Origin of the sequence: Caballeronia sp. LZ032, assembly GCF_031451315.1 — a bacterium.
GTDB lineage: Bacteria > Pseudomonadota > Gammaproteobacteria > Burkholderiales > Burkholderiaceae > Caballeronia.
This window is the reverse complement of the sequence record NZ_JARUXP010000002.1, coordinates 671,260-727,379: the sequence shown is the minus strand read 5'-3', so window position 1 is coordinate 727,379 and position 56,120 is coordinate 671,260. Positions and strand designations below refer to the sequence as shown.

Annotated in this window: 56 protein-coding genes and 1 pseudogene (2 of these 57 only partly in view); 42 read left to right on the top strand and 15 right to left on the bottom strand. The window is 64.2% G+C overall.

All coding sequences use genetic code 11. The annotated features are described in order from the left end of the window. Positions 1 to 203: the 3' portion of a dienelactone hydrolase family protein gene (locus QCE69_RS18845; protein ID WP_309932235.1), read on the top strand. 538 nt of this gene lie to the left of the window's left edge; the window shows 203 of its 741 coding nt (coding positions 539-741); its start codon lies off the left edge, out of view; its stop codon occupies positions 201 to 203. Positions 204 to 210: 7 nt separating this feature from the next. On the opposite strand, the gene QCE69_RS18840 is transcribed toward QCE69_RS18845, so the two are convergent. Next, positions 211 to 1,692 (bottom strand): HD domain-containing phosphohydrolase, encoded by a 1,482-nt coding sequence (locus QCE69_RS18840; RefSeq protein WP_309932234.1) that lies wholly within the window; start codon positions 1,690 to 1,692, stop codon positions 211 to 213. A 139-nt stretch (positions 1,693 to 1,831) separates the two neighbouring features. Between QCE69_RS18840 and QCE69_RS18835 the strand changes: the two genes are divergently transcribed. From QCE69_RS18835 to QCE69_RS18820, 4 genes are all read left to right on the top strand, one after another. Next, positions 1,832 to 2,419, top strand: a complete 588-nt coding sequence (locus QCE69_RS18835) for a DUF308 domain-containing protein (RefSeq protein ID WP_309921501.1) — start codon at positions 1,832 to 1,834, stop codon at positions 2,417 to 2,419. 34 nt (positions 2,420 to 2,453) lie between these two features. Then, positions 2,454 to 3,236 (top strand): N-acyl homoserine lactonase family protein, encoded by a 783-nt coding sequence (locus tag QCE69_RS18830; protein WP_309932232.1) that lies wholly within the window; start codon positions 2,454 to 2,456, stop codon positions 3,234 to 3,236. Between the two features lie 152 nt (positions 3,237 to 3,388). Beyond that, entirely contained in the window at positions 3,389 to 3,706 is a 318-nt protein-coding gene (locus tag QCE69_RS18825) for a hypothetical protein (protein WP_309921494.1), read from the top strand. Between the two features lie 72 nt (positions 3,707 to 3,778). After that, the gene (locus QCE69_RS18820; RefSeq protein ID WP_309813942.1) at positions 3,779 to 4,159 is read left to right on the top strand and encodes a hypothetical protein; all 381 of its coding nucleotides are present in this window, start codon (positions 3,779 to 3,781) and stop codon (positions 4,157 to 4,159) included. A gap of 33 nt (positions 4,160 to 4,192) precedes the next feature. On the opposite strand, the gene QCE69_RS18815 is transcribed toward QCE69_RS18820, so the two are convergent. Then, positions 4,193 to 4,570 (bottom strand): hypothetical protein, encoded by a 378-nt coding sequence (locus tag QCE69_RS18815; RefSeq protein ID WP_309932231.1) that lies wholly within the window; start codon positions 4,568 to 4,570, stop codon positions 4,193 to 4,195. A gap of 101 nt (positions 4,571 to 4,671) precedes the next feature. After that, complete coding sequence (locus tag QCE69_RS18810) at positions 4,672 to 5,556, bottom strand: LysR family transcriptional regulator (RefSeq protein WP_309932230.1); 885 nt, start codon at positions 5,554 to 5,556, stop codon at positions 4,672 to 4,674. Positions 5,557 to 5,679: 123 nt separating this feature from the next. On the opposite strand from QCE69_RS18810, the gene argC reads away from it, so the two are divergent. The 5 genes from argC (at position 5,680) to QCE69_RS18785 (ending at position 9,293) form a co-directional block, all read left to right on the top strand. Beyond that, positions 5,680 to 6,609, top strand: a complete 930-nt coding sequence (gene argC / locus QCE69_RS18805; protein ID WP_309921485.1) for an N-acetyl-gamma-glutamyl-phosphate reductase — start codon at positions 5,680 to 5,682, stop codon at positions 6,607 to 6,609. 288 nt (positions 6,610 to 6,897) lie between these two features. Then, on the top strand, positions 6,898 to 7,458 hold the full coding sequence (locus QCE69_RS18800; RefSeq protein WP_309932228.1) for a hypothetical protein: 561 nt from the start codon (positions 6,898 to 6,900) through the stop codon (positions 7,456 to 7,458). Positions 7,459 to 7,492: 34 nt separating this feature from the next. Further along, a complete protein-coding gene (locus QCE69_RS18795; protein WP_309932227.1) occupies positions 7,493 to 8,035 on the top strand; it encodes a hypothetical protein in 543 nt (180 codons plus the stop codon). Positions 8,036 to 8,073: 38 nt separating this feature from the next. Then, positions 8,074 to 8,661 (top strand): hypothetical protein, encoded by a 588-nt coding sequence (locus QCE69_RS18790; protein ID WP_309932226.1) that lies wholly within the window; start codon positions 8,074 to 8,076, stop codon positions 8,659 to 8,661. A 68-nt stretch (positions 8,662 to 8,729) separates the two neighbouring features. Further along, the gene (locus QCE69_RS18785; RefSeq protein WP_309932225.1) at positions 8,730 to 9,293 is read left to right on the top strand and encodes a hypothetical protein; all 564 of its coding nucleotides are present in this window, start codon (positions 8,730 to 8,732) and stop codon (positions 9,291 to 9,293) included. Here the strand turns inward: QCE69_RS18785 and QCE69_RS18780 are convergent. Then, positions 9,280 to 9,564, bottom strand: a complete 285-nt coding sequence (locus QCE69_RS18780) for a hypothetical protein (protein WP_309932223.1) — start codon at positions 9,562 to 9,564, stop codon at positions 9,280 to 9,282. The genes QCE69_RS18785 and QCE69_RS18780 overlap by 14 nt on opposite strands. Before the next feature lie 21 nt (positions 9,565 to 9,585). Between QCE69_RS18780 and QCE69_RS18775 the strand changes: the two genes are divergently transcribed. From QCE69_RS18775 to QCE69_RS18765, 3 genes are read left to right on the top strand one after another with little or no spacing between them, the layout of a single operon-like run. Further along, a complete protein-coding gene (locus QCE69_RS18775; RefSeq protein WP_309932222.1) occupies positions 9,586 to 11,169 on the top strand; it encodes a CHASE2 domain-containing protein in 1,584 nt (527 codons plus the stop codon). Between the two features lie 5 nt (positions 11,170 to 11,174). Beyond that, positions 11,175 to 11,555, top strand: a complete 381-nt coding sequence (locus QCE69_RS18770) for a hypothetical protein (protein ID WP_309932221.1) — start codon at positions 11,175 to 11,177, stop codon at positions 11,553 to 11,555. After that, positions 11,555 to 13,276 (top strand): M48 family metalloprotease, encoded by a 1,722-nt coding sequence (locus tag QCE69_RS18765; RefSeq protein WP_309932220.1) that lies wholly within the window; start codon positions 11,555 to 11,557, stop codon positions 13,274 to 13,276. The genes QCE69_RS18770 and QCE69_RS18765 overlap by 1 nt, the downstream gene beginning before the upstream one ends. A 31-nt stretch (positions 13,277 to 13,307) precedes the next feature. Here QCE69_RS18765 and QCE69_RS18760 read toward each other — a convergent pair whose 3' ends face one another. From QCE69_RS18760 to QCE69_RS18745, 4 genes are all read right to left on the bottom strand, one after another. Continuing rightward, positions 13,308 to 14,237 (bottom strand): ornithine cyclodeaminase, encoded by a 930-nt coding sequence (locus QCE69_RS18760; protein ID WP_309932219.1) that lies wholly within the window; start codon positions 14,235 to 14,237, stop codon positions 13,308 to 13,310. 2 nt (positions 14,238 to 14,239) lie between these two features. Then, complete coding sequence (locus tag QCE69_RS18755; protein ID WP_309932218.1) at positions 14,240 to 15,307, bottom strand: proline racemase family protein; 1,068 nt, start codon at positions 15,305 to 15,307, stop codon at positions 14,240 to 14,242. A 99-nt stretch (positions 15,308 to 15,406) separates the two neighbouring features. Beyond that, positions 15,407 to 16,399: a LysR substrate-binding domain-containing protein gene (locus QCE69_RS18750; protein WP_309932216.1), complete on the bottom strand. Its 993-nt coding sequence runs from the start codon at positions 16,397 to 16,399 to the stop codon at positions 15,407 to 15,409. Positions 16,400 to 16,413: 14 nt separating this feature from the next. Beyond that, complete coding sequence (locus tag QCE69_RS18745) at positions 16,414 to 18,450, bottom strand: NADH:flavin oxidoreductase (RefSeq protein WP_309932215.1); 2,037 nt, start codon at positions 18,448 to 18,450, stop codon at positions 16,414 to 16,416. A gap of 140 nt (positions 18,451 to 18,590) precedes the next feature. On the opposite strand from QCE69_RS18745, the gene QCE69_RS18740 reads away from it, so the two are divergent. The 3 genes from QCE69_RS18740 (at position 18,591) to QCE69_RS18730 (ending at position 21,202) form a co-directional block, all read left to right on the top strand. Next, the gene (locus tag QCE69_RS18740; RefSeq protein WP_309814004.1) at positions 18,591 to 19,211 is read left to right on the top strand and encodes a TetR/AcrR family transcriptional regulator; all 621 of its coding nucleotides are present in this window, start codon (positions 18,591 to 18,593) and stop codon (positions 19,209 to 19,211) included. Between the two features lie 196 nt (positions 19,212 to 19,407). Next, the gene (locus tag QCE69_RS18735) at positions 19,408 to 20,283 is read left to right on the top strand and encodes a glycine betaine ABC transporter substrate-binding protein (protein ID WP_309932213.1); all 876 of its coding nucleotides are present in this window, start codon (positions 19,408 to 19,410) and stop codon (positions 20,281 to 20,283) included. A 22-nt stretch (positions 20,284 to 20,305) separates the two neighbouring features. Further along, positions 20,306 to 21,202: a DMT family transporter gene (locus tag QCE69_RS18730; protein WP_309932212.1), complete on the top strand. Its 897-nt coding sequence runs from the start codon at positions 20,306 to 20,308 to the stop codon at positions 21,200 to 21,202. Here QCE69_RS18730 and QCE69_RS18725 read toward each other — a convergent pair. From QCE69_RS18725 to QCE69_RS18715, 3 genes are all read right to left on the bottom strand, one after another. Then, on the bottom strand, positions 21,184 to 22,413 hold the full coding sequence (locus tag QCE69_RS18725) for an alpha-hydroxy acid oxidase (protein WP_309932211.1): 1,230 nt from the start codon (positions 22,411 to 22,413) through the stop codon (positions 21,184 to 21,186). The genes QCE69_RS18730 and QCE69_RS18725 overlap by 19 nt on opposite strands. Before the next feature lie 94 nt (positions 22,414 to 22,507). Beyond that, positions 22,508 to 23,872: an MFS transporter gene (locus QCE69_RS18720; protein WP_309932209.1), complete on the bottom strand. Its 1,365-nt coding sequence runs from the start codon at positions 23,870 to 23,872 to the stop codon at positions 22,508 to 22,510. A 66-nt stretch (positions 23,873 to 23,938) separates the two neighbouring features. Beyond that, positions 23,939 to 24,589: a 4-carboxy-4-hydroxy-2-oxoadipate aldolase/oxaloacetate decarboxylase gene (locus tag QCE69_RS18715; protein ID WP_309921438.1), complete on the bottom strand. Its 651-nt coding sequence runs from the start codon at positions 24,587 to 24,589 to the stop codon at positions 23,939 to 23,941. Positions 24,590 to 24,688: 99 nt separating this feature from the next. Between QCE69_RS18715 and QCE69_RS18710 the strand changes: the two genes are divergently transcribed. After that, complete coding sequence (locus QCE69_RS18710) at positions 24,689 to 25,585, top strand: LysR family transcriptional regulator (protein WP_309921436.1); 897 nt, start codon at positions 24,689 to 24,691, stop codon at positions 25,583 to 25,585. 106 nt (positions 25,586 to 25,691) lie between these two features. Further along, positions 25,692 to 26,819 carry an aminotransferase class V-fold PLP-dependent enzyme gene (locus QCE69_RS18705; RefSeq protein WP_309932208.1) on the top strand — a complete coding sequence of 376 codons (1,128 nt, stop codon included), beginning with the start codon at positions 25,692 to 25,694 and terminating at the stop codon, positions 26,817 to 26,819. Positions 26,820 to 26,851: 32 nt separating this feature from the next. On the opposite strand, the gene QCE69_RS18700 is transcribed toward QCE69_RS18705, so the two are convergent. Beyond that, positions 26,852 to 27,568: a GntR family transcriptional regulator gene (locus QCE69_RS18700; protein WP_309921431.1), complete on the bottom strand. Its 717-nt coding sequence runs from the start codon at positions 27,566 to 27,568 to the stop codon at positions 26,852 to 26,854. Positions 27,569 to 28,017: 449 nt separating this feature from the next. On the opposite strand from QCE69_RS18700, the gene QCE69_RS18695 reads away from it, so the two are divergent. The 5 genes from QCE69_RS18695 to QCE69_RS18675 are packed head-to-tail and all read left to right on the top strand — an operon-like array spanning position 28,018 to position 33,914. After that, on the top strand, positions 28,018 to 29,385 hold the full coding sequence (locus QCE69_RS18695; protein WP_309921428.1) for a homoserine dehydrogenase: 1,368 nt from the start codon (positions 28,018 to 28,020) through the stop codon (positions 29,383 to 29,385). 39 nt (positions 29,386 to 29,424) lie between these two features. Further along, positions 29,425 to 30,726, top strand: coding sequence for an MFS transporter (locus QCE69_RS18690; protein ID WP_309932207.1), 1,302 nt, complete (start codon positions 29,425 to 29,427; stop codon positions 30,724 to 30,726). After that, positions 30,723 to 31,628 (top strand): amidohydrolase family protein, encoded by a 906-nt coding sequence (locus QCE69_RS18685; RefSeq protein WP_309932206.1) that lies wholly within the window; start codon positions 30,723 to 30,725, stop codon positions 31,626 to 31,628. Before QCE69_RS18690 ends, QCE69_RS18685 begins: the two co-directional genes overlap by 4 nt. Before the next feature lie 19 nt (positions 31,629 to 31,647). Further along, positions 31,648 to 32,577 carry an amidohydrolase family protein gene (locus QCE69_RS18680; RefSeq protein WP_309932205.1) on the top strand — a complete coding sequence of 310 codons (930 nt, stop codon included), beginning with the start codon at positions 31,648 to 31,650 and terminating at the stop codon, positions 32,575 to 32,577. Positions 32,578 to 32,615: 38 nt separating this feature from the next. Further along, on the top strand, positions 32,616 to 33,914 hold the full coding sequence (locus tag QCE69_RS18675) for an MFS transporter (protein ID WP_309932204.1): 1,299 nt from the start codon (positions 32,616 to 32,618) through the stop codon (positions 33,912 to 33,914). Positions 33,915 to 33,953: 39 nt separating this feature from the next. Here QCE69_RS18675 and QCE69_RS18670 read toward each other — a convergent pair whose 3' ends face one another. Then, the gene (locus tag QCE69_RS18670; protein WP_309932202.1) at positions 33,954 to 34,628 is read right to left on the bottom strand and encodes a GntR family transcriptional regulator; all 675 of its coding nucleotides are present in this window, start codon (positions 34,626 to 34,628) and stop codon (positions 33,954 to 33,956) included. Between the two features lie 213 nt (positions 34,629 to 34,841). Here QCE69_RS18670 and QCE69_RS18665 point away from each other — a divergent pair, with 213 nt between their 5' ends. The 14 genes from QCE69_RS18665 (at position 34,842) to QCE69_RS18600 (ending at position 50,069) form a co-directional block, all read left to right on the top strand. Then, the gene (locus QCE69_RS18665) at positions 34,842 to 35,594 is read left to right on the top strand and encodes an ABC transporter substrate-binding protein (protein WP_309921410.1); all 753 of its coding nucleotides are present in this window, start codon (positions 34,842 to 34,844) and stop codon (positions 35,592 to 35,594) included. Positions 35,595 to 35,684: 90 nt separating this feature from the next. Then, positions 35,685 to 36,344, top strand: a complete 660-nt coding sequence (locus tag QCE69_RS18660; protein WP_309814048.1) for an amino acid ABC transporter permease — start codon at positions 35,685 to 35,687, stop codon at positions 36,342 to 36,344. Beyond that, the gene (locus QCE69_RS18655) at positions 36,341 to 37,072 is read left to right on the top strand and encodes an amino acid ABC transporter ATP-binding protein (protein WP_309814050.1); all 732 of its coding nucleotides are present in this window, start codon (positions 36,341 to 36,343) and stop codon (positions 37,070 to 37,072) included. The genes QCE69_RS18660 and QCE69_RS18655 overlap by 4 nt, the downstream gene beginning before the upstream one ends. After that, on the top strand, positions 37,065 to 38,405 hold the full coding sequence (locus QCE69_RS18650) for an FAD-binding oxidoreductase (RefSeq protein WP_309932200.1): 1,341 nt from the start codon (positions 37,065 to 37,067) through the stop codon (positions 38,403 to 38,405). Before QCE69_RS18655 ends, QCE69_RS18650 begins: the two co-directional genes overlap by 8 nt. A 58-nt stretch (positions 38,406 to 38,463) precedes the next feature. Further along, complete coding sequence (locus tag QCE69_RS18645) at positions 38,464 to 38,817, top strand: cupin domain-containing protein (protein ID WP_309921401.1); 354 nt, start codon at positions 38,464 to 38,466, stop codon at positions 38,815 to 38,817. Positions 38,818 to 38,982: 165 nt separating this feature from the next. Further along, positions 38,983 to 40,329, top strand: coding sequence for an LLM class flavin-dependent oxidoreductase (locus QCE69_RS18640; RefSeq protein WP_309921398.1), 1,347 nt, complete (start codon positions 38,983 to 38,985; stop codon positions 40,327 to 40,329). Beyond that, entirely contained in the window at positions 40,326 to 40,868 is a 543-nt protein-coding gene (locus tag QCE69_RS18635) for a flavin reductase family protein (RefSeq protein ID WP_309921395.1), read from the top strand. The genes QCE69_RS18640 and QCE69_RS18635 overlap by 4 nt, the downstream gene beginning before the upstream one ends. A 73-nt stretch (positions 40,869 to 40,941) precedes the next feature. Next, the gene (locus QCE69_RS18630; protein ID WP_309814068.1) at positions 40,942 to 42,237 is read left to right on the top strand and encodes an MFS transporter; all 1,296 of its coding nucleotides are present in this window, start codon (positions 40,942 to 40,944) and stop codon (positions 42,235 to 42,237) included. Between the two features lie 41 nt (positions 42,238 to 42,278). Next, on the top strand, positions 42,279 to 43,544 hold the full coding sequence (locus tag QCE69_RS18625; RefSeq protein ID WP_309932199.1) for an FAD-binding oxidoreductase: 1,266 nt from the start codon (positions 42,279 to 42,281) through the stop codon (positions 43,542 to 43,544). Between the two features lie 42 nt (positions 43,545 to 43,586). After that, a complete protein-coding gene (locus QCE69_RS18620) occupies positions 43,587 to 44,504 on the top strand; it encodes a LysR substrate-binding domain-containing protein (protein ID WP_309814076.1) in 918 nt (305 codons plus the stop codon). Positions 44,505 to 44,556: 52 nt separating this feature from the next. Beyond that, the gene (locus QCE69_RS18615) at positions 44,557 to 45,495 is read left to right on the top strand and encodes a glyoxylate/hydroxypyruvate reductase A (protein ID WP_309932198.1); all 939 of its coding nucleotides are present in this window, start codon (positions 44,557 to 44,559) and stop codon (positions 45,493 to 45,495) included. A gap of 295 nt (positions 45,496 to 45,790) precedes the next feature. Beyond that, on the top strand, positions 45,791 to 48,583 hold the full coding sequence (locus QCE69_RS18610; protein WP_309932196.1) for a molybdopterin cofactor-binding domain-containing protein: 2,793 nt from the start codon (positions 45,791 to 45,793) through the stop codon (positions 48,581 to 48,583). Continuing rightward, positions 48,580 to 49,107, top strand: coding sequence for a 2Fe-2S iron-sulfur cluster-binding protein (locus QCE69_RS18605; RefSeq protein WP_309921385.1), 528 nt, complete (start codon positions 48,580 to 48,582; stop codon positions 49,105 to 49,107). The genes QCE69_RS18610 and QCE69_RS18605 overlap by 4 nt, the downstream gene beginning before the upstream one ends. Continuing rightward, entirely contained in the window at positions 49,104 to 50,069 is a 966-nt protein-coding gene (locus QCE69_RS18600) for a hypothetical protein (protein ID WP_309921383.1), read from the top strand. The genes QCE69_RS18605 and QCE69_RS18600 overlap by 4 nt, the downstream gene beginning before the upstream one ends. Before the next feature lie 18 nt (positions 50,070 to 50,087). Here QCE69_RS18600 and QCE69_RS18595 read toward each other — a convergent pair whose 3' ends face one another. Next, positions 50,088 to 51,245, bottom strand: a complete 1,158-nt coding sequence (locus tag QCE69_RS18595; RefSeq protein ID WP_309921379.1) for an epoxide hydrolase — start codon at positions 51,243 to 51,245, stop codon at positions 50,088 to 50,090. A 194-nt stretch (positions 51,246 to 51,439) separates the two neighbouring features. Here QCE69_RS18595 and QCE69_RS18590 point away from each other — a divergent pair, with 194 nt between their 5' ends. Next, entirely contained in the window at positions 51,440 to 52,249 is an 810-nt protein-coding gene (locus tag QCE69_RS18590; protein ID WP_309921376.1) for a class II aldolase/adducin family protein, read from the top strand. Positions 52,250 to 52,347: 98 nt separating this feature from the next. Then, positions 52,348 to 53,652 carry an MFS transporter gene (locus QCE69_RS18585; RefSeq protein WP_309921372.1) on the top strand — a complete coding sequence of 435 codons (1,305 nt, stop codon included), beginning with the start codon at positions 52,348 to 52,350 and terminating at the stop codon, positions 53,650 to 53,652. A 20-nt stretch (positions 53,653 to 53,672) separates the two neighbouring features. On the opposite strand, the pseudogene QCE69_RS39545 reads toward QCE69_RS18585, so the two are convergent. Then, positions 53,673 to 54,334, bottom strand: a pseudogene (locus QCE69_RS39545) (LysR family transcriptional regulator). A 129-nt stretch (positions 54,335 to 54,463) separates the two neighbouring features. On the opposite strand from QCE69_RS39545, the gene QCE69_RS18570 reads away from it, so the two are divergent. From QCE69_RS18570 to QCE69_RS18560, 3 genes are all read left to right on the top strand, one after another. Beyond that, positions 54,464 to 54,685 carry a ParD-like family protein gene (locus tag QCE69_RS18570; protein ID WP_309921370.1) on the top strand — a complete coding sequence of 74 codons (222 nt, stop codon included), beginning with the start codon at positions 54,464 to 54,466 and terminating at the stop codon, positions 54,683 to 54,685. Then, on the top strand, positions 54,682 to 55,449 hold the full coding sequence (gene map / locus QCE69_RS18565; RefSeq protein ID WP_309932193.1) for a type I methionyl aminopeptidase: 768 nt from the start codon (positions 54,682 to 54,684) through the stop codon (positions 55,447 to 55,449). Before QCE69_RS18570 ends, map begins: the two co-directional genes overlap by 4 nt. 180 nt (positions 55,450 to 55,629) lie before the next feature. Then, positions 55,630 to 56,120, top strand: partial view of an arylsulfatase gene (locus QCE69_RS18560; protein WP_309932192.1) — the 5' portion only. The gene runs 178 nt beyond the window's last position; only the first 491 of its 669 coding nucleotides appear in the window; the start codon lies at positions 55,630 to 55,632; its stop codon lies off the right edge, out of view.

The following is a 56,120-nucleotide window of genomic DNA, read 5'->3' as shown; positions in this document are numbered from 1 at the left end:
ACAACGACGACAGCTACCCACCGGCGATGGCTGCCCGTCTCGAAGAGTCGTTGATCCATGCAGGCGTCCACTACCGCGCCGAAACCTACCCTGGCGCCTTGCACGGCTGGATGGTCCCAGACTTTCCCGTGTATGACCCGAACGCGGCTGAGCGAGGCTGGCACGCGCTGTTCGACTTGTTCAAGCAGACGCTCCGAGCTTGAACCGGCGTCAAAGCCAGCCCATCGCCGATGCCTTCAGCGTCGCGGCCGCACGGGTCGAACATTCGAGCTTGCGAAAGATATTCTCGATATGCGTTCGCACCGTGCTCGGACTCAACGCGAGCTCGCGCGCGGCTTCCTTGTTGCTCGCGCCGCGCGAGATGGATCGCAGGACTTCGATCTCCCGTACCGAGAGCAGCACGCGCGTGTGCGCTTCGTTGACGGGCCGTCTGATGGGGCTGTCGGCATCGGCGAGGAGCGCATCGACTGCTTCGCCATCCAGACGGCCGCCGGCCACGTCTTCGAGCAACTGCCGCGCGGCCTCGTCGGACGATAACGCGGGACGCCAGGGACGCGGCAAGCGCAGTGCAACCCAGGCCACCGACGCCGCCAGAACGCGTGCTTCCATGCTGATCGCCCGGTCGCGCACGCCGCGAAAATAGCCGGAGCCATCGAGCCTCTCATAGGCATACGATGCCAGCTCGGCCGCTTCGCCGATCGCGCCCGCCAGGCGTCCCGCACGCGACGTCCAGTACGGCACCAGACGCACCTTCTCCCAGGCGCTTTCAGTGAGGCGCTCGCGCTGATTCCATACGGCATTGGGCACCGATGCCCGGCCAATGCCATGGATCAATCCGGCGTGATACACGCGCGCATGCACCTCCGTGTCCGGCGTAAGGCGCACACACGCCGCTGCCGCAGTCGCCGCAACCGTGCGCGAGAAGCCGGTCATCCACGGCAGTTTCAGATCGATGACATCCGCGACCAAGGCCGGCGACGTGCTGTGCTGCATGTGCCGGGTCAGCAGCGCGGCATCGACCTCGGCGGATGACAATTCGTTCAGTTGCTTCAGCCATGGCCGAGCATGCGTGGTCGCGTGCTTCACGAGATCGGCGGGATAGCGCATGTCCGAACGCTGCGCCAGTCGGGCCAGCGCGCCTTCCACGCCGAACACGCGGCTATAGATCTCGAGATCGCCGGCCAGCGCGACGATGAAGACCGCTGCGGGCACGGCGTCGCCCGCGAGATGCGCAGGCAGGCCGCGGCCATCCCACGTCTCGAAGACATGGCGCAACGCGGTCTCCGTGGATGCACTCAATCCGAGCATGCGCGCCACTTCGCCCGCGACCTCGCAGTGAATCACGGCGAGCGGCGTCAGCGCCGCGCCCGCGTCACCGAGCGCTTCGAGCGGCTCCGCCCAGTCCGGATGCTCTTCGAGCATGGCCTGGCGAAACGCCACGTCGTCACCGAAAACCTGCGCGAAGCCTGCCGCGTTCGCCGTACAGCCCGACCAGCGCAGCAAGGCTGCTTCACGAACCGCGTCGCGATCCGCCGCAGACAGTCCGGCCGCATCGGCGAGACGCGCGGCGAGCCATGCCGTGCGGGGCGAATGGTCGGTGGGCTGTCCCATGCTCAGGTCGCCGATGAAGGCGAGCGCCTTCACGCAATCGAACACGAGCAAGGGGAGACGGCTGGCTTCCGGAGGGGTCATGGATGTCAGCGAAGAGAGGGGCATCGGAAAGGCCCCACTATACGCGACAACGGTTTCAGGCCGCCTCGGTCATTTGACCGATGTCCGCGCGACGCCATAACTGAGAATCTCTCGATCATCATCTTCAAGGGAGTTTCACATGGCAGAGCATCGAGTCACACAGGGACTGCAAGCCGCGGCTGAGCAATGGCTCAAACACTATTACTTCACTCGCGCGGCGGTTTCGATCATATGGGTGGCACTGGCCTTCGCGGTCGGCATGCATTCCACCGTCGGCGCGGCCATCCTGCTGGTCCTCTATCCCGCGTGGGATGCACTCGCCAACTATCTCGACCTTTCGCGCAGCGGCGGCAAGACGGATAACCGCACGCAGGCCATCAACGTAGCGATCAGCGCGGCCACCACCGCCGCCGTGATCATTGCATTGAAGACCGATCCGGCCTGGGTGCTCGGCGTCTTCGGCGTCTGGGCCATCCTGTCCGGTCTGCTGCAACTGGGTACAGCGCTGCGTCGCTGGAAGCAATCGGGTGCGCAATGGGCGATGATCCTGAGCGGCGCGCAATCCGCAGTCGCCGGGTGCTTGTTCCTCACGCTCGCGCCCACACCCCTTCTTGCGGCCATTGCGAGAATCGCCGGCTATGCGGGCGTGGGAGCGGCGTACTTCCTCATCTCGGCGGTATGGCTCTCGGTCGGGCAGTTTCGACGCAGCCGGGCAAGGGTCTCGTGAGCGAGCGGTCCAACTCCATACCGGAAGCATCGCCATGCATGAGCACGCCACCGTCGAGAAGATCTGCATTCTGGATGGCGGGATAGCGCGCGTCGAAGACGGCTCGATCTATTCGCCGGGCGTGAATGTCGACGTGCCCATGACGCTGAGTTGCAATGCCTACCTCATCCGCCACAGGAACAAGTGGCTGATGTGGGATACGGGCACGCCGGACCGCATCTACGCCGAGCCCGGCGGCGTGATCATGGCGCATGGCATCCGCGGCATCGTGACCCGGACAATCGCCTCGCAGTTCGACGCGATAGGCGTCTCTCCCGACGACGTCGACATCATTCTGTTCTCGCATGCGCACTATGATCACGTGGGCAATGCGAAGCTGTTCAGGAATGCCCGATGGATCGTCCAGCGCGCGGAACACGATGCCATGTTCGGACCGCATCCCGAAGCATGGGGTTATCTTCCGGAGCTATACGATACGATGCGCCAGAACGACATCGAGATCGTGGAAGGCGATTGCGATGTGTTCGACGACGGCGCCATCCGCCTGCTTCATACGCCCGGACACACGCCGGGCCATGGCTCCTTGCTGATACGTCTTCCGCAGACCGGTCCGGTCATCCTGAGCGGCGACGTCGCGCATAGCTGTTGCAACCTGAAGCATCGCAGGGTTCCGCAATTCAATGCCGCGCTACACGCCTCGCTCGAGTCGATGAGAAGAATCGAGGAAATCGCTGCGAAGGAAGGCGCCCGCATCTGGATCAATCACGATATCGCGCAGAGCGCCACGCTGCCCCGCGCACCCGCGTGGATCGTTTGATCGCGCGTCCATTCGCTTCAAGATATGACAGCATTTTTTCAACCCTCCTTGAGCAGGGTGCGATTTACCACGCTAAAAGCTTGCAGCGCATGAAAGACCTGTTTATATTACGTAACACTCTGTAAGCACTTACCAAGAAAAGGAAGTTAAACATGTTCAAGAGAGTTATGTTTTATGGCGCGACTGCTTCTGCAATGTGTCTTGTTCTTTCAGCCTGCGGGGGCACACAGCTGAACATGACGGAGATGCAGACCACTACAGCAAAGACGTTGGGTCTTGCGTCCTCTGACGAGATCACGGTCACCAATGTGCAATACGTGAAGAAAAATGCTATTGGCGGCAGCAAGATCAGCTACGACGCCACCACGGCGCGCGGCCGCAAGTTCACCTGCACGGCTTTCGTGATTCCGGGGCTGACTCCTCTGGACAAGGCAACGTACACGGACGGCGAATGCCATCCGAGAACGTAACGCGATGGTTGCGATCGTTGTGATCGTTGTGATCGTTGCGATTGTCCCGAGTCTATCTTCAGCGCCGCTAACATGAAAAAAATCTTTCTGATCGCCCTGCTTTTCTCTCTGGCTGCCTGCTCCACGGGTGGCGCAATGGGAGTGGGCAACGAGAAATTCGATCCGGTCTGGATCAAGCAGCATGTCGTGATCGGTAAATCGACCCAGCAGGATATCTATTCGCTGTATGGAGAACCCGAGAGCAAGCAGACCAGCGCGAATAACTCGGATACATGGATTTACTCCAAGAACCGCTCAGGGAATAACCTGCTTTCGATGGCCTCGGGAATGATCCCGGGCATGTCGACCGTGAATCAGGCCACCACAGTTGCCGACGTCCACACGAAAGAAGGCTATGGCAATACGCTCTGGTTCTGGTTCAAGAACGGAACCGTGACGAACTGGCATAACTGATCTTCGCTCGCCGCTTGCGCGCAAGTCTCGGGATCAACGATAAAGCGGGGACTTCGCGCCATTGCCGGCGCGGCTCCAGATCTCTGCATTGCTCAGGCTCGTCTGAATCAATTCAATCGGCATTCCGCCGTTGTCGATGACGGCGACGCGGAAATCGTCGATCGGTTCGTAGGGCCCAAGAATGACCACATGCCCTTCGATCGCCGCCTCGAGGTTGTCCACCTTGTACGCAATGTGCGGCTGACTGCGCATGGGCTCGGCCAGCGTGCAGTCTGGGCCGAAGCGGTGCCATTGAATCGGCAGCGGGCCGGTGAGATCGTCCGACGTGTACATGTCGATGCTGGCCGCGTAGCGCTCGCCGGGCCGGTGTTCGCCGGTGGGAATGCCGATGTGATGCAGTTCGTAGGTCACGCCTTCACGTCGCATGATTTTTTCCTTCTTTTCGCCGATGAGTGCAGTAAGCCAAGCTTACGCAGCGAGAATTAGCCAGAAATTACCGCCGTCGTGCGCCCTCATACCGACCGTAGATCCCACACGACATCCAGCACGTGCTGAGTGGCGCGCTCGACGTGCCCCGCACGGTGCGCCACGCCGAGCCGGCGCCACATTGCCGGCCGCAGCGGCCGCATGACGATGCGCTTCTCCGGCAACGGCGTCGCAGCCTCATGGGGCAGCAGCGCCGCGCCATAGCCCGCCGCCACCAGACTCTTGATTGCATCGTTGTAATTCAGTTGAATGCGCGGCGCAGGATGATGGCCCGCCGCCGCGAACCATTCCGCCGTCAGGCGCGAGAGGCGCGTGGTCGTGTCATTGAGGATCAAGGGCTGAGCGGCCAGCCAGGCCGGCGTGACACGCGCGGGGCACGGCCAGTGCGCCGGCACGAAGGCCATCACCGGATCGCGGCGCCAGGGCTTGATGACGAGTCCCGCCACCGGCGGCTGAGGCAAAGCGACGAGCCCCACATCCAGCGTTCCGTCCGCCAGCCGGGACAACGTCTCATGCGACGTCAGCACGGCAAGCTGGATATCGATGGCGGGATGATGCTGACGCAATGTCTCGAGTGCTTGCGGCAGCAAGTACGCAATCACGCCCGTGGATGCCCCGAGCCGCACGCGCCCTTCGAGCCCCTGCACCTGGCGCTGGATATCGTCCAGCGCCTGCTCGGCATCGGCCAGCAACCGGCGCGCACGCTCCGTCAGCACTTCTCCTATCGCCGACGGCCTGACCTGTCCACGCTTGCGTGACAGAAGCGGCGCGCCGACGCGGTCTTCGAGTTCGGCGATATGGAGGCTGACGGTGGGAGGCGCCAGGTTCAGGGCGCGCGCTGCATCGGCGAACGAACCGCGCTCGCTGATCGCAACCAATGTGCGCAAGCGGTCCAGACTGATCTCTCGCATGGCGGCATCCTGATTCAGGAAAAATGAATGATTAGGTCATGAAATTCAACTTTTCCTATTCTAGCGATTCGGTGAACATGAGCGCTCGTTCAACCCCTCACCTTGACTCCGAGTCTTCCGCATATGAGCGCACCCATTGTCTTCATCGATGGTGACCAGGGCACCACCGGACTGCAAATCCACGAACGGTTGCGTAACCGGACCGATATCACGCTGTCCACGCTTCCCGCCACGGAACGCAAGGATGCGCGACGTCGCGCGGAAGCGATCAATGCCTGCGACATCGCCATTCTCTGTCTGCCCGATGCCGCCGCGCGCGATGCGGTGGAAGCGATCGTCAATCCTGCGGTGAGGGTCATCGATGCCAGTTCGGCCCATCGCACACAGGCGGGCTGGACCTACGGCTTTCCGGAAATGGCGCCGGGCCAGGCCGCGCGTATCGCTGAGGCGCATCGCGTCAGCAATCCCGGCTGCTATCCGACCGGTGCTATCGGCTTGCTGCGGCCCTTGTTGCAGGCCGGGCTCATTCCGGACAGCTATCCGGTCAGCATCCATGCGGTGTCCGGCTATTCCGGACGCGGTCGCGCGGGCGTCGAGGAACACGAGGGCCGGGGTGCCGTCAACGCGCCCTCGTTCCAGCTCTATGGCCTGGGACTCGCGCACAAGCACACGCCGGAAATCCAGCAGCACGCGGGGCTCGCGCAGCGGCCGCTTTTTATCCCAGCCTATGGTTCCTATCGCCAGGGCATTGTCTTGACCGTGCCGCTCGAATTGCGACTGCTCGCACCCGGTGTGGACGGCGCCACGCTGCACGAATGCCTCACGCGTCATTACGAGGACGCAGCGCACGTACACGTCCTGCCGGCCGATGAAGCCGCAGCGCAAACGCATCTGGACCCTCAAGCACTGAACGGTACGAACGACATGCAATTGAGCGTGCTGTTCAATGCGGAACACGGGCAAGTGCTGTTGTCCGCCGTGTTCGACAATCTCGGCAAAGGCGCATCAGGCGCTGCGGTTCAGAACCTGGACCTGATGCTGGCACGTGACTGAAAGCACTAGCTTCAATGCCACTTTCAACATGACGAGTCGAGGGTCAGAAAGATGCTTCGACTCGCCCTCAGACTTCGAGATGTATGCGCAAAGCATGCCGATGTTACCCACCCTCCCACGTCGTGAAATCTGCTTCGGAAGATATTCCACAGTATTAAATGTTCAATTGAAATTTCGAAAGGCTTTCTCTATCCTCGGCGCTGGCGATAAACAGAAGCGATAACCAGGACACGTCGAAGGCATGCAAAGGCACGCAAGCGCGGCCCCGACGACTCGAGGAGACAGCTCATGCGTTGGGTCAGCGTTGCCACCACTCTGATGCTTGCCATCACGGCCGCCCATGCCGACGAATCCAGCGCGCCTGCCACGCTGGCGCAAGGCGCGCAGAAGCCGGCTCTCAAGGTCTATGACGCCCATCACAAGGCTATCGGACTGCTGGCTTCGTACAACGGAGCGGACGGCGTCTATATCGCGATCAACGGCGCCACGACCTTCGTGCGCATCGGCCGCCCGTTGGATGCGGCCGGCAGCGGCACCGCCACCGGCGCGCCGGCGAATGCTTTCGCCTGGTCGACGCTCAACACGGCCTACTTCGAAAGCACGGATTGCAGCGGACAGCCCGTGATCAACTACGACTCGAACTGGCCACGCTCGTCGGTCGCCGTCCGTCAGGGCGACGATGTCGTGGTCTATGTCGGCAGCGATACGAACACCACGCCCATCCCCGCTGCTTCCATCCTGAACGGCACCTCCTGCGTCGTACAGAAATCGACCATGCAGAGCGTCAGGCCGGAGTCGAGCTTCGACGTGTCGCAGCGCTATCCTGAGCCGCTGACGATCGACTACTGAGTCACTCCCGCATAACGACATCGAGGAGCCACTGATGCGCAGCATTACCTTGCCCGCCCTGCTGCTTGCAAGCGCGACGGCCGCGCATGCGCAAGTCGCAACGCCTGCCTTGAACCCGCCCGGACAGACAAAAGTACTGAAAGTATTCGATGCGCAAGGCAAGCCGGTTGGCCCGGTCGAAAGCTATGAACGCACGCAAGGCGTCTATATGAGATTCGGACGCACGCCCGTGTTCATGCCGCTGCGTCACAAGAAGATCTCCGCCACCCAGTACTCGGAGTCGCAGTTCGAATGGGCCGATGACACCGCCGCCGCTTTTCCGTCTGCGAATTGCAGCGGTGCGCCGCTCATCATGATGGGATCGTCGCCGCGCCCCGTTGACCTCGTGCGAACCGGCGCGGACGTGACCGCGTATATCGCGGGTCCGGGTTATGACAGTCCGCTCACCGCGAACTCTTATATCTCGTATGACGGCGCGTGCGTGACGGCCACCCGCTCGGTGCCTTCGTACTGGACGCCGCAGACATCCTTCTCGCTCACGCAGCACTATCCCGAGCCGCTGACGGTTCGTTACTGAGCCGGATCACCGTGATTCATGCTTCGAGGAGACTGACCATGAACAAGGCGTTTATCGCGATGTTCACCGTGCTCGCCGCGAGCCTCGCTCACGCGCAGATATCGGCAGAGACCGTTGCGCCGAATACACCGGATACACCGGCTACACCGGATATGCCGCCCAATGTGCTCGATGCATCCGGCCACCTCGTCGGCACACTTTCGCACTTCCAGTACAACTATGGGCCGCTGATCACGCGGGGCAACACGCGCTTCGTCGTCCCCTTGCAGCGCAAGACGACGACCGACGATCCCAGCGATATCAAGGCGCCTTCATCGGCATCGCTGTTCCTTTACCACACTGTTGACTCGCTGCTTTACTACACATCCGCTGATTGCAGCGGCGACCCCGTCGTGATCCCTTCCGAAGGTCCGACGCCCGCCCTGGTGGTGCGCGAAGGCGCGACCGTCACCGCCTATGTCGCGAGCAACACGGCTTCGCAGTCGTTCAGCATCGCATCGCAACGGAGCACGCAGACCGAAGCCTGCACGCCGCTGTCCACTCCGTCGCAACGCACGGGATGGCCCATGGGCAGCAAGATCGTGTTGACCCGCGAGCATCCGGAACCATTGACGGTCAGTTACTGACATACCGGCGCGCCTTTCAAGGCGCTTATTTTTTATATTGTGACGCACCTCCATCCAACCAGTCGAACATGCGCACACGTCATCTGTCTTCCCTGACTCTCGCCGGCATTGCCATTCTTATAAGCGGATGTGCCGCCACGCTGCAAACCCAGGACACCGCAGTGCCGACCGCGAAGACCACGCAACCGGGCGTCGTGGTGCCGGCAGCGTCCGCGCATACCATCGTGTTGCGCATGAACGGATCGTCGGTTGCCACGTCCGCATCCGACTGGCCGCGTGTCCAGACGGAATGGCGCGAAGCCTTGGAAGGCGCGTCCAAGGACGCCAGTTCGACCTTCTTCGACGAAACCGTCAAGCGCATGGCGCGTCAGGGCGCGGGCACGGTGGTCGATGTCTACGTCGAAGACTTCCACTTCGTCGCGCCCGGTGCGCGCTACACGCTGGGCATCATGACGGGTAACGCATTCATGCAGGCCCGCGTCACCTTCCGCGACCTGCAAAGCGGTCGCGTGTTCGGCGAACGCAACTACAACACCTCGTCGTCCGCGTGGCAGGGCATCTTTGCGCCGACGTCCGACAAGCAGGCGCGCGCCATCGCCGCCGATATCGTCAAGCAGATCAATCCGCGCTAGGCAGGGGCAACGCACCTCGGCGGTGAATTCTCATGCAAGTCGATAGGCGCGGCTTCGGCCGCGCATCTCCAAGCTGACAACCCGTAATCATCAGCGCAAAGCTATCGATTTTCATCGGTAAGCAATACTCGTCGACTTGCGAAAACATCGAACGCGACTTGAAAAATCCTTTCTCATCATAGTTTCGATTTCCTAAACTCAACCTGTCGCGTTTCGTAACGCTAAAGGTTGAGCGATGGCGGCGCACGATCAAAAAGAACATCGAGGTCATCGCGGGCCGCCTCCGGTCGTCATGTTCTTCGTTCGCCTGTGTGCGACGCTCGCGATCGGATGTCTGGCTGCGCTCATTCTGCCAAGCCGCTTCACGGAAGAACTCGGGGCACAGAAGATCGCGAAGCTGGCGGCGCCCATCGAGGGCTATCACTATCCGGTCGCGCAACGCGACGACATCACGATACTGTTGATCGACGAGCCGTCGCTTGAGGTCGAACACCAGTCGTGGCCGGCCACGTTCGACTACTACGTGAAGCTTCTCGAATACGTCGATACGCCCGCGAATGCCCCTCCGCGAAGATCCTGGCATCCCAAGGCCGTGTTCTTCGACATCGTCTTCGAACACGAACAGGACAAGGCGCGTCTGCTGGCGTTCGAGACAGCGCTCGACGCCATCGACGCAGCCAGTCAGGCGCGTCGCAAGGCGCACGGGCAATCCGGCAGCGGGCGGCCCGTGGTCTTCCTGGCCGCGCGCCTGCAAGAGCACAAGGACCTTCACATCAACGAAGACCTCGACGCTTATCCCGGCGCGACCGAAGTCGCGATCGAATATGCGCCGAGTGAAGTGGATCGCATCGCGTGGACGTACCGGCTCTTCCTCGACGAGCACGGCGTCGCCCCGCCACGGGACCATGCGGATATCAGGCACGCCTCCACGCAGGCCCGTGCCTCGGATGCGGCGCTTCCGCCCGAGCGGCGCAGCGCGGCGCTGTCCATCTACGAAGACGCCTATGGCCTGGCCAGGCCCACGCCCTACAGGTACGTTTCGCCGACGATGATGCTGACGTGGGGCCTCGACACCGCGGAGTACGGCCTGCGCTGGAAGGTGGAGGAAGACGACGAAGAGGATCGTAAAGACGCGTGGTGGAGCGCCGACGGCGAACACAGCAACGACCCCATGTATTGCACGTCGGATGAAAACGACAACGTTCTGCTGAAGCGCGCCGAGGCACGCTCCATCATGCGCAGCCTGAGCCGGCCGCTCTGCGTGTTCCATCGCACCATTCATGCAAGCCAGCTTCGCGACATGACATCGGGCGAACTGAAAGCGGCCTTCGACGACAAGGTGGTCATGATCGGCACGTCGCTCAGATATTCGAACGACATCGTAGTGTCGCCGCTGCATGACCGCATTCCCGGCGTGTTCCTGCATGCCATGGCGCTGGACAACCTGCTCACCTCAAAGGGCAATCACTATCAGGAGTATTGGGAGCCGCCGCAATCACCATTCAACGAGCATTGGCCTGCCTTCGCGGCGCTGTGTGTCATCGGACTGGCGCCTGTGGCGCTGGTGCGCGGCTTGAAGGAAGTCGCGCGGAACGCTTATCGGCAGTGGAGACAGCCCCGCCCCGGAGGCAGGCCGAAGCCCCTCGGCGGACTGTGGTGGCGAAGAAAAGCGTTGGACGCCACTTTCAAGTGCCTTCTCTTCGTCATCAGTGGCCTGTTGCTCGTCTACTGTGCGATCAAGCTGCTGGTGTGGGGACAGACATGGATGCATGTTCCGTTTCTCGCCGTTTCGCATCTCGTTGCGTGCGCGATGACGGTCGAGTGGTTCGATTGGGGCAGTGATTTCGTCAACTGGATCCTGGACGTCAGGGAGTGAGATTCATGAACACACGTGCTTCCGGAACAAGACGCGCCGTGCTGGCCTGCAGCACCTTACTCACGATGGCCACACTGATGCCGCTCCCCTCCTCCGCCGCCGATTCGGGTGCCATCGTCGAGCCAATGAAAGCCGGCGCGCCAGTCAAGCTCTACGAAACGCCGGAATCGAAGGACAGCACCGTCACCGCACCGCCCGACAGCTTGCCGCTGCGGGTGGAGGGCAGCGAGAGCAACGGCTTCTATCCGGTGAACGTGCGTGGCAAGCGCTACTGGGTCGACGGCATGGAGGTCAAGATGAAACGCACCAATCATGCGCAATGCAATGCTGGCGCATCGGTCCATGCAGCCGGGCAGCTCGGCGCCGCCACCAACCGGTGCGAATGATGAGCGCCCCGAAGATGAGCGCGCTGAACCGGCGCGGTTTCTGCCTTGCCTGTTCCAGCCTGCTGCTGGGCGCGTGCGCGGACGCGAAGCTGCCGATCGATCTCGGCAATCTCACTGGGACCAATCGGAATGCGGGCGGCATGGATAGCGTCGGCGTGCTGCCCCCGCCGCCGCAGCGCGACTGGCCCGACCCGAAGGTGGAACTCAATCGGGCGCGCGCAGACGGCTATGGTCTCGTGCCCATGCCCGACATGGAAAGCTATCTCAACGGCCTGCTCGCCACCATCAGGAAAACCGCCGGTACGCCGGGCTATCCGGGGTCCGTGCACATCATCGCGGACACGGCGCTGAACGCCAATTCGGACGCGGCGGGGCACATCTTCGTCTCGGTCGGATGGTTGCAGTCCGCCGAAACCGAAGACGAGATCTTTGCGATCCTCTCGCACGAGTTCGGGCATATCTATCTGAACCATCACGCGATCTTCGACGTGCGCAGCGCAGGCCAGCGTTCCGTCGAGGTCGTCTCGCTCGCCTGGTCCGTCGCCAACAAGCCGCCGGCAGCCAACACGTGGACCGGCATCGACAACGTCGGCGTGATCGATACCCTGGGTACGCGCGTGATGTTTCCCGCGTGGCAGCGCAGCGTCGAGGAGCAGGCAGACCGCTTCGGCGCGACCATCAGCCTGCGCTGCAATTACTCGTATATCGACGGTTTCAAGGCGTTCTTCGAGCGCGTGATCACCTACGACCAGCAAGCGAAGGAGCGGCGCCAGAAGCTGCGGGACCAGCAAGCGCAGGTGGCGCGCGCCAAAGCGGGCAAGGAAGCCGCAGCCTCAGCCCACGCCCAGCCGCTCGTGCCGGTGTCGGTCGCCGGCTCGAATGCGGCGCGGCTGAATCAGCTGGGCAGCCTGTCGGCCCTGAGTGAAGCCGTCTCGTCCTATACCTCGATGCGCACGGACGCAGAAGTTGGCCTCACCCAAAACGTGTTCGATCTGCAGCAGATGATCGAGAATCAGATCGACGAACAGATGGACAGCCTTCACGACGATCACGGCGATCCCGCCGCGCGCGAGGAAAGCCTGACGAAGCTGGTCCGAGCCGCGATGAGCGGCAAGCGTCCAGAACCGCGCAAGGAGCCATGGGAGGCGGCGCGCAAGCGCGGCACGACGCCGACGATCCTCGCCCACTATGCGGCGACGACCGAGGTCGTGAACCTCCAGGCAGCGGGCCAGTATGGTCAGGCGCTGGATCAGGCGCAGCGTGCGGCATCGGGCGTCACGTCGAACGACGCCTATCCTCTGTACCTGTTGACGAACCTGATGGCGCTTTCGCACAGCGGTTCGGCCGATGCGCAGACGCAGGCACTGCGGCGCAACCAGAATTCGCGCGACCCGTCGTGGTTGATCCAGGCGAGCCTGGCGCAACACGTGACGGCGAAGGATCCGCGCGCCGGCGAGTCCTTCCTGCTGCAGCAATTCGATAACTTCGACAGGGCGCCGCCCGCGTGGCCTTCCGTCATTACGTGGTATCGCGAGCACGGCAACATCCAGCATGCGAACGAGCTGGCGCAGACATGCAGCCTGAAGCATCCCGAGATGAAGGCGGCCTGTCTCGCCGCTGCGAAGACGCCGACTCAGCAGGCCAAGGCCGAAGGCGGCAACGAACTCGACAAGGCGCGCAACAAGGTCGTCGACTGGGCGAAGAGCATCCTGCCGAAATGAGAATGGGCAACCCCGCCCTTGACCATGCTTATCACGATCTCGATCGCTCCACGACATACTGACTGACGAGCAGATCGAGATACGCGCCGCCAGCGTTTTTATAGACCGTGCGGTCGGCTGCTTCGCGATGAAAAGCCGTGTCCTGGCATAGCTCGAACAGGTCGGCCTCGATCTGCTGCGCCTGAATGACCTGCGCCTGCATCGGAATCAGGATGTCACCTGAAACGCTCGCATTCTCGCGATCGTCGACGAAGATGCGTGCGCCTCTGAGTGCGTCGCAATCGGCCTCCTGCATGTCCGGGCGATAGCCGCCCACCAGATCCACGTGCGTGCCCGGACGAACCCGCTCTCCCCGAATCACGGGTGTGGCTGCGCCGGTGGCCGCCGTCACGATATCGGCGCGGGCGACGGCTGCATCCAGATCCTCGACCACGCGCACGCGGACGTCTCTACTCTCAAGTATCGCGCGCATCTCATCCAGCTTCGACAACGTGCGATTCCACAGCAGCACCTCGCGCAGCGACGGCCGAATGTGCAGATAAGCCTCCGCCAACGCCAGCGCAACCGGCCCCGCGCCCAGCACGAGCAGCACCTCGCTGTCTTCCCGGCTCAGCTTCGTGGCGGCCAGCGCGGAATCGGCGGCGGTCTTCCAGCGCGTGATCTCCGGACCGTCCAGCATCGCGACGAGGCTGCTGCTGTGCTCGTCCACCACCAGAAAGGCGGACTGCTCGGTCGGCCGCGCTGGACTCGCGAACTGATTGCCCGGACAGAGCGACGCAACCTTGAACCCGGCGCCCTTGCCCGGCAGAATCACGCCCCGGCTGAACAGGCCAAACCCGGCATCGCCGACGAAATAGCTGCCCCCGATCGGCCGCGCACCCGCATGTCCCGCGCGCAATGCGTCGAGCACGCCCGTCCAGTCCAGCACCGACCTGATCTGCTGCGCCGTCACGATCTGCATCTTCAATGCTCCTGTTGGTGCGGCCAGATATCGCCGACGATATAGCCCTCGGGGAATGGATCGTCGTGATCCAGCACGATGGTGTTGATGCCATGAATCCAGCTGGTCCCTGACAGCGTGGGAATGACCGCATCGTTCCCGCCGATGCGCGCCGGCTCGACCAGCCGTCCCGTGAACACGGTGCCCAGGATGCCCTGATGCCGGAAGTCCTGGTGCAACGGCAACTCGCCCTTCGCGTGCAGCACGGCCATCTTCGCGCACGTGCCGGTGCCGCAGGGACAACGGTCGATCGCGCCGGTCCAGGTCGAGGGATCGTCCCAGGAGAGCGGACCCGTCGGCATGGTGACGGCGTTCTTCCAGTCCGCGCGTGGATCATCCGACGGACCCGAAAGCTGCGAGATGGTGATGCCCACGCCCGGATAGTCGGGATGTGCGACCGGCAATTGCTCGATGGCCGCCTGCCGGATCAACGCCGACACCCGCGTGATCTCCTTGCCATGTTCCGGCTTGAGTTCGAGCCCCGCGAATTGCCGCACATCGGCGATGACATAGAACATGCCGCCCCAGCCGACATCCACGCGCACCTTGCCCAGATGCGGCACGTCGATGACGGCATCCAGATGCGCGGCGAACGCCGGCACGTTCCTGAACGTCACCCGCCTGACCTTGCCGTGCTCGCATTCGGCGACGACCCGGATGAGTCCCGCGGGCGCTTCCAGCGTGAGTTCGGTGACCGGCTCGCGCATCGGCAGCATGCCCATCTCCAGCAGCACCGTAACAACGGAGATGGTGTTGCCGCCCGACATCATCGGATACTCGACCTGTTCGAGGATGATGAAGCCCGCGTCCGCCTCCGGATGACACGGCGGCACGACGATATTGCAGCAATGCGCCGGATAGCCGCGCGGCTCGCGCAGCAGCAGCTTGCGCAAGCCATCGTCGTTCGCGGCCAGCCAGTGCATCTTGGCCCGGACGGTGTCGCCGGGAATGTGTGGGAGTCCGCCTGTGACGACGCGCATCGGTATGCCCGAATGCGTCTCCACCGCGTGCAGGGTTCGCTTGAAGCCCATCGATGTTGTCCTCGTTCAGGCCACACGGGAGATGCGGCGCATGAGGCAATCTATGCGAGTTCGCGGCTCAACCCAAACGACGTTTTCTCCGGCCTTGCTTCAACTTTTGGTTGAAGCGGCATCCTTCGCATTTGCCAGGAGCGCAAGTTGCGGCCTGAGCCACTCGCAGAACTTTCTGCATACGGCGGCATCGGTCTTGTCGCGGCGCACGGAAAGATAATGGCCGCGATTCTTCATCACCGTCTTGTGCGGCAGCGGACGCACGAGGTCGCCGCTCGCGACCAGATGTCCGACAAGATGATGCCAGCCGAGCACGATGCCCTGATGCGCCAGCGCCATCTGCACCAGCGCAGGGTAATCGTTGCTGGTGAAAAGCTGGCGCGGAATGTCGGCGCGCCAGACCGTATCGACGTCGTGCAGCGCCAGCCAGACCTTCCAGTCGATATGCTCGGAAATCTGCGACCGGCCATAAGCGCTGATGTCCAGCAGCGACATGCCCAGCAGCGCTTCCGGCGTATCGATCGGGCCATGGCGCTGCAAGTACTGCGGCGTGCAGACGGGATACACCTCGTCGTCGAACAGGTGCTCGGTATCGTAGCCGTCGCGCATGCTCGCCAGCTTCGCGATGTAGACGTCCGGCTGCACGCCCGCTTCCATCGCGATGAAGTTCTGCGTGGCCAGCACCGTGAGTTCGATATCCGGATGCGCCTGGATGAACTCCGGCAGCCGCCGATGCAGCCACAGCGCGGAAAACGCCGGCGAACAGCACACGATGAGCGTCTGCCGCGCGGAGATCTTCCTGCGCAGGCGCTCGGCAGCCTGATGAATGTTGATGAGGGAAAGCTGGGCGGCATCCTTGAACATCTCGCCATCGGACGTGAGCGTGACGGCCCTGCCCGTTCGCACGAAGAGCGTGGTGCCCAGGTAGTCTTCCAGTTCCCTCACCTGCTTGCTGATGGCCGCGGGCGTCACGCACAGCACATCCGCCGCGGCCGTGAAGCTCCTGCATTTCGCGGCCGCAAGAAAGGCCTTGATGGCTCTCAGCGAGAGCGCACCGGACAGGCTGTCGCTGACATCGAAACGCGCCGTCATCGCCGTGGGCCCATTCAGATGTCCTTCATCAGCCGAAGCGCGTCGTAGATCGCCGCATGCGTGTTGCGCGCGGAGACTGCATCGCCAATGCGGAAAAGCTGGAAGCGTCCGTCAAGGTTGCGCTCGACAACCTGCGCCTTGCCGTCGATCAGATCCTCGTAATCGACCGCGCCGAGATTGCGCGACAGCGGCTTCAGCTCGAAGTACAGCTCGTCCATTGGAATGGTGCCGTGATTGACGACGATCTGGTCATGACGCTGTTCCTTCGTCACGCCGCCGTAATCGCTGCCGATGGTCGCCACCAGTTCCTTGCCTTCCCGGCGCACGGCCTCCAGCCGGAAGGTCACGGTGAAGGTTGTGGCAAGCTTCTGCAACGCGCGCATGTATGGCACCAGGTTCATGCTCATCACTTCAGGCGAGAAGGTGCGGTCGGGCGTCATCACCTCGACCTTGCCGCCCGCCTGCGCAATGGTTTCCGCTGCCTGGAGCGCGGCATGATCGCCGGCATCGTCGAAGACGAGGACATTGGCGCCCGGCTTCACATCGCCCGAAATGATGTCCCACGACGACACGACATGCTCGTTGCCCGCGCTGCACACGTCGGTATGCGGCATGCCGCCCGTCGCGACGATCACCACATCCGGGCTGTACGACAGCACCGTTTCCGTATCCGCCCACGTATTGAATGCAAAACGCACGCCGAGCTTCTCGCACTGCGCCATGCGCCAGTCGACGATGCCCATCATCTCCTTGCGGCGTGGGTTCTGGGCAGTCAGGCGAATCTGTCCGCCCGGATCGTTCATGGCTTCGAGCACGGTCACATCGTGTCCACGCTCGCCCGCCACGCGCGCCGCTTCGAGTCCCGCCGGCCCCGCGCCCACGATCACGATCTTGCGCTTCGTCTGCGCCGGCGCGATCCGGTGCGGCATCTCCAGCTCGCGTCCGGTCGCGGCATTATGAATGCATAACGCCATGCCGCCCTGATAGATGCGATCCAGACAGTAATTCGCCCCGACGCAAGGCCGGATATCGTCTTCCCGCTTCTCGATGATCTTGCGCACAATATGCGGATCCGTCATGTGCGCACGCGTCATGCCGACCATGTCGATCCTGCCCGACTCGATGGCAAAGCGCGCCGTCGCCACGTCCTGGATGCGCGCGCCGTGAAACGTGGGAAAGTCCGTCGCCTGGCGGATGTCGCCCGCGAAGTCCAGTTGCGGCGCGCTGCGCATGCCCATGATCGGGATGACATCGGTGAGGCCGGCATCGGTATCGATATGACCGCGCACGATGTTGAGAAAATCGACCAGCCCGCTGTTCTTCAGCCGTTTCGAAATCTCGATGCCCTCTTCCTTCGTGATGCCACCCGCCATCATTTCGTCGGCGGTATAACGAATGCCAAGCAGAAAACGTTCGCCGACGCGTTCACGCATCGCGCGCATCACGTCGAAGGTGAAGCGCAGGCGATGATCGAGCGACCCGCCATACGGACCTTCCAGCGTGTTCGTCAGCGGCGACCAGAACTGGTCCATCAGATGCCCGTACGACTCGATCTCCAGGCCATCGAGACCGGCCGCTTTCATGCGTTCGGCGGCATCGGCGAAATCCTTCACGATGCGCTCGATATCCCACTCTTCCAGCTTCTTCGGAAACGCGCGATGCGAAGGCTCACGCTGATGCGACGGCGACACCGCCGGCAGCCAGTCGCCCTTGTCCCAGCGCGTGCGCCGACCCAGATGCGTGAGCTGGATCATCACCTTCGCGCCGTGCTCGTGGCATTCGTCGACGAGATCCTTCATCCACGGCACCACTTCATCCCGGTACGCGAGGATGTTGTTGAACACCGGCGGACTGTCCTTCGACACCGCCGCGGAACCGGCCGTCATCGTCAGCGCGATGCCCGCCCGGGCCCGCTCGACGTGATACGCGCGATACCGCTCCTTCGGCATGCCGTCCTCGGCATACGCGGGCTCGTGCGACGTCGTCATGATGCGATTGCGAAACGTGAGATGTTTGAGCGTGTACGGCTGGAGCAGCGGGTCCGTGGACATGAGCGCCTCATGGGGACGATTGGGGGAATCGAAAGACGTGTCGTGCGCTCAGATTAGGTCGCATGTACACAGGTGTCAAGTGAAACGACAGTGGTGTACATTACGGGTATCGCACGCAAGCAAGAAAGAAAGGGAATGCCATGGATCAGACCGTCGATACCGTGCGCGGCTCGGCCGACATGTGGCTAGATTGCGCCTACGAAAGCCTGCTGGAAGGCGGGGTGGAAGCGGTGCGCATCCTGCCGCTGGCCAAGAAGCTGAATCTCGCGCGCACGAGCTTCTACTGGTTCTTCCGCGACCGCGACGAATTGCTGAACGCGCTGGTCGCGCGCTGGGAAGAAAAGAACACGGGCAACTGGGTCACGCGCAACGAGGCCTATGCGGACAGCATCTGCGAGGCGATGCTGAATATCTTCGACTGCTGGTTCGACGACTCCTTGTTCGACACCCGCTTCGAAGCGGCCATCCGCAACTGGGCGCAGCAGTCGCCCGAGATCACGCGCCTCATTCAGAAAGACGATGCACTGCGCATTGATGTCCTGACCGCGACCTTCGTGCGCTTCGGCTACGACGCCGATGTCGCCGACGTGCGCGCCCGCACCACCTATCTCACGCAAGTGGGCTATGCCGCGATGCGGGCGGAGGAATCGTTCGAGACGCGCATGAAACGCATCCCCGCCTTCGTCGAAGTATTCACCGGCGTCCGTCCGCAAGAACACGAGATGCAGCGCTTCTATGCGCGCAGAAACTTCGAGGGCTGAAGCTTCATCCGGCGCGTTTCGCATAACCTGAAGTAATGGCGTCACAACTTCAAATCACGTTGACAGCCCTTTAATGCACTCGAATACTCAAGCCCCATCGCGTTGGCAAGCGCTTTCAAAGCACTAATCAGGGTATTCCATCAATCAGCAGATCGATCCAGTTTCTTCGTCGCGGCAAGAACTCCGGGAGCTTCACATGAAGAAGTCCACGCTCGTACGTTTCGTTCTCCAGGCTGGCATCGCGGTGTCCACCGCCGCGTTCGCAATGACGGCCAGCGCCGCCGATCCGCTCAAGATCTCACTGGCCAACTGGGCCGACACCCAGGCGGTGACCTATACCGCCAAGTACGTGCTCGAAACCAAGCTGAATCAGCCGGTGACGTTGATCGTCGCCGATCTGGGCATCCAGTTCCAGGGCGTGGCGCGCGGCGACGTCGACCTGATGCTGGGCGCGTGGCTCCCCGTGACGCACGCGGCCTATTACGCGCGCTTCAAGGACGAGATGGACGATCTCGGCGTGATCTACACGGGTGCGAAGATTGGCTGGGCCGTGCCCGACTATGTGCCCGAGAGCCAAGTGGCCTCCATCGCCGACCTGAACAAGCCGGAAGTCAAGACCAAGCTCAACAGCACGATCCAGGGCATCGAACCGGGTGCGGGCGAGATGGTGGCGTCGGAGAAGGCGCTCAAGGAATACGATCTCGCGGGCTATAACCTGATCCGCGCAAGCGAGGCCGGCATGCTCACGGCCATCTCGCGTGCGTATCCGGCGAAGAACTGGATCGTCGCGACGGTGTGGAGCCCGCACTGGTTATGGCAGAAGTACAAGATGCGTTATCTGAAGGATCCCAAGGGCGTGCTGGGCGGCGATGAGCAGATTCGCGGCTTCGGTTCGAAACAGTTCGCGACGAAGTTTCCGCGCGCCAATACCTTCATCAAGCATTACAAGCTGACGCTCGCCGAGGTCGAGCAGATCGAACTCGACGGCAATGCCTCGAACGACTGGAATGCCGCCGCGAAGAAGTTCGTCGACGCGCATCCGGAGAAGCTCAAGGAATGGCTCCAGCAATGACGGCTTCAGTGAAGCAGCCATCATGAGAATGGCGCGGATTGCGTTGGTTTTGCTGGGTCTGTTCTGGGGTTCCAACTTCATCTATATGAAGTGGGCCGCGTCATCCATCACGCCGATGCAGATTGCCTTCGTGCGCGTGCTGTTCGGCTTTCTGCCGCTGGCGTTCGTCGCGTGGCGCACGAAGGTCATCGAGCGGCGTCAGTTGCGTCATCTGCATCACTACAGCGTGATGGGCGTGCTCGCCACGGCGTTCTACTATGTCGCGATCACGCGGGGTACGGCGCTGCTTCCCTCCGGCATGGCCGCCGTGCTCGGGAATGCCGCCACGCTGTTCACCGCGATCTTCTCCGCGCTGTTCCTGAGAAGCGAGAAGCTCAACAGCACGATGACCTTCGGCGTGCTGCTGGGCTTCCTCGGCATTACGCTGATCGCGCGGCCTTGGGAAGGCGCCGGTGGAACCATCGACTTGACAGGCGTGCTGTGGCTTCTGACGAGCTCGATGGTGCTAGGGCTCTCCTACGTCTATGTGCGCGTCTTCCTGACGCCGCTGGGCTTGCCGCCGCTCGCACTCGCGACCTGGCAGATGGGCATCGCCGTGCTCGTGCTCGCGGCCGTCACGGACTTCAACGGCATCAGCCACTTGCTCAACGATCCGTTTGCCGCCGTGGCGCTTGCGATAGGAGGCGGCGTGCTGGGGACCGGTGTGTCGTTCTTCCTGTACTACTACCTGCTGGAGCGCTTCGGCGCCGTTGCTTCGTCCGCCGCAACCTATCTCGCGCCGGCGGTTGCGCTGGTGATCGGCTGGGCGGTCGGAGAGCGGTTCGGCTGGCTGGAGTTGACGGCGTTCGTGCTCGTCATCCTCAGCGTGTTGACCCTCCATCTCGGCCGACAACGAACCGTTCAGCGCGCTACCGCCTGATCAATCGGATGCCGCCCGGGCACGGACACGGGCACCGTGAACGACTTCTGCATCAGGAACGAGGCATCCAGCTGATCGAGCGACGTGATGCCGAGCATGCCCATGTCGCGCGACACTTCATCGGCGAGCAAGCGGATGCCATGCTGCACGCCCGCCTCGCCCGCAATCGCCGACGCATACGCGAAGGGCCGCCCCACGAACGCCAGCTTCGCGCCGAGCGCGAGGCACTTCAGCACATCGGTGCCGCGCCGCACGCCGCTGTCGATCATCACCGGCACGTCCCGGCACGCATCCACGATGCCGGGCAGCACGCGCAACGGCGCCACGCTGCCGTCGAGTTGCCGTCCGCCATGATTGGACACGATGATGCCGTCCGCGCCGGTCTGGCAGGCCCTCGCGGCATCATGCCGGTTGAGAATGCCCTTGACCACCAGCGGCCCCTTCCACATCTGCCGGATCATCGCGAGGTGATCCCACGTGAAGTGGCCGCGATCGGAGAAATCGCGCAACACGCTCGGCGAAAGAATGGGCGCGCCGCGCGTGGCGTAGTTGTTCTCGAAGTGCGGCATGCCGTGCTTCAGCACTGTCTTGAGGAAGGTGCCCAGCAGCCAAGCAGGATGCGTCACGCCGTCCCACGCGAGACGCACTGTCGGCCGCAAGGGCGTCGAGAAACCGGTGCGGATGTTGTTCTCGCGATTGGCCGCGACCGGCGTATCCACCGTGATGACGAGCGTCCCGAAGCCCGCCGCGCGCACACGGTCGATCAGTTGCGTGATCTGCGCGGTCTGTCCCGGCAGATAGGCCTGGAACCAGGTTCCTTGCGCCACGCTTGCGACGTCTTCCAGACGGATCAGCGACGAACCGCTCATGATCATCGGCACGTTGGCCTGCTGCGCCGCGCGCGCGAGCACGATATCGCCCCGGTACGCGGACAGCGCGGCCAGGCCGAACGGCGCAAGGCCGAATGGCGATGCATAGCGGACGCCGAAGAGTTCGACCTGCGATGAGCGCTTCGATACATCGACGAGCACGTTCGGCACGAAGTCATAGTCCTGAAAGCTCAGGCGGTTCTGTGCGAGCGATGCGTTGGTCTCCGCCGCCCCGGCGATATAGCCGAACACCGGCCGCGGCAGGAAGCGCTGGGCGGCGGGCTCGAAGTCATCGAGGCTGAGGATGGGCTTGAGTCTTCGGGATGGTTTGTGTGCTTGCATGCCGTGAGCGGTCAACACGATGATGATTGCCGATGTCCGGCACATGTTAGGCGCGGCATCGCAATCAGTCCAATCAATGGGTGATGCCTTTCTTTCATCGAGATTGACGCACAGGCTCGACCTCGAGCGGTTCCGAGATCGTCAGCAGGATGATGAAGGTCATCGCCGAAATGGCCGACATGAAGCCGAACACGTAGTTCCAGCCGAAGTGATCGAGCAGCAGCCCTGCGATGAACGGCGTCGCCGCGCCGCCGAGTTGTCCGCCCATGTTGACGATGGCGTTCGCCAGCGGAAACTTCTCCCGCGATACGAACGAAGTCGGATACACCATGTACGCCGAAAAGCCGATGCTCAGCGTCACGCCCGTCATGAAGATCAGGAAGCCGTACACGACGGGCGATGCCGGCGACTTGATGAGCGCAACCATCATGACGGCGGTCGCGATGGCGGAGAACATCATGCCGGGCTTGCGCCGCTTGCCGAGCGCGCGGTCCGAGAGCAGCCCGCCCGCGATGTTGCCGAACACCGCGCCCACCCACGGCGCGGCGGCCACGAAGCCCATCCCCGCGACGCTGAAGTGCTTCACGTTGAGCAGATAGGTGGGGATCCACGCGAGCAGCACGCTCGAAATGCCGAGCTGGCAGCAGTAGCCCAACGCACAGCCATAGATGTTCCATGAGGTGGCCACGGCGCGGCTCGTCTCCAGCGGCTTCTCGCTGCGCACGCGTGTCAGGCGGTCGAGCAAAGGCATCGCGCGGGTGCGTTCGATCTGCGTCGCGGAAGGCGTGCCGGGACTGGCCGTATCGATCAAATCGCGCTCGGCCTGATTGACTGCGCGGCTGTCGGACGGACGGTCGGCCACCATCAGCCACCACACCAGCGAGAACAGCACGCCCGGCACCGCGAACACGATGAAGATCGCCTGCCAGCCCCACAGCGAAATGACCGCCGCGCCGATGATCGGCGTGATCACCGGACCGAACTTCACCGCCGAAAGAAACAGGCCGGATGCCGTGCCCTTCTCCTTCGCCGGGAACCAGCGATTGATGGTCGCGGCAATGCCCAGCGGCAACGGGCCTTCCGCGAAGCCGAGCGCGAACCGGCACATCTTGAGCGCGAACAGCGAGCCCACGACGCCGGTGAGCGCGGTGGCTACTGATGTAAGGATCATCGAGATGGGCAGCGTGCGGCGCACGCCGAAACGCGACACGATCCACGCCGAAGGCAACTGCGCGCACGCATAGGCGATGAGGAACACGCTGACGAGCGCGCCGGCTTCCGCGTTGCTCATCGCGAACTCGCGCCGCAGGAACGGCAAGGCGATGCCGAGGTTCGCGCGATCGGCGGCGGCTACCGTGTAGATCAGGAAGAACAGCGTGGCGACGACCCAGCGATAGCGTGTCGGACGCGCCGTGGCGGCGACGGTGTTCATCGCGGGCATTCCGGTTGATTCTTTCATGTTGTCTCGCTCCATCCTGGCGGCTTTTATGCGGTTCTTGTCGGGTTCTTTCTCAAACAGGCGCGATCATTGAAGGCCGAGCCGCTCCAGCGTGTCCTGCAATCCCAGCAGTTCGACGGTGCTCGCGCCCTCGCGGATCCGTTGCCGGAACACGCTCTCCTTTTCCTCGCGCGCACGGCTGACCTGCACCACGCGTTCGACGTCATGCTTCGGCACGATGACCACGCCATCGATGTCGCCCACGACGATATCGCCCGGCTGGATCGCTACATCGCCGATGCACACCGGCACGTTCACGCGGCCCGGCTGGTTCTTGCCCGTGCCCTTGATGCTCAAGCCACGGCTGAACACCGGAAATCCCATGTCGATGATGCTGCGCGCATCGCGCACCGCGCCATGGATCACGAGTCCCGCGAGGCCCTTGTGCAGCGCGAGTTCGGTGAACACGTCGCCCCATGGGCCGGCTTCGAGAAAGCCCTTGGCGTCGACGACGAGCACGTCGCCGGGTTTCACCTTCAGCATCGCGTAGTGCAGCATCAGGTTGTCGCCGGGACGGGTATCGACGGTCACTGCCGGGCCGGCCATGCACATCGACGGATGAATGGGCTTGATGCCGCTGTCGAGCGCGCCATGCGCGCCCTGGGCTTCGTAGACGGTAGCGCTGCCGAGTGCGCGCAGCGCCGCGATGAGATCGGCGGATGTCTCTTGACTGCTCATGTCGCTTGATTGGAAGTTCGGAAGTTTGATCGCAGCGACAGTTTTAGATAAAGTTTCTCCGCTATCAAACATCGATTTCTGAGCTTAGGCTCAATAAAAATGAATCTACGTCAGGTCCGGTACTTCTGCGCGGTGGTCGAAGCCGGCAGCGCGACCAGCGCGGCGGACGCGCTCCACGTCGCGCCGACGGCCATCAGCATGCAGCTTGCGCAACTCGAAGCGCATCTCGGCGGCGAACTGTTCGACCGCTCGCGCCGCCCAATGGAACTCACGTCGCTCGGCAAATACTTCTATCCGCGTGCGAAGGAATTGCTGTCCCACGCCGGCAGGCTCGACGACGAAGCGCGCGGCATTGCTTCGGGGCAGCGCGGCTGGCTGGGTATCGGTTTCGTGCGCTCGGTGTCTTATTCGGTGCTGCCGGCCGCGGTGCGGCGCTTTCGCCAGAGCTGCCCGGACGTGCATCTCGATCTGGTCGAGGCGCTGTCCGAATACCAGCCCGAACGCTTGCGTCAGGGGCGGATCGATGTCGGCATCTCGCGCTTCATCGGGCCGCTGGAACCGGGTCTGGATCTCGACTGCGCCGTGGTGCTCGACGAACCGTTCGTCGCGGCAGTGCCGGCCGGCGATCCGCTGGCGAAACAGCGCTCGGTGACGGCGGCGGAACTGTCCCGCCTGCCGTTCATCCACTATCCCAAGGATGAGCGCAGTCCGTTCGGCCAGCAGTTGCTGACCGCGCTCAAGCGCGCGGGCGGGGCTCCGCGCGTGGCCCACGAAGCCATCGAGATTCATACGGCGCTCGCACTCGTGGGCGCGGGACTGGGCGCGACACTCGTCGGCCGCTCGACCTCGAAGAACAACCGGCGCGACGTCCGCTTCATTCCCGTCGCCGATCTCGACTTGCGGACCAAGCTCGTCATGCTCACGCGCGCGGGCGAGGACAACCGGCTGGTCGAAACCTTTCGCGAGGCGCTGTCGAAGTCGAGCGGACGGCGCTGAATGGCGCTGAACAACACGCGGAGCGACACGGAGCGCGCGACGCGTCATCGGGCGGCTTTCGTTAGAATCGTTCTTCACCCCTTTTCCCCAAGTGCAGGAGGCGAGCGTGCCAGCGTTACTCCCTGATGTCGACCGCGAGGGGCTCCTCGAATATTCGGTCGTCTACACCGACCGGTCGATCAACCACATGTCGCAGCTGTTCCAGGGCGTCATGCGCGATCTCTCCGCCGGTCTGAAGAAAGTCTATAACGCGCATGCCGTCGCCATCGTTCCCGGCAGCGGCACGTTTGGCATGGAAGCCGTGGCCCGGCAGTTCGCCACGAACCAGAAGTGTCTCGTCATCCGCAACGGCTGGTTCAGCTTCCGCTGGACGCAGATCTTCGACATGGGCGGCATCCCGTCCGAATCCGTGGTGCTGAAGGCGCGTCCGGTCGAAGCGGGACGTCAGGCCGCGTATGCACCGGCGCCCATCGAAGAAGTGGTCGCGGCGATCCGCGAACACAAGCCGGATCTGGTCTTCGCGCCGCATGTGGAAACCGCCGCCGGGATCATCTTGCCCGATGACTATTTGCGCGCCGTGGCGGACGCCGTGCACGAAGTGGGCGGCATGTTCGTGCTGGACTGCATCGCCTCGGGCACGGTCTGGGTGGACATGCAGGCAAGCGGCGTCGACGTGCTTATCAGCGCGCCGCAGAAAGGCTGGAGCGCGTCGCCGTGCTGCGGGCTGGTCATGCTGAGCGCGCTGGCTCGCGAGCGTATCGACGGGACCACCAGTACGAGTTTCGCCTGCGATCTGCGCAAGTGGCTGCAGATCATGGAAGCCTACGAGAACAATGGCTTCGCGTACCACGCCACGATGCCCACCGACAGCCTCGCGATCCTGCGCGACGTCATCAAGGAAACCGAAGCCTACGGCTTCGACAAGGTGAAGGCCGAGCAGCTGGACCTGGGCCAGCGCATCCGGGCCGTGCTGGCCGACAAGGGCTTCAGGAGCGTGGCGGCGAAGGGTTTTGAAGCGCCGGGCGTCGTGGTCTGCTACACGGACGACGACGGCATCCGTTCCGGCAAGAAGTTCGCCGATGCGGGCGTGCAGATCGCGGCGGGCGTGCCGCTCCAGTGCGACGAGCCGGCGGATTTCAAGACCTTCCGCATCGGCCTGTTCGGCCTCGACAAACTGCATGATGTGGCGGGCGCCGTGGCCCGCTTCGAGAGGGCGCTGAACGAAGTCGTCTGACACACGAAAGCACGAAAGCACGAAAGAGCCGGTTACTGCGCCTCGTGTTCCGCGGCGGAGGCCGGCTCCGTATCGTGCGGCGACAGTTGCTCCCACGTGCTGTGCACATGCCGGCGCAGGAACTCGCCGAGCTTCGCGCCATCGCGGGCCGTCAGCAGGCGAATGATGACCTCATGTTCGTCAATGGCGGTATGCCACGTCTCCGACGTCACGCTGCCCTGGAACCGGTAGCGGTACAACTGCCGGTTCAGGCGCTCGTGGACCTCCCTGAGCGTCGCGTTCTTCGCCGCCGCGATGATGCTCGTATGGATCGCCTGATTGAGCCGGAAGTAGTTCATCCGGTCGCGCCGCTCGTACGCCGCATGCATTTCATGATGCAGCGCGCGTATCTCGGCGATCTCCTCGCCGCTCGCCATCCGGCAGGCCGCCTCCCCGCCGAACGCCTCGATCACCCCCAGCACGTCCAGCTTCTCGGCGATTTGCGCCGCTCCAAGATCCGCCACGACCGCGCCGCGTTTCGGCAGCACGACCACTAATCCATCGCTCGCCAGCTCCTTCAGCGCCTCGCGCAGCGGCGTGCGCGATACGTCGAGCCGCTCGGCCAGCGTGCGCTCGCGCAGGCGCTCGCCGGGCTTGAGTTCGTCGGTGGCGATGAGCGTGCGCAGCCGCTGCGCGATCTGCATCGACAGCAGTTCGTCGGGCGCTTCGCCGTTCTCTAAAGCTTCGGTGTCGTCTTCGGAATCCATCATGGGGGCGATCCTTCTTGGCCGAAACGCATCGTCGGCGCTTTCGGTATGCCACTTTACCAGCGCGGGATGAGCGACGACAGCCGCGCAGGCCTTTTGCTCTCCATGGTGTTATCCCGCACTTGACCGGATCATGACCTCCGGATAAATTTTGGTATACCAAACCAGCCGTTTCATCATGCAAAAGTAGATGAAGCGTTGTCGCGAACAAGAATGAAACAGGGATGAAGCCACGCCCGGAGACCTCCGAAAGCCTTATCTGATATAGCTTTCCGCCCGATTTCCGGGTGCTGCGACAGATTGTCTCCATCAGGTCGCCACGCCCTCTCACTGGTATACCGCGCCAGAGCGCAAGGCAGACCGCTCAACCTGAAAACGACCGCCGCTTCCAGGCCGTCATCCGCCGGAATGTGCGGCACAGCACACTCCCGCTCGCCCAAGGACGAACACACATGAATTACGAACATCTCTTCCAGTCGCTCGGCAGCCGCACGATCCGCATGGCGCTCGTCGGGCCGAAGGGCGGCTTCGGCCGCTCGCTGCTGGTGCAATGCCGCGTGCTGCCGGGCATCGAGATCGCCGCGCTGTGCGACCTGGACGTGGACGGCACGCTCGCCGCTCTCGCCTCGCTCGGCTTCGACGCCAGCGCGGTCGCCGTCTGCAACGATGCCGCCGATGTCCGCACCGCGCGCGCGGCAAGCCGCATTGCGCTCGTCGCCGATTACCGGCTGCTCGACGGCGTGGAACTCGACATCGTCGTCGAGGCGACCGGCCATCCCGAAGTGAGCGTGCGGATCGCGGAGAACGCGCTGCGGCGCGGCGTGCACGTCGCGATGGCGACCAAGGAAACCGATTCGGTCGTCGGACCGTATCTGAATCAACTGGCGCTGGAGAGCAAGGTCGTCTACACGACGCCCGACGGCGACCAGCCGAGCAACCTGATCGGCCTCGTCACGTGGGCGCGGGTGCTTGGCTTCGACGTGGTGGCGGCGGGCAAGTCGAGCGAATACGACTACATCTACGATCCGGCCGCGCACAGCGTCGACTATCTGGAGCAGCGTCACACGGTGTCGCTGGATGCGTGCTGGGCGCTCGGCGACGACATCTCCGCGACGCTCGCCGCACGCAGCCAGGCGCTTGCAATGCTGCCGCAGAGCGCGACGCCCGACTATTGCGAGCTGAACGTGGTCGCGAATTCCACCGGCCTGCTGCCCGCCGCCGACGCGCTGAACTATCCGCTCGCGCGCATCAACGAACTGGCGGACATCTTCGTGCCGAAGGAAGACGGCGGCATCCTGGAGCGCACCGGCGTGGTCGATGTCTTCAACTGCCTGCGCCGTCCGGACGATGTCAGCTTTGGCGGCGGCGTGTTCGTCGTCGTGCGCTGCAAGGACGACGAAACCTGGCAATTGCTGAAGCAAAAGGGCCACGTGGTCGGCAAGAGCGGACGCTACGCGTGCATCTACCTGCCCTATCACCTGATGGGCCTGGAAACCCCGATGAGCCTGTTCTCCGCCGTGCTGCTCGGCCAGCCGACGGGCAGCGCCGCGCAACGGCCGCACGCGCGCATGGTGGCGCGCGCGGAACGCGACTTCAAGGCGGGCGAGACGCTGACGATGGGCGGCCATCACCACACCATCGAAGGCGCGACGCCCCTGCTCGTCGATACGGCCAAGGCCGGCGGCGCCGCGCCGTTCTATCTGGCGGCCAACAAGCGCCTGCTCGCCGATGTCGCGAAGGGCGAACAGGTGCCGCTCGCCGCGCTGGATCTCGACGGTTCGGCGCTGTACGCGGCATGGCAGCGCAACCCGGCGCACTGAGCGTTGATGCACTCGAATCACCAATAAGAGAGAAGAGACATGCAAACCGAAAGTCCCGTCGCGGCTTCGTCCGGATCGATCCGCTCGCTCGCGTCCACCACGCGCTGGCGCATGGTGCTGCTGCTGTTCGTGCTCTACACGATCAACTGCGTCGACCGGATGTCGCTGTCCATCGCGATGCCGACCATCGTGCACGAGTTCCATCTCGCCGCGACCATGCAGGGGCTGATCCTGTCGGCGTTCTTCTGGACCTACAGCACGTTCCAGATTCCCGCCGGCTGGGCCGCCGACCGCTTCGGCGGACGCCGCATGATCGGCATTGCGGCGGTGCTGTGGGGCGGCTTTCAGTGTCTCGCGGCCTTCGCGGTGAATGGCGTGACGCTGCTGCTGTCGCGCATCGGCCTCGGCGTGTTCGAAGCGCCCTACATGCCCGCCGCGACCAAACTCACGGCCGCGTGGCTGCCGCCCGCGGAACGCGCGCGTGGCGTCACGCTGATCGACAGCGGCGCGCCGCTCGGCTCGGCCATCGGCGGGCTGGCGATCAGCGCGCTGCTCGCGTTCACGGGCTCGTGGCGCACGGCCTTCCTGATCGTCGGCGGGCTGACCATCGTGTTCGGTCTGGTCGTGTATCGGCTGCTGCGCGAGACGCCGGAGCAGCATCCCGGACTCGATGAAAGCGAAGCCGCCTATATCCGCGCGCAAAAACTAGCCGCCGGCGAAGCGCCCCGCGCGAAGAAAGAACCGCTGTCGCGCGGCACGATCGCGGCGATGGTGGTCGGCCGGATCGGCTGGGCGATGGTGTTCTTCGGCCTCGTGACCTGGGGCCCGAACTATCTCTCCGCCGGACGCGGTCTTGATATCCGCAGCATGGGCTTCGCCACCTTCCTGATCTTCCTGGCAGGCGCCATCGGCGAAGTGCTGTCGGGCGTGACCGCCGACTGGCTGCAGAAGCGCTTCTCGCGCAAGGTGGCGTTCCGCATTCTGTTCGGTCTGTCGGGCGGCATGTCGCTCGTCTGCCTGCTTGCGCTGCCCCTCGTGTCGGATATCCGTTATGCGGTCGCGCTGCTGTCGCTCGGCGTGTTCTTTCATCTGTGGGGCGGCCTCTACTGGCTGATTCCCGCGATGCTCGCGCCGCGCGAACAGGTCGGCCTCGTCGGCGGCGTGATGAACTTCGCGGGCACGGGCGGCGCCATCGTGGTGCCGATCGTCGTCGGCGTGCTCGTCGATGCCACCGGCGGCTTCAACGCCGTCATCCTGTTCTTCGCCGCCGCGGCGTTCGCGTATCTGGTCGGCTCTCTGCTGATCGACTTCGGCGGCGGCAAAGCCGGAGAGCGCGCATGACGACGCTCTACGACGGCCCGATCATCGACGCCCATCAGCACTTCTGGGATCTCGAAGCGAATCACTATCCGTGGCTCGCGGGCGACACGCTGGTGCCGCACCGCTACGGCGACTACTCGGCGATCAAGCGCACCTATCTGCCGGCCGACTATCTGCGCGATGCCGCCGGTCACGACGTGGTCGGCAGCGTGTATGTCGAAGCGGAGTGGGACCCGGCCGATCCGCTCGGCGAGACGCGCTATGTGTCGCAACTGGCGGCATCGAGCGGACGGCCCAATGCGATCGCCGCGCAGGCGTGGCTCGATCGCGACGACACCGAAACCTTGCTCGCCGCACAGGCCGCCTTCGAGCGCGTGCGCAGCGTGCGCCACAAGCCGGGCGCGCCGGATGACGCGGGCCGCACGCTGATGTCCGACGCACGCTGGCGGCGCGGCTATGCGCAACTCGCGCAACACGGATTGCATTTTGAATTGCAGGCGCCGTGGACCCAGATGCACGAGGCCGCGCGCCTCGCCCGCGACTTTCCTGAAACGCTGCTGATCGTGAATCACTCTGGCGTGCCGGGCGACCGCGCGCCGGACACGCTGCGCGGCTGGGGCGACGCGATGGCCGCGCTCGCCGCGCTGCCGAATGTCTCCGTGAAGGTGTCGGGCTTGTGCGAGCGCGGCCAGCCGTGGAGCGTGGCGGCGAACCAGCCGGTCATCGATACGCTGCATGCGCTGTTCGGCGCGGAGCGGCTGATGTTCGGCAGCAACTTTCCGGTCGACGGCATGTTCATTTCGCTCGACGGCCTGCTGGACGGTTTCATGCAACTCGTGCGCGCGTGGCCGCAGACGCAGCAGCGGGCGTTTTTCCATGACACGGCCGAGCGTGTGTATCGCCCGCTCGGACTGGCTTCCTGATCACTCAAAGGACTTCCGCATGACCACCCGGACCGACAACGCGCTCGGCTTCACATTGCCGATCTTCGACGCGCATCACCATTTCTGGGATCTGTCGGACGGCACGTTTCCGTGGCTCACCGACGAATACGACGACAGCTTCTTCCTCGGCGACTACCGCCAGATGTGCAGCGACTTCCTGCCCGAGCAATATCACCGCGCGACGGCGGGCTTCGACGTGATCGGCACGGTGCACGTGGAAGCGGAACGTTCGCGCAAGGAACAGGTGCGCGAAACCGAATGGCTCACGCAACTGAACGCCAAGACCGGGCTGCCGAGCGCGATCGTCGGTCATGTGTTCTTTGTGCAGCCGGATTGCGATGCGATTCTCGCGGGCCATGCCAAAAGCCCGCTGATGCGCGGCGTGCGCTCGAAGCCGGAGATCTCGGCGGGCCCGGGCGATTCGGTGCAGGGCCGTCCCGGCACGATGCAGGACGACGCCTGGCTGCGCGGCCTCGCCCTGCTCGGCAAGTACGGCTTCTCGTGGGATTTGCGCGTGCCGTACTGGCATCTGGAGGAAGCCGCGGCGGTGGCGCGGGCCTTCCCCGATACGCCGATCGTCACGAATCACCTGGGCCTGCCGCTCGACCGCTCGGAGGAAGGCATCGCGATCTGGCGCACGGGGATGGAAGCGCTCGCGGCCTGCCCGAACGTGTTCCTGAAGGTGTCGGAACTCGGCCTGCCGAACGGCACGTGGGACAGCGAGAGCAACCGCCGCGTGATCCGCGAAGCCGTGGAGCTGTTCGGCTATGACCGCTCGATGTTCGCGAGCAACCTGCCGGTGGGCAATCTGTCGGCGACGATGACGGAGATCGTCGCCGATGTGCTCGCGGCCGTTCCGCGAGCCGACGAAACGCAACTGCGCCAGCTGTTCGCCGGCACGGCGAAACGCTTTTACCGCATCGACTGACCCTGATTCGTTCCGAAAAAAACATTACGAGACAAGCAATGCAGACCATCGACGAAAACGCGCTGTTCCGGAAAATATCGATACGGATCCTTCCGGTTTTGATGCTCGGTTTTTTCTTTTCTTATCTGAACCGCGTGAACGTGGGCTTCGCCAAGCTGCAAATGGCGAGCGACCTGAGCTTCAGCGACGCCGTCTATGGCTTCGGCGCGGGCATCTTCTTCGTCGGCTATTTTTTGCTTGAAGTGCCGAGCAACGTGATCCTGCACAAGGTGGGCGCGCGGCGCTGGATCTCGCGCATCATGGTGACGTGGGGACTGCTGTCGTGCGCGTCGATCTTCGTGCGCACGCCCACACAGTTCTACATCATGCGTTTCCTGCTCGGTCTCGCCGAAGCGGGCTTCATTCCGGGCGCGATCTACTACATGAGCCAGTGGTACCCGTCCGCGCGACGCGGCCGCGCCTGGGGCGTGTTCTATATCGCGCTGGCTTCGTCGGGGGTGATCGGCGGGCTGGTGTCGGGGTCGATTCTCGGCTTCATGTCGGGACTTGGCGGCCTGCGCGGCTGGCAATGGCTGATCCTCGTCGAAGGCGTGCCCACCGTACTGCTCGGCATCTATATCTTCTTCCGCATGAGCGAGGACATTGGCCGGGTGAAGTGGCTGTCGGAGCCGGAGAAGACGCACCTGACCAGCCTGCTTGCCACGGAGAACCGCGACAAGCTCGGCCACGGTTTCACGGCGCTGCTCGGCAACGGGCGCATCTGGGCGCTGGTCGTGATCTACTTCGTCTACAACATGGGCCTCTACGCCATCAGCTTCTGGATGCCGACGCTGGTGCAGAAGATGGGCGTGAAGGATGCGTTCACCATCGGCGTGATGACGGCGATTCCGGGCGTGTGCGCCATCGTCAGCATGCTGGCCTTCGGCTACAGCGCGGACCGGCACAATGAACGCAAGTGGCATCTGATCGTGGCGTTCGCGATGGCGGCGGTCGGCTTCTCGCTGTGCGTGCTGTGGCAGACGCAGCCGGTCCTCGGCCTGGTTGCGCTGTGCATCGCGAACATGGGCGTGCTGTCGATTCCCGCGCTGTTCTGGAGCCTGCCGACCGCGTTCCTGACCGGCGTCACGGCGGCGGCGGGCATTGCGATGATCAACTCGATCGGCAATCTCGCGGGCTTCGTCTCGCCGTACATGATCGGTTATCTGAAGGACCTCACCGGACGCACCGATACCGCGTTGTTCGTCGTGGCGGGCGGGCTCGTGCTGGGCGCGCTGCTGGTGGCGGCGATCGTCCGCTCGCGTTCGCATGCGCCGCAGGTGAGCGTGGAAGCGCGTTGAGGCATGGACTCACTGCCGCACACGGCGCGGCAGTCGCGTTCAATCCTTGCGCCGCCGCGTCCCGAAGTGCAGATCGACCACGCTGCGAATGTGATACGTCATCTCCGCGATGCCGATGGTGGCATCGCGACGTTCCAGCGCGCTCAGCACGCGCGAGTGTTCGTCGATGGAATACTTGAGCCAGTTGGGCACGTCGTATTCGCGGCCGCGCGTCAGGCGGATCTTTTCGTGGATGGCCGTCAACTGCTGCAACAGCAACCCGTTGCCCGCGCCTTCCGCGAGCGTCAGATGAAAGGCCGAGTCGTATACCGAGAAGCGTTGCCGGTCATTTGCCGCCAGCGCCTCCACCTGCCCGGCGATGGTTTCCCGCAGCCGGTCGAGGATGGAATCGTCGGCGCGCTCGACGCATAGCCGCACCGCCGTGGTTTCGAGACTCTCGCGGACCTCGTACAGGTCACGGACGTCACTGGGCGTCAGGTCCTTCACCTGATAAAAGCGCCCCTTGCGCTCGACGAAGCCTTCGTCGAGCAACTGCCGCAACGCCTCGCGCACCGGCGTGCGGCTCACGCCGTAGTGCGAGGCCAGCTCCACTTCCTGTAGCGGCGCGCCCGCCAGCAGGCGCATCTCCAGGATCCCGGCCTTGATGCTGCCGTACACGCTGCCACGCAACGGCCCGTTGGCCGCGCCTTCGCCAATCACGTCGTCGTCCGACATCTTCATCCTCTCCGTCGCTTGGGCCGCCAGCCGGCATTGCCCATCGGTTCAGCATACCGAAAATCTGTCCAAACGGAAAAATACCGACGAAAAACCCGAAATTTAAACTTGTTATGCTTTTTTGACGTGTTTAATGTATACCGAAAGCCGCATGAAATCTGATTGCGGCAAGCGACATCACGGTAACGACCACTTCAAAAGGGGAGCTTCGCAATGAGGAACTGGCTTGGATTTTTCGCGGGTATCGCGATGGTAGCGGGAGTCACCCTGAGCGGCACGGCAGGCGCCGAGACGCTGAAAGTGGGCTCCACGCCCACGGGCGTACCGTTCACGTACCTCGATACGAAGACCGACACCATCACCGGCGTCATGGTGGACATCATGAGCCTGGTCGGCAAGGAAGCGGGCGATAACGTCACCACCGTGCCGCTGGCGTGGTCGGCGCTGATTCCGTCGCTCACCACCGGCAAGATCGATGCTGTCGCCGCCGCGATGTTCATCACGCCGGACCGCCAGAAAGTGGTCGATTTCACCGACCCCGTCTACCAGTACGGCGAAGGCCTGATCGTGCCGAAGTCCGACACGAAGAACTACGTGAGCTTCGCGGACCTGAAGGGCAAGGTGGTGGGCGCGCAGATCGGCACGCCGTTCCTGAAGGCGATGCAGGACTCCGGCCTGTTCGCCGAAGTGAAGGTCTATGAAACGCTCCAGGATCTGCTGCGCGACACCAACACCGGCCGCGTGGATGCCGCCGTCGCCGACTATCCGATCCTCGCCTACCAGGTCTCGCACGGCGGCTTCAACAACACGCGTCTCGTCACCAGCTACAAGCCCGTGATGCCGGGGCAGATCGGCATTGCGGTGCAGAAGGGTCATCCGGAGCGCGTCGCGAAGCTCAACGCCGCCATTGCCAAGGTCAAGGCCGACGGCCGGATCGACGCCGTCGTGAAGAAGTGGGGTCTCTGATCTCCATCTGGGCGGGGCCTGTCCGGCCCCGGCGCCGCAGATGTTCGAGCAACCCTGCTCTGGCCGGCAACGGCCAGGAGAACCTGATTCATGCAAGACTTTTTCCAGCACTCGGCCGAGTACCTGCCGATCCTTCTACGCGGCGTCAAGCTGACGATCGTCGTCACGATCGGCTCGCTGCTGCTCTCGACCGTGCTCGGCATGGTATGGGCGCTGATGCGGGTGTCGGGCGTGCGTTCGCTCGACCTGATCGCACGCGGCGTCATCAACTTCATTCGCGGCGTGCCGATCATCGTGCAGCTGTTCGTGATCTATTTCGTGCTGCCGGACTTCGGCATCTCGATCACGGCCTTGCAGGCAGCGATCATCGGTCTGGGCGTCGCGTATTCGGCGTACCAGGCGGAGAACTTCCGCGCCGGTATCCAGGCCATCGACAAGGGGCAGATCGAGGCCGCGCATTCCATCGGCATGCGCGGCGCGATGACCATGCGCCGCGTGATCCTGCCGCAGGCCTTCCGGATCGCGCTGCCGCCCTACGGCAACACCATGATCATGATGCTCAAGGACAGCTCGCAGGCATCGACCATCACGGTGGCCGAGCTCGCGCTGCAAGGCAAGCTGATTGCATCGTCCACCTTCCAGAACACGACGGTGTTCACGCTGGTCGCGGCGCTCTATCTGGTGATGTGCATTCCGCTGTTCCTGCTCGTGGGCCAGCTTGAAAAGAGACTCGGGAGCGGACGCAAATGATCGAACTGCACGACATTCACAAGAGCTACGGTTCGCTCGAAGTCATCAAGGGCGTGTCGGCCACGGTGTCGAAGGGTGAAGTGGTGTGCCTCATCGGTCCTTCGGGGTCGGGCAAGTCCACCATCCTGCGCTGCATCAACGGGCTGGAGAACTATCAGTCGGGCACCATCACCGTCGAAGGGCGCAAGGTGGACGCGGCGCACCGCTCGATCGCCGAACTGCGCGCGAGCGTGTCGATGGTGTTCCAACGCTTCAACCTGTTTCCGCACCGGACAGTGCTCGAGAACGTGATCGAAGGTCCTATCTTCGTCAGGCGCGAGCCGCGCAAGGAAGCCATGGAACGCGGCCGCAGCCTGCTGGCGCGCGTCGGCCTGTCGGCCAAGGAACACGCGTATCCGGCCCAACTGTCGGGCGGCCAGCAGCAGCGCGTGGCAATCGCCCGGGCGCTCGCCATGCAGCCGAAGGCCATTCTCTTCGACGAACCGACCTCCGCGCTCGACCCGGAACTCGTCGGCGAAGTCCTCGCGGTGATGCGCAGCCTCGCCGACGAGCAGATGACGATGATCGTCGTCACGCATGAAATGGGCTTCGCGCGCGATGTCGCGGACCGCGTGCTGTTTCTGGACCGCGGCACGATCGTCGAACAAGGCGCGGCCAAGGAGGTGCTCGGCAATCCGCAGCATCCGCGAACCCAGGACTTTCTGAAGCGAGTCATCGAGCATGTCTGATTCCACGCTGACGCCCGCCGCGCAATTCCGCGCCACCGCGCCCGGCGAACTCTTCCCGCTGGCCCCTTCGCTGTGGGCTCACACGGCTGTTCCCGCCGTCTCCACGCCCGCGCTCGGCGCGAGCTGCACGGCGGATGTCGTGATCGTCGGCGCCGGCTATGCCGGCCTGTCGACGGCCTGCCATCTCGCGAAGAACGGCGTGAATGTCGTCGTGCTGGAAGCGCGCGAACCGGGCTGGGGCGGCTCGGGCCGCAACGGCGGGCAGATCATTCCGGGCCTCAAGTACGATCCGGACGAACTCGAAGCGCGCTTCGGCGCTGAAGCGGGCCGCGCGGTGGCGGCCTTCGCCGGCTCCACGACCGAGCACGTCTTCAGGATGATCGACACCGAAAAGCTCGCGGTGCCGCACGTGCGCCACGGCTGGGTGCAGGGCGCGCACAACGACGCCGCGCTGCTTACGGTCGAGTCGCGCATGCGTCAATGGGAGCGGCGCGGCCTGAAAGGCGCGCAACTGCTGGACGCCGCGCAAGTGCGCAACCTGCTCGGCACGCAGGCATACAAGGGCGGCTGGCTCGACCCGCGCGCGGGCGGCCTGCAGCCGCTGACGTATGCGCGTGAACTCGCCCGTGTGGCCATGGCCTCGGGCGCCCGCATCTTCGGCCAGACGCCCGTGACGGGCTGGCAGCGGGAAGGCAATGCGTGGAAGGTGAACACGGCATTGGGGCCGCATGTGACGGCCAGGACGGTCATCGTGTGCACGAATGCCTACACGCGCGAACTGTCCTCGAAGCTGTCGAGCACGGTGATCACGCCGAACTCGTATCAACTCTCCACGGCGCCGCTGACCGCGCAACAGGCCGAGAGCGTCATGCCGGGCGGACAGGTGTCCTCGGACACACGCAACCTGCTGCTGTATTTCCGCAAGGACCATACGGGCCGCCTGCTGATGGGCGGACGCGGGCCGTTCCGCCAGCCTGCGTCGAACAACGACTGGGCGCATCTCGAACGCGCCGTCGTGAAGATGTTCCCGCAGCTCGCGGGCATTGCATTCGATCATCGCTGGTGCGGCCATGTCTCGGTCACGCGCGATTTCCTGCCGCATGTGCATGAACCGGAGCCGGGCTTGCTCATCAACATCGGCTGCATGGGTCGCGGCGTCGCGCTGGAAACCGCGATGGGCGATGCGCTCGCCCGCTACACCCTCACCCGCGACGTGCGCGCCCTGCCCTTCCCGCTGACGCGCATTTCGCCGATCCCGTTCCACGGCTTGCAGCGGCTCTATCTGGCGGCGGTGGTGAGCTGGTATCGCATGCGCGACGCCGGATTGCTGTGATCGCGGTTATCGCTCCCGGCTATCGCTCTTTCTGACACGACCTTATTAAACCCAGCCCATGTCCCTGCTCGTCTCTCTCGACACCGCGCCCGATTTCGCCCCGCAACCCGGCGCGCCGCTGCCCGAACGCCTGATCTCGGGCAACCCGCAGAACCAGACCTGGCTGCTCGACGAAGCCTTCGACGGCAAGATCCAGACCGGCATCTGGGAATCGACGCCGGGTGCGAACCGCTCGATCCGCGGTGAGATGTTCGAGTTCTGCCACATCCTGTCGGGCGTCGTGGAAATCACCGAGGACGGCGGCTCGCCCGTCCGCTTCGGCCCCGGCGACAGCTTCCTGATCAAGCCCGGTTTCACCGGCGTGTGGCGCAACATCGAGACGGTACGGAAGATTTTCGTCATCTACGAGTAGTTCCAGAGGCCCGCTGCACCGCACTGACGCCGCCCTATTCGGTTTCCGGATAGCCGACCAATTTTGACAGCGTTGAGTCGCCCGATTTCGCGACTCACCATGCTTACATGACGCCGCTTCACACCGGAGCGGCGAGATGAACGGCAGCACATGGAGGTGTCGGAAATGACGAAGGACGGCAAACTCAGACTCGGTCTCTCGATGCGGTATCTCGGCTATCACGTGGCCGCGTGGCGGCATCCGTCGGTGCCCGCCGATGGCGCGCTCAGCTTCGAGCATTTCCTGAACACGGCGCGCAAGGCGGAAGCCGCGCACTTCGACATGATCTTCTTCGCGGATGGCCTCGGCATCCGCGCCAACGACAATCCCAAGGGCTCGCTCGCCCGCGACATGCGCAACGCGGAACTCGAACCGCTGACGCTGCTGGCGGCGCTCGCGGCCACGACGCGCAACATCGGCCTGGTGGCGACGGCATCGACCACCTACAACGAGCCGTTCCACATCGCGCGCAAATATGCATCGATCGATCACATCAGCGGCGGGCGCGCGGGCTGGAACGTGGTGACGTCGTGGTCGGACGAAGAGGCGCAGAACTTCAGCCGCACCGAGAACCTCGCCTACGCGGACCGCTACGAACGCGCCGACGAATTCGTCGACGTCGTGCGCTCGCTGTGGAACAGCTGGGAAGACGATGCCTTCGTGCGCGACAAGGACTCCGGCCTGTTCTACGACGAAGCGAAGCTGCACACGCCGAACCACAAGGGCAAGCACTTCCAGGTGCGCGGTCCGCTGAACTCGGCGCGCACGCCGCAGGGACAGCCGGTCATCGTGCAGGCGGGCGCGTCCGAAGCGGGCCGCCGGCTCGCGGCGCGCTGTGCGGAAGTGGTGTACAGCAACTCGCACGATCTCAGCAGCGCGCAGGCCTATTACGCCGACCTCAAGGGCCGGCTCGCCGCTCATGGCCGGCAGCCGGATGACCTGCTCATCATGCCGGGCATCGCGCCCTTCGTCGCGGCGACGCGCGAGGAAGCGCGCGACAAGTACGAGGAACTCCAGGCGCTGATCCATCCGCTGAGCGGGCTGGCGGCGCTGTACGGCCAATTGGGCGATCTGTCGGCCTATCCGCTGGATGGCCCGGTGCCCGATCTGAATACGGCGAACACGAAGAACATCGGCAGCATCGCGCAGAACCTGGTCGAGGTCGCGCATGCCGAGAACCTGTCGATCCGCCAACTCGGCCAGCGCGTGGCGTCGACGTTCGGCGTGCGTCTGCTGATCGGCACGGCGGCGGATGTCGCCGACGAAATGGAACACTGGTTCCGCAACGACGCCGCCGACGGCTTCAACATCTGCCCGCCGATTCTGCCCACCGGCATGGACGACATGAGCGACTTTCTCGTGCCCGAACTGCGTCGGCGCGGGCTGTTCCGCTCGCGCTACGAAGGCACGACCTTGCGCGCGAACCTCGGCCTCGCGCCGAGCGTCTTCCAGCGCATCGGAGGCGCGTCATGATGCCGACCGCAACCGCAACCGATACCGAACACAGCTTCCAGGACGCCATGGCGCTGTTCGCGGCGGGCGTCACGGCCGTCACCACCTTGCGCGACGGCAAGCCCGCGGGATTGATCGCGACCTCGGTGTGCAGCCTGTCGTCGGATCCGCCTTCGCTCGTCGTGTGCGTGAACAAGAACGCCTCCGCGCACGATGCCATCGTCGCGCACGGCACGTTCGCGGTGAACCTGCTGTCGGTGGAACAAAGCGACATCGTCGATCGCTTTCGCGCGGCAAAAGGCGATGCGCGCTTCGAGCCCGGTCAGTGGACGACGCTCGAAACCGGCGCGCCTGTGCTCGCCGATGCCGCCGTCGTGCTCGATTGCCGGCTCGACAAGTGTCACGACGGCTACACGCATTCGATTTTCGTCGGCGTGATCGAGCGGATTTCGTCGCGCCGCGATGCCGATTCCGCTTGTCTGCTCTGGCATGGCCGGAGCTTCGCGCGCAGCACGCCACTAGGTGCGGCGCAAAGGGTTTCAAAGGCAGTTGAGGTCTGAACCAGCACTATCGCTATTGAACGTTGGCACCACGGCATCCGGCGGCCGCTCCGCCTGCTCAAGACTGCAAAGGATGAATATGTTGAACAAGGCCAGCACCCTCGACGCCCCGGTCGTGGACCAACCCGCTCCAAACCGCGTGCGGGATGTCATCGCCGCGAACTTCGGCACGTTCTTCGAATGGTTCGACCTGCTGGTGTACGCGATGTTCGCGATCACCGTGTCGAAGCTGTTCTTCCCGACCGGCGACGGCCAATCCGCGCTGCTGCTCAGTCTGCTCACCTTCGGCAGTTCCTTCGTCATCCGTCCGGTGGGCGCGATCGTGCTCGGCGTCATCGCGGACCGGCGCGGGCGGCGCTTCGCGCTCAGTCTGGCCGCCCTGCTGATGCTGCTCGGGACGGCGTCCATCGCCGTGGTGCCGACCTATGACAGCATCGGCGTGCTCGCGCCGGTGATTCTCGTCGCCGGACGCCTGCTGCAAGGCTTTTCGGCGGGCGGGGAATTCGGCGCCGCGAACTCGTTCCTGACCGAACAGGACAAGCGCCGCATGGCCTTCTTCGGCAGCCTGCAGTTTTCGGCGTCGGGTCTCGCGGTGCTGACGTCGTCGCTGTTCGCGTACTGCATCAACCACTTCCTGACGGCCGAGCAGGTCAATTCGTGGGGCTGGCGCCTGCCCTTCGTGTTCGGCTGCCTGATCGGGCCGGTCGGGCTGTATATCCGCCGCAAGGTGAGCGAGACCGCCGACTTCGAACAGGTGAAGAAGACCGAGCATTCGCCGCTGCGTGAAACCGCGCGCTCGCACAAATCCGCCGTGCTGATTGGCGCGATCGTCGCGGGCGCGGGCGGGCTGGCGAGCTTCATCAACATCTACATGCCGACCTTCGCCATCAACAATCTCGGCGTCAGCAAGGACGCGGCGTTTTCGTCGTCGATCGCGAGCGGCCTGGTGTGCGTGCTGCTGCCGCTGGTCGGCGGCATGGCGGCGGACCGCTTCGGCACGGTAAAGGTGATGCGCGCCGCGCTCCTCACCGGCATGGTGCTGATCCTGCCGCTCTTTTACATGCTGACGCGCGCGCCGGGCCCGGTCACGCTCGTCGCGTTCCAGTGCATTCTTTCGCTGGTGTTCTACAGCTTCTACTACTCGCCGGTCGGATCGCTCCTGTCGCAGCTGTTTCCGGCGAGCTGCCGCACGACCGGCGTGTCGCTCGCCTATGTGATCGCGATGACGCTGTTCGGCGGCCTCACGCCGCTGGTGACGAGCCTGCTGGTCAAGACCACCGGCAGCATCATGTCGCCCGCGTGGTATCTGATCGCCGTCTCGGCGCTCGCGCTCTGCGGTCTGGCCGCGAGCCGGAAGCGCCTCGCCTGACGGCCGGGCCGCATCGACTGACTCATTTCGGAGCAAGCGAGTTGAAACCGGATCTGCCCAAGCAAGTGTCCGTCGCCATTGTCGGCGGCGGGATCATCGGCGTGAGTTGCGCGCTGGCGCTGGCCCGCAAGGGCGTCGACGTCGCGGTGTTCGAAAAGGGCACGGTGGCGGGCGAGCAGTCGTCGCGCAACTGGGGCTGGATTCGCAGCGTGGGCCGCGACGTGCGTGAGTTGCCCTTGTCGATGCTTGCGAACGAACTCTGGCAAGAGATCCAGTCGCAGGTCGACGTCGGCTATCGCACCACCGGCCTCGCCTATCTCGCCGCCTCCGATGCCGACATGGCCGCTCACGAGAAGTGGCTCGCCGCCGCGCAGACGAAGGGCGCGCACGCGCGGCTCATGGACCGCGCCGCGCTGGCGAAACTGATCCCGCCTTCGCAGCGGCCGTGGGCGGGCGCGCTGTACAGCGATGCCGACGGCGTCGCCGAGCCGCTCGCCGCCACGCGCGGCATCGCCGACCTGGCGCGGGCGCACGGCGCGCGCATCATCGAACACTGCGCGGTGCGCGGGCTCGACGTGGCCGCCGGACGCGTCGCGGGCATCGTGACCGAGCACGGGCGCGTGCAATGCGCGGACGTCGTGCTGGCGGGCGGCGCGTGGTCGCGGCTGTTCTGCGGCAATCACGCCATCGACTTTCCGCAGCTCAAGGTGCATGCCTCGGTGATGCAGACCGCGCCCATCGATGCCGGTCTCGATGTCACCATCAACGGCGGCGACTTCACCTGCCGCAAGCGCAGCGACGGCGGCTACACGGTGTCGAAGCTCGGCGCATCAGTCGCGGATCTCACGCCCGACAGCATCCGTCTCAGCACGAAGTTCATGCGCGCGTGGCTCAGCGAGCGCAAGTATCTGAAGCTGCGCCTGGGCCGGCGCTTCTTCGAGGAGATGATGATTCCGCGCCGCTTCGGCCTCGACCGTCCGTCGCCGTTCGAAGCGTGCAGGACGCTCGACCCGGCCGCCAACCTGCCGATGCTGCACGACGCGCTCGCGCGGCTCAAGGCCGCGTTCCCGAGCTTCGCAAACGCCACCATCCAGCGTGCGTGGGCCGGCATGATCGACGTGACGCCGGACGCCATACCGGTCATCTCGAAGGTCAAGGCGCTGCCCGGCTTTCACCTCGGCTCGGGCTTCTCGGGACACGGCTTCGGCATCGGGCCGGCCGCCGGACAGGTGCTGGCGGATCTGGTGACGGGCGACCGACCGCGCGTCGATCCGCGTGACTTTGCTCTCGAACGGTTTTCCTTCTAGGATGGGGGCTTCCGTTTGCAGGGCGGTTGCGCCGTCGTCATCATGAACATCCGGCAACTCGAAGCATTCCAGGCCACGATGAAGGTCGGCACGATGATCGGCGCCGCCGAACTGCTCGGGCTGTCGCAGCCGTCCGTCAGCAGGCTCATCAGCGACTTCGAACGCGCACTGGGCGTCACGCTGTTCGACCGCGCCAACGGCAGGCTCGTGCCGACGCCGGAAGCCCGCATGATCCGCGAACAGGTCGAGGCGACCATCCGCTCGCACGAACGCATCGCCGAACTCGCCGCCGACGTGCGCAAGCTGCGCGTCGGAAGCATTGCGATTGCCTGCATGCCCGCGCTCGGCATCACCTTCATGCCCACGGTGATCGCGCGCTTTCGCGAGGCGCATCCGGAAGTGGACGTGTCGCTCGATGTGCAGATGTCCTCGAAGATCGAGGACTGGATCGCGGCGCAGCAGATCGATTTCGGGCTCGCCGAACTGCCGGCCGTCGCGGACGATCTGACCGTCGACGAGTTCTGCAACGTGCCCTACTACGCGGTGATGAAGAAGCAGCACGAACTGTCGGCGAAGGACGTACTCGCGCCGCAGGACTTCGAAGGACGCACCTTCATCTCGATGACTGGCCACTACCAGCCGCGCGGCCACGTGGACCGTTTCTTCGACAGTCACGACGTGAGCCGGATCACGCGCATCGATACGTCGCTGTCGCATGCTACGTGCGAGATGGCGGCGCTGGATCTGGGCATCGGCTTCGTCGATCCGTTCAGCGTGCATGGCTATCTGGATCGCGTCGATGCCCGGCCGGTGGATCCCTGTATCCGCTTTCGCGTCGGGCTGATGTATCCGACGCATCGTCCGCTGTCGAAGCTCGGGCGCACGTTCGTCGCGTTCATGAAGGAGTTCCGCGACGAATGGCTCGCCGACGTGGCCGCCCGATGCCGTCCGGCCGCCTGACGCGGTACCTTGTTTTCACGATTGCAGCGCACTATCGAGGAGAGGCGTTTTCATGTTGTTACTGGTCAATTCGGGCGGACCCGGCGCGGTCGGCGAGTGGCGGGATCATTTTGCGAAGTGGCTGCCCGAACTCGAGGTGCGCGGCTGGAACGATCCCGAAGTCGACGATGCGAAGGTGGACTTCGTCCTCGTCTGGGAACCGACGCCGGGACGTCTGGCACGCATGCCCGCGCTGAAGATCGTGTTCAGCGCGGCGGCGGGCGTCGATCACATCATGGCCGACCGATCCGTGCCCGCGCATCTGCCCATCGTGCGGATGGTCACGCCCGAGACCACCGAACGCATGTCGGACTACGTGATGGCCGCGTGCTTCGGCATCACGCGGGATTTTGCCGCGCTTAACGATGCGCAGCGCCGGCGTAGCTGGAACGACGAGCTGATCGGCAGGCGCTCGGGCGAGACGAACGTGGCCGTGCTCGGTCTCGGCGAACTCGGCGCGGCCTGTGCGCAACGGCTCGCGCTGAACGGCTTTCAGGTCCGGGGCTGGTCGCGTTCGCCGGGAAACTTGCAGGGTGTGACGTGCTACAGCGGCAATGAAGCACTCGATGCCCTGCTCGACAACGCGCACATCGTGGTCAATCTGCTGCCCGACACGCCGCAGACGCGCGGCATGATCGACGCGGCCTTGCTCGCAAGACTGCCGGTGGGCGCGTCCATCGTGAACGCGGGCCGTGGTCCGCAAGTCGCGCTCGACGACGTGCTCGCCGCGCTCGACGAAGGCCGCCTGCGCAGCGCGTGGCTCGATGTCTTCGAGCAAGAGCCGCTCGATCCGGACAGCCGCCTCTGGTCTCATCCGGGCGTGGTCGTCACGCCGCATGTGGCTTCGCTGCCTTCTCGCGGCGCACGGGCGGAGCAGGTCGCGCGGGCGCTGCGCGAGCATCTCGAAGGCAAGCCCTTGCAGCATGTGTATGACCGGGTGCTGGGATATTGAGTCTGCCGAGTCCGAAAGCAGCTGAACTGAACGACTGGACACTTCTTTTGCAGCGCTCCTTCGCCACAAGAGCGAACAACGAGCGGAAAAGCGCTGCATTTTGACCTTGTTTAGAGACAGGTCATCGCCTAGTTTCATATCTAACCGACGTCCATCCCGATACCGCGCGCATCGTTCTCTTTCCTTCACCTGCGCATTGCTTGCCTGAGCAGTAGAAGCTGAAGTCGCCGCTGCACGAACGGCTCTCGTGCAGGGCCATCCTTGCGGTTGCGAAGAACCCTGTGTCGAGGGCAGCATGGACGGTCGATTTCCGGTTACACGGCGGGTGTTCCTCAAGGCTGTCGGCGGCGGCGCCGCGACGGTCACGGTCAGCGGAATCGCGTCGCTGCTGGACGGTTGCGCGACGCACGCCGTCGATGACGCGTCGCCACGAACCGCCGACAACGCCTGGCCGACGCATGCCGGCAACCCCGACTGGGCGCCGGAACCCGGCAAGGCGCGCTGGCGGATCGAGGGCGTGAGCAAGGTCACGGGCGCGAAGGTCTATGCGCGCGACTTCAAGGCCGCCGACTTCGATGGCTGGCCCAAGGAAGAAAACTGGCTGTACGCGCTGCGCTGCGATCGCGTCGATCAGGTTATCGACGATTTCGACCTGAGCATGCTGCCCGGCGCGTTGAAGCCGCTCGTGGTCATCACCAGCGAGACGCTTGCAGAACACAAGATCCCTTCTTCCGCCGACAGCAGCGGCATCGGTCACGCAGCCGCCGAGTTGTTCGCGCGACGATCCGCGCCGGCAGGATGCTATGGACAGCCGGTCGCATTGCTGATCTTCGAGAACTTCGACATCTATCGCCGGGCGAAGAAAATCCTCGACTTCAATCCCGCCGTCATCCGCTACGGCGCAATGAAACCCGATGCCGTCACGCCGTATCCCACGCTGAGTCCGGATGCCTTCAAGAACAGCAAGATCTACGTCCGGAACGACGCAAACGGCGTCTGGAACACCAACATGCAGCCCGACGACAACGGCAATCCGACGCAGGCGTTCAAGGAGGTCGCGCGTGACGAACGCGAGGTCATCCTTGACCTGGCCCGGGCGCAGGTCCGGAAGGGAAATTGGCTGCAATTCGGCACCACGGACGGACACATCTTCCAGACCCCCGCGATGGACCCGGTGTTCATGGAGCCGGAATCAGGCCTCGCGTGGTTCGACCCGGACACGCGCGTCATGAAGATGGTGCTGGGCACGCAATCGCCGCGTGACGATGGCTTCAGCGTCAGTGATCTGCTGAAGCCCAGCGACCTCCCGCTCGATCACGTCGATATCATTGCCTGCTATCCCGGCGGCGGCTTCGGCGGGCGCGACAAGTCGCCGTTTCCTGCCTACCTTGGGCTGGCCGCGCGCTTCGCCAGGGCGCCGTTGCGCTGGCAGCTGTCGCGTTACGAACAGTTTCAAGTGGGCTTGAAGCGCACCGAGTCGAGATTCGAGGAAACCATCTGGCTCGATCACGGCGGGAAGATCCAGGCGCTCAGCAGCCGCTTCCTGCTCAACTCCGGTGGCAGGCAAAACTTGACGGGCGCGGTCGGCGACCTCGCGGCAATGAGCGCGATGAGCTGCTATGACATTCCGCGCGCCAGCGCCGAAGGCGCCATCTTCTTCTCGCCGGAAATCTATGGCGGCTCGCAGCGTGGCTTCGGCGGTCCGCAGGCCTTCATGGCCATCGAGACCCTGCTCGACGAAGCGGCTCACGCGCTCGGCAAATCGCCCTTCGAGATTCGCCGCATGAACCTGCTTGGCACGCCGGGAAGCCGGACCATCACGGGCGGAAAAATCCTCTTCGATCTCCAGTTGAACCAGCATCTGAGGCAGCTGGAAACGCATCCGCTCTGGACCGGACGCGCGCGGATACGCAGCGAGCGCGCGAAGGACGGGTTGCGCTATGGCGTCGGCTTCGCGATGTCCAATCAGGCCTATGGCACGGCAAAGGATGGCGTGTTCGCGCTGGTGGAGATCAGCCAGACGACGGGCGTGCGCGTGGTGACGCACTACACCGACATGGGCAACGGCGCGGCCACCACGCTGGCGCTCGCGCCGGCCCGGCATCTCGGCCGCAATGCGCAGCAGATCAGGATGAGCGACGCGGCCGTATTCATTGCCATCAAGGATTACGACGCCAGCCAATCCGGCCTCTGGAACAAGTTCCGCAACGCCAAGGGGCTCGGCGGGCCGTTCGGTTCGTCGAGCGCGTGCCTCGGCGCGTTCCATCACGTCCAGGCGGTCGATCGCGCGGCGTTGACGTTGATGCTCCAGAGCGTCCTGCCGGCCGCGCGCGCGATCTGGCGCGACGACAAGGTCCCGTTCGGCGATCTGAAGTGGATCGAAGGGAATCTCACCGCTCCGGGACGTGAGCCGCTGACCTGGTCCAGGCTGCTCGACGCCATCAACCGCCAGGGCCTGCATACCGTTGCCGCCGCCCACCTCACCTACGCGGGCGACTTCTGGAAGAGCAACTATGTCTTCACGTCGGGCGTGACGATGATGGACTGCGATTTCATCGCCACGGGGCCGAGCGTCAGCGAACTGCGCCCCGTGACGCACGGTGTCCTGCGCGAGCCGAAGGAGATCATCGTCGGCTATGGACGAACCAACTATGCGCCGGCGGCGGCGCTCGTGTCCGTTGCGGTGGATGCGCAAACGGGCCGCGTCAAGGTCGAGCAGGTCGTGAGCACGCTGAGCGCCGGGCGGCTGTTGTGTCCGGAGATCGTCAGCGGACAGTCGCATGGCGCAGTGGCGATGGCGCTCAGCAACGTGCTGACCGAAGCCTGCCCTCCCGGACCGAAGGGTCCGGGCAACGGCAGATGGAATCTGGACCAGTACCGGATCATGAGCATGCAGGAGGCGCCCAGGCAGGAACTCCATACGCTCGATCCGCCCGACGACGGTCAGCAACACGCGGCGCGCGGCATCGGCGAAGCGGTCATGTGTCCGATCGCGCCCGCGCTGCTCAACGCGCTCGCGATGGCGACGGGACATCGCTTCAGGCAGACGCCGGTGACGCCGGCCGTGATCCGCGAGGCCCTCAAGTGAACGGCGCCGTCATCAGGCTGCACGTCAACGGCCAGCCACGCACCGTCAGCGCCGACGATGCCGACATGAGCCTCGCCGATTATCTGCACGAGCGCCTCGACCTGACGGGCACGAAGGTCTGCTGCGGGATCGGCGTGTGCCGCGCGTGCACGGTCGGCATTCGCAACCGGCCGGATGCGCTGCTGGAGAAGACGCTTGCGTGCGTCACCACGGTCAGCACGCTGGCGAATCAGCACGTCTATACGGTCGAGAGCCTGGCACAGGGCAACCGGCTCGCGCCGCTTCAGCAGAGTTTTCTGGAGGCGTTCGCGTTCCAGTGCGGCTACTGCACGCCCGGCTTCCTGATGGCCGCGACCGCCATGCTGGAGCATCTCGGCCAGTACGGCGCGTCCGTCGAACGGATCGACGACGCGATCGATACATGGGTCGGCGGCAACCTGTGCCGCTGCACCGGCTACGTCAGGTACAAGGAAGCGATCCGACGGGTCGCGCAGGCGAAGGTCAAGGGTGGAGCGGGATCATGAGGCTCGCGCTCGTCATTGCTGCGGTGGCGGTGGTGGCTATGGCGCTTGCCGCTGAAGCCGCTCCGCCGCAGCAGCAGGGCATCCTCGATTATGGCGCGCAGTGCTCGCGGGAAATCGGCGAGATTCCGCCATTCGATTGCGCCAGCGGCACCGAGATACCCGTGACCGTCGACGGCAGGCGGATCGGGCTGGACGAACGCCCCACCCGTTGCGACCGCCCGTCGCTGCTTTATCCTCGGGATGACAAGGTGCAGCAGTGCCTGCCCGGCGCGAGGATTCTCGATCTGTCGCGCGGGGCGACGCAGATTTCCGCCTATTGCCGCAAGAACGATCCCAGCAATACCGTTGCGGCCCGTTTCGACGAGGTCGTGATCGTGCTGCATCACACGGGGAACGGCAAGACGTGCTGGTTTGCGTCGAAGGATCCGCCCGATCCGAAGATGGGCTGGGACACGTCGCGCGTGCCGCCGCCCGACGAGAAGACGCCGCCCGCGGCGAAGCTGGCGGCGGTCGAGTTCTGGCAGACGCCGGGCATCCTGGCCGGCAAGAATCCCAACTGCATTCAATGCCACGATGCCGGGCCGTTCATCATGAGCCCGTTCATCGCGCAGGTGTGGGACAAGGTGCCGACCGATCCGTGGGGCAAGTATTCGAGCATCGGACCCGCTTTCCAGATGGAGCGTCTGAAGACGATGAGCACGCCGGGCAATACGTGTGTCGGCTGCCACCGGATCGGCACGAAGCAGACTTGCGAGGTCTTTCTCGGGCTCTCGGCAGGCGGGCACGCACCGGGTAACGGTCCGCTCGCCGATCGCTTTCCGCTGAGCCACTGGATGCCCACGGATACCAATTTGAGCGAAGCGCAGTGGAAAGCCGCGCATCACGATTCCATCGACGCGCTGCAAGCCTGCTGCCGTGACCGGACCACGCCCGGCTGCACCTTCACGCCGATGCCGAGATGACTGGGCGCAAGCGCCTGCTCAGGTCGCGCGCAACGGCCTGAAGAATGCGCGGATCTCTTCCGCGAGCAAGGCCGGCTGTTCGAGCGCGGCGAAGTGTCCGCCGCGCGGCATGGCGTTCCAGCGCTGCACATCGAAGACGCGTTCGAGCCACGAACGCGGCGGCATCGGCAACTCGCGCGGAAACAGCGCGACGCCGAGCGGTGTCGCCACGCGTTCCGCGGGATCGAAGCTCAGCGGCTGACGGCGGTTCTCCTTGTAGATGCGATACGACGCATCGAGCATGTGGCCGAACCAGTAGAGGGACACGTCGGTCAGCACGTCGTCGAGCGTGAATGCACGTTCGATGTCGCCGTCGCAATCGCTCCAGGTGCGGAACTTCTCGACGATCCACGCGGCGAGGCCGACGGGTGAGTCGGTCATCGCATAGGCGAGCGTGAGGGGCTTCGTGCTCTGCAAGGCGGCATACGCGCCTTCGGCTGAGGCCCATGCGGCTATGGTGTCGAGATAGGCCTGTTCGTCTGCATTTGGAGGAGGCAGGTCCGGGGCAAGCGCCGGACGGTAACTGGCGGGGATGTAGTTGACATGGGCACCGACGACATCGTCCGGGAAACGGCGCGCCAGCCACAAGGAGACCGCTGCGCCGATGTCGCCGCCTTGCGTGCCGAAGCGTTGGTAGCCGAGGCCGTGCATCAGCCCGCGCCACAGTCCGGCGATGTGGCGCGCACTGCAGCCGGGGCTGGCCGGTGGCGCTGAAAAACCGAAACCCGGCAGGGATGGCACGACGACGTGGAACGCATCGGCCGCCTCTCCGCCGTGCGCGGCGGGATCGGTGAGCAGCGGAATGATCCGCTCCATTTCGATGAAGGAACCGGGCCAGCCATGCGTCAGGATCAGCGGCATGGGCGCGGGGCCTTGGCCAGACCGATGGATGAAGTGGATGTCCTGGCCGTCGATGGTCGCCTGGAACTGCGGCAGACGGTTCAGGCGGGCTTCCTGGGCGCGCCAGTCGAAATGGTTGAGCCAGTGGTTTGAAAGGCGTTGCAGGTAGGCGAGGCTCGTGCCGTCTTCCCAGTCGTCCGCATCGAGCGAGGATGGCCAACGGGTCTGGCGCAGGCGCTGTTTGAGGTCGTCGAGCCGGGCCTCGGGGATGGCGATGGTGAAGGGGCGCGAGTTCATGGCGCGGTGCGGGCGTGGGCTGGAGAGCAGGTCAGCTTAGCGGGTTTCGGGGCGTCGCGTCCGGGGGGCGCACCGCCCCGCCTCAGGGTTTTCCACTCCCACGCCACTGCATAAAACCTATTCCCCCCGCCCCCTGAATCCCTCGAAACTCCGCTCCTATACTGGCTCCTCACCCCACACGAGGAGACGTATCGATGCTGATGGACGCCAAGGATTCGATCTACAGTCCCACGCAAAACGGCCTGATCTTCCCGCAGGAACCCAGCTTCGCCAGTTCCGCCGAAGAACGCCGTTATCGCAAGGAACATCTCGCCGCCGCGTGCCGGATCTTCGCCCGGCACGGCTTCAGCTTCGGCTTCGGCGGCCATCTGACGGTGCGCGATCCCGAACACCCCGACCTCTTCTGGACCAATCCGATGTGCGTGCCGTGGTCGCGCACGAAGACCTCGCAGCTCGTCCTCGTCGATCACTCGGGCACCGTGATCGAAGGCCAATACGCGGTGAATCGCGCGGGCTACGTGCTGCATTCCGCGATCCACGCCGATAACCCCGACATCATCGGCTCATGCCATGCACACACCGTCCACGGCGATGCGTGGGCCGCGATGGGCAAGCCGCTCGACTACGTGACCCAGGATGCCTGCATGTTCTACGGCAGCCATGCCGTGGTCCGCGACGGCGCGGGCAAGGTGCCGGTGGCGGACGAATCGGGCAATCCGATCGCGCGCGCCTTCCACGATCACAAGGCCATCATTCACCAGAACCACGGCCTGCTGACGGCGAGCCGCCACAGCATCGACGATGCCGTGTGGACCTTCATCGCGCTCGATCACTGCTGCAGGATGCAGTTGCTGATGGACGCGACCGAATCGCGTCCGGTCGAGATCGACCCGAAGTTCGCGGAGTATTCGCATCAGCATCTGGGCAATTCGTTCATCAGCTGGCTGCACTTCCAGACCATGCTCTACGAGATCAACGAACAGGAGCCCGATTACCTCGACTGAAGCACCGGCGTTCCCCCAGTACATCGGCGGCATGAGCGATCCTGCACGTCGCGCATGCCGCACGAAAGCGCTCGAGAATACTTATATCGGAGACATGCATGGAAGCGCTCTATGGTGAAGACACCGTCCGGCAGACAGACACGAGCCGCACGTATTACCGCGCCTACTGGCGGCTCCTGCCGCTGCTGCTGATCTGTTATCTGGTCGCCTATCTGGACCGCGTCAACGTCGGTTTCGCGAAGCTGCAGATGCTCGACGCGCTGCACTTCGACGACGCCATCTACGGCCTCGGCTCAGGCATCTTCTTCGCAGGCTATTTCTTCTTCGAGGTGCCCAGCAATCTCGTCATGCGCAAGGTGGGCGCGCGCAAGTGGATCGCGCGCATCATGCTGACCTGGGGCGTGATCTCGGCGGCGATGATCTTCGTCAAGACGCCCACCATGTTCTACGTCGCGCGCTTTCTGCTCGGCGCCGCCGAAGCCGGCTTCGCGCCCGCCATCATGTATCTGCTCACGCTCTGGTTCCCCGCGCGCTATCGCGGCCGCGCGATGTCCATCTACGTGATGGGCGCACCGCTCGCGTTCGTCGTCGGCGGGCCGATCTCGGGCTATATCCTGCACGCGTTCACCGGAAACGAGCATCTCGCGGCATGGCAATGGCTGTTCCTGATCGAAGCCATTCCGGCTGTCGCGCTGGCCTTCATCGTGCTCGCCTTCCTCGACGACGATCCCGCGCACTCACGCTGGATCAGCGAAGAAGAACGCCAGAACGTGCTCGCCGAACTGCGCGCGGAAAACGCCGGCAAGGTCGATCATTCGAGCGTGCGCGCGTTCCTCGCCAATCGCAAGCTGTGGGAGTTCTGCGGCATCTACTTCTGCCTCATCATGGGCCTCTACGCGCTGGGCTTCTGGATGCCCTCGCTCATCAAGCGCAGCGGCGTGATCGATCCCTTCGCCATCGGGCTCTATTCGGCCGTACCCAACATCTTTGCGGCCATCGCGCTGTATGTGTCGAACCGCAGCGCCGACCGCACCGGCGGACGCCGCGTGCACTTCGCGCTGTTCATGCTGATCGGCGCGGCAGGACTCGCGGCCAGCATGTGGTTCTCGGCAGGTCCGCTCGTGACGACAGCCTGTCTCTCCGTCGCCGCCGCGGGCGTCTACTCGTGCATCGCACTGTTCTGGGCCTTGCCGACGAGTCTCTTCGTCGGAGCATCGGTGGCCGCCGCGCTCGCGTTCATCAATTCGGTAGGGAACATCGCCGGCTTCGTGTCGCCGTATCTCGTCGGCATGCTCAACGTGATGGCCGGGCACGCGGAGGTCGGCATGTACGTGATCTCCGCGTTTCTCGTGCTCGGCGGAGCGATGACCATGCGCCTGCCGAAGACGCTCGACGACCGCTGACCGCTGACGTCACCTTGCGCTCAGGCGGCCCACGGCGGCCGCCTGAGCCGCTCCGCCACATGGTCGATGAACGCCCGCACCCGTGGATGCAGCGACGCATCGCGCGGATACAGCGCATAGATGGCGGTCTCGTCGCTGGGCTGGAAGTCAGTGAGGAGCGGCACGAGCATCTTGCTGCGGATCGACGGCAGCACCATGTGCTCCGCCATGCGCGTGATGCCGACGCCCGCCAGGCACATGTTCACCAAACTCACGCCGCTGCTCGTCTGGAAGTTGCCGTTGATGAGCATGGAAGTGCGCTCGCCGTCGATCATGAACGGCCAGTGGTTCAGATGATCCATCGGCGGTTCCCACATCAGGCAGTTGTGCCGAACGAGGTCGCCACCGTCACGCGAATGCCGCCGGTCATGTCCTGACTGGCGCGCGCAAGCTGCGCCTCGGCGGTATCGATGTCATCGAGCACGCGCCGGCACAGCGCGAGGTACTGGTGCCCTTCCTGCGTCACCTGAAGACTGCGCGTGGAGCGCCGCAACAGCGCGACGCCGAGGCGCTTCTCCAGCGCCGACACGGCGCGGCTGACATACGGCTGCTGGAGATCAAGCAGGAGCGCCGCGGCGGTGAAGCCGCCGCTTTCCGCGACGGCCTTGAAGATCTTCATTTCGACGAGACGTTCGTCCTTCATGTTCGCTATGCACGCTCGAGCGGATCAAAGCGAGCATCTTAGCCAGCGGCCGCATGCCGTCCTACCGGGACTTGCACTGCCCTCTGCTTCAATATACGATTCGTATATGTTTCATATAAGGAGAAGAGCATGGGCATCGTCAATATCGACGACGATCTGCACGACCAGATCCGCAAGGCCAGCGCCGTGTCGTGCCGGTCCATCAATGCGCAAGCGGCTTTCTGGATCAAGGCCGGCATGTTGTGCGAGATGAATCCGGGCATGACGCTCAACGAGATCGTCGCGCGGGAATTGCGCGCGGCGGGCGTGGTCGCCGAGTCCGCCGGGCTTGCCGGAGTCGCGCCAGCGTGACCAGGCGTCCCGAGGAAATCGCCTTGCTCGCCGAGTCGGGCAGGCTGCTGGCGCTGGTATTCGGTCACCTGGACCGCCTGGATCTGACCGGCATGTCGACGATGCAGGTCAACGATCGGGTAGACAGCCTCATCGTCGATGAACTGAGCGCGCGCCCTGCAAGCAAGGGGCAGTATGGCTATGCCTACGCGCTCAACGCATCCCGCAACGACGTGGTGTGCCATGGCGTTCCGTCGCACGCGGAGATTCTGCAGAGCGGCGACATCGTCAACTTCGACATCACGCTCGAGAAGAACGGCTACATCGCGGATTCGAGCAAGACCTATCTGGTCGGCGATGTCGCAGCGCCCGCCAGGCGGCTCGTGCAGGTGACCTATGAAGCCATGTGGAAAGGCATCAAGGCGGTGCGGCCCGGCGCGACGCTCGGCGACATCGGTCATGCCATCGAGCGGCATGCCCGCAGGAACGGCTATTCGGTGGTCAGGGAGTATTGCGGGCACGGCATCGGCCGGGAGATGCATGAGGATCCGCAAGTGCTGCACTGGGGCCGGCCGCGAACCGGCCTGCGCTTGCAGGAAGGCATGGTGTTCACCATCGAACCGATGCTCAATCAAGGGCGCTCCGCCGTGTGGACTGGGAAGGATGGCTGGACCGTCCTAACCCGCGACGGTCAGCTCTCCGCGCAGTTCGAGCACACCGTCGCGGTGACGCGCAATGGCGTGCGTGTGCTGACCTTGCGAGCCGAGGAAACGCGCCTGCACTGAACAGGACTTCACGCGACACCCCGCCTCGGCACGGCGGTCGAGTGCTGACGCCTTCGCCCCGGTGACATCGACTCAACACCTGTTGCGTTTTTTGAGTTTGAGCGGCCACACGCGGGCCGGTACGCTGGGATGAGTTGCCGGACGCCTGATCCGGCGCCCGAACACGGCGCACCGATCTCCATGAAACTCGACCATTCCATCGTGCTCCTGCACGCGACGCCCGTCGCGATCGCGCCGATTCAGGCCGCGTTCGCTACTGACTGGCCCGAAGCGAAACTGAGCAATCTCCTCGACGATGGCCTGACGGCCGCACGCGGCAAGAGCCGGGACCTGGACGGCGCGCTGCGGCAGCGCTTCGTCCGCCTCGCGCGCTATGGCTGCGAGACCGGCGCCGATGCCGTGCTCGCCACCTGCTCGGCCTTCGGTCCCGCCATCGAGGCAGCGGATGCCGAGTTGCCCATTCCGGTCTGCAAGCCGAACACGGCGATGTTCGCCGACGCGCTGGCACAAGGCCAAAGCATCGCGATGCTCGCGACCTTCGCGCCCGCCTTGCCGACGATGGTCACGGAATTCTTCGAGGAAGCCGAACGCAGCAATCCGGGCGCGACGCTTTCGACGTTCGTGGTCGACGATGCGATCGACTGCCTGCGCGCCGGCGATGCCGCGACACA

Bases quoted from the DNA above. Each gene is read 5' to 3' on its own strand.
- QCE69_RS18840 (WP_309932234.1), bottom strand. From the start codon at position 1,692: ATGACCCCTCCGGAAGCCAGCCGTCTCCCCTTGCTCGTGTTCGATTGC.
- QCE69_RS18835 (WP_309921501.1), top strand. From the start codon at position 1,832: ATGGCAGAGCATCGAGTCACACAGGGACTGCAAGCCGCGGCTGAGCAA.
- QCE69_RS18830 (WP_309932232.1), top strand. From the start codon at position 2,454: ATGCATGAGCACGCCACCGTCGAGAAGATCTGCATTCTGGATGGCGGG.
- QCE69_RS18825 (WP_309921494.1), top strand. From the start codon at position 3,389: ATGTTCAAGAGAGTTATGTTTTATGGCGCGACTGCTTCTGCAATGTGT.
- QCE69_RS18820 (WP_309813942.1), top strand. From the start codon at position 3,779: ATGAAAAAAATCTTTCTGATCGCCCTGCTTTTCTCTCTGGCTGCCTGC.
- QCE69_RS18810 (WP_309932230.1), bottom strand. From the start codon at position 5,556: ATGCGAGAGATCAGTCTGGACCGCTTGCGCACATTGGTTGCGATCAGC.
- argC (WP_309921485.1), top strand. From the start codon at position 5,680: ATGAGCGCACCCATTGTCTTCATCGATGGTGACCAGGGCACCACCGGA.
- QCE69_RS18800 (WP_309932228.1), top strand. From the start codon at position 6,898: ATGCGTTGGGTCAGCGTTGCCACCACTCTGATGCTTGCCATCACGGCC.
- QCE69_RS18795 (WP_309932227.1), top strand. From the start codon at position 7,493: ATGCGCAGCATTACCTTGCCCGCCCTGCTGCTTGCAAGCGCGACGGCC.
- QCE69_RS18790 (WP_309932226.1), top strand. From the start codon at position 8,074: ATGAACAAGGCGTTTATCGCGATGTTCACCGTGCTCGCCGCGAGCCTC.
- QCE69_RS18785 (WP_309932225.1), top strand. From the start codon at position 8,730: ATGCGCACACGTCATCTGTCTTCCCTGACTCTCGCCGGCATTGCCATT.
- QCE69_RS18780 (WP_309932223.1), bottom strand. From the start codon at position 9,564: ATGACCTCGATGTTCTTTTTGATCGTGCGCCGCCATCGCTCAACCTTT.
- QCE69_RS18775 (WP_309932222.1), top strand. From the start codon at position 9,586: ATGTTCTTCGTTCGCCTGTGTGCGACGCTCGCGATCGGATGTCTGGCT.
- QCE69_RS18770 (WP_309932221.1), top strand. From the start codon at position 11,175: ATGAACACACGTGCTTCCGGAACAAGACGCGCCGTGCTGGCCTGCAGC.
- QCE69_RS18765 (WP_309932220.1), top strand. From the start codon at position 11,555: ATGAGCGCCCCGAAGATGAGCGCGCTGAACCGGCGCGGTTTCTGCCTT.
- QCE69_RS18760 (WP_309932219.1), bottom strand. From the start codon at position 14,237: ATGCAGATCGTGACGGCGCAGCAGATCAGGTCGGTGCTGGACTGGACG.
- QCE69_RS18755 (WP_309932218.1), bottom strand. From the start codon at position 15,307: ATGGGCTTCAAGCGAACCCTGCACGCGGTGGAGACGCATTCGGGCATA.
- QCE69_RS18750 (WP_309932216.1), bottom strand. From the start codon at position 16,399: ATGACGGCGCGTTTCGATGTCAGCGACAGCCTGTCCGGTGCGCTCTCG.
- QCE69_RS18745 (WP_309932215.1), bottom strand. From the start codon at position 18,450: ATGTCCACGGACCCGCTGCTCCAGCCGTACACGCTCAAACATCTCACG.
- QCE69_RS18740 (WP_309814004.1), top strand. From the start codon at position 18,591: ATGGATCAGACCGTCGATACCGTGCGCGGCTCGGCCGACATGTGGCTA.
- QCE69_RS18735 (WP_309932213.1), top strand. From the start codon at position 19,408: ATGAAGAAGTCCACGCTCGTACGTTTCGTTCTCCAGGCTGGCATCGCG.
- QCE69_RS18730 (WP_309932212.1), top strand. From the start codon at position 20,306: ATGAGAATGGCGCGGATTGCGTTGGTTTTGCTGGGTCTGTTCTGGGGT.
- QCE69_RS18725 (WP_309932211.1), bottom strand. From the start codon at position 22,413: ATGCAAGCACACAAACCATCCCGAAGACTCAAGCCCATCCTCAGCCTC.
- QCE69_RS18720 (WP_309932209.1), bottom strand. From the start codon at position 23,872: ATGAAAGAATCAACCGGAATGCCCGCGATGAACACCGTCGCCGCCACG.
- QCE69_RS18715 (WP_309921438.1), bottom strand. From the start codon at position 24,589: ATGAGCAGTCAAGAGACATCCGCCGATCTCATCGCGGCGCTGCGCGCA.
- QCE69_RS18710 (WP_309921436.1), top strand. From the start codon at position 24,689: ATGAATCTACGTCAGGTCCGGTACTTCTGCGCGGTGGTCGAAGCCGGC.
- QCE69_RS18700 (WP_309921431.1), bottom strand. From the start codon at position 27,568: ATGATGGATTCCGAAGACGACACCGAAGCTTTAGAGAACGGCGAAGCG.
- QCE69_RS18695 (WP_309921428.1), top strand. From the start codon at position 28,018: ATGAATTACGAACATCTCTTCCAGTCGCTCGGCAGCCGCACGATCCGC.
- QCE69_RS18690 (WP_309932207.1), top strand. From the start codon at position 29,425: ATGCAAACCGAAAGTCCCGTCGCGGCTTCGTCCGGATCGATCCGCTCG.
- QCE69_RS18685 (WP_309932206.1), top strand. From the start codon at position 30,723: ATGACGACGCTCTACGACGGCCCGATCATCGACGCCCATCAGCACTTC.
- QCE69_RS18680 (WP_309932205.1), top strand. From the start codon at position 31,648: ATGACCACCCGGACCGACAACGCGCTCGGCTTCACATTGCCGATCTTC.
- QCE69_RS18675 (WP_309932204.1), top strand. From the start codon at position 32,616: ATGCAGACCATCGACGAAAACGCGCTGTTCCGGAAAATATCGATACGG.
- QCE69_RS18670 (WP_309932202.1), bottom strand. From the start codon at position 34,628: ATGTCGGACGACGACGTGATTGGCGAAGGCGCGGCCAACGGGCCGTTG.
- QCE69_RS18665 (WP_309921410.1), top strand. From the start codon at position 34,842: ATGAGGAACTGGCTTGGATTTTTCGCGGGTATCGCGATGGTAGCGGGA.
- QCE69_RS18660 (WP_309814048.1), top strand. From the start codon at position 35,685: ATGCAAGACTTTTTCCAGCACTCGGCCGAGTACCTGCCGATCCTTCTA.
- QCE69_RS18655 (WP_309814050.1), top strand. From the start codon at position 36,341: ATGATCGAACTGCACGACATTCACAAGAGCTACGGTTCGCTCGAAGTC.
- QCE69_RS18650 (WP_309932200.1), top strand. From the start codon at position 37,065: ATGTCTGATTCCACGCTGACGCCCGCCGCGCAATTCCGCGCCACCGCG.
- QCE69_RS18645 (WP_309921401.1), top strand. From the start codon at position 38,464: ATGTCCCTGCTCGTCTCTCTCGACACCGCGCCCGATTTCGCCCCGCAA.
- QCE69_RS18640 (WP_309921398.1), top strand. From the start codon at position 38,983: ATGACGAAGGACGGCAAACTCAGACTCGGTCTCTCGATGCGGTATCTC.
- QCE69_RS18635 (WP_309921395.1), top strand. From the start codon at position 40,326: ATGATGCCGACCGCAACCGCAACCGATACCGAACACAGCTTCCAGGAC.
- QCE69_RS18630 (WP_309814068.1), top strand. From the start codon at position 40,942: ATGAATATGTTGAACAAGGCCAGCACCCTCGACGCCCCGGTCGTGGAC.
- QCE69_RS18620 (WP_309814076.1), top strand. From the start codon at position 43,587: ATGAACATCCGGCAACTCGAAGCATTCCAGGCCACGATGAAGGTCGGC.
- QCE69_RS18615 (WP_309932198.1), top strand. From the start codon at position 44,557: ATGTTGTTACTGGTCAATTCGGGCGGACCCGGCGCGGTCGGCGAGTGG.
- QCE69_RS18610 (WP_309932196.1), top strand. From the start codon at position 45,791: ATGGACGGTCGATTTCCGGTTACACGGCGGGTGTTCCTCAAGGCTGTC.
- QCE69_RS18600 (WP_309921383.1), top strand. From the start codon at position 49,104: ATGAGGCTCGCGCTCGTCATTGCTGCGGTGGCGGTGGTGGCTATGGCG.
- QCE69_RS18595 (WP_309921379.1), bottom strand. From the start codon at position 51,245: ATGAACTCGCGCCCCTTCACCATCGCCATCCCCGAGGCCCGGCTCGAC.
- QCE69_RS18590 (WP_309921376.1), top strand. From the start codon at position 51,440: ATGCTGATGGACGCCAAGGATTCGATCTACAGTCCCACGCAAAACGGC.
- QCE69_RS18585 (WP_309921372.1), top strand. From the start codon at position 52,348: ATGGAAGCGCTCTATGGTGAAGACACCGTCCGGCAGACAGACACGAGC.
- QCE69_RS18570 (WP_309921370.1), top strand. From the start codon at position 54,464: ATGGGCATCGTCAATATCGACGACGATCTGCACGACCAGATCCGCAAG.